Consider the following 57,671-nt stretch of genomic DNA (forward strand, 5'->3'; position numbering starts at 1 on the left):
CGTAAAGGTGAAGTAGTCGCACGTAAAGAGGCAGCCCTCGCACGTAACCCGATGAAACTCGCACGAAAAACGAGCCCGCGCACGTAAAGGTGAAGAAGTCGCACGTAAAGAGGTAGCCCGCGCACGTAACCCGATGAAACTCGCACATAAAAGAGCCATAGTCGCACGAAAAACAAGCCCGCGCACGTAAAGATGAAGAACCCGCACGTAACCCGACGAACCCCGCACGTAAAAGAACCAAAGTCGCACGAAAAACGAGCCCGCGCACGTAACCCGACGAATTTCGCACATAAACTTGTGAAAGTCGCACATAAACTCGCGAAAGCCGCACATAAACTCGCGAAAGCCGCACATAAACTCGCGAAAGCCGCACATAAACTCGCGAAAGCCGCACATAAACTCACGAATCCCACATATAAACTCACTAAAACCCGCACATAAAAAAACCCCCTCGCACCAAAGCGCGAGAGGGAGCAAACTACTACATTAAACTAACAAATTAAATAATTGGCTATCTTTATTGATTTCAGTGAATTCGAAGCCGTTGACACGCATGCGGTCGATAAGGCCTTCGTAATCTTCAGGTTTGCTTACTTCGATTCCGACTAATGCTGGGCCACTTTCTTTGCTGTTTTTCTTAGTATATTCAAACGTTGTAATATCATCGTTTGGACCAAGAACAACTGTTAAGAATTGGCGTAACGCACCTGCGCGTTGAGGGAAGTTCACGATGAAATAGTAAAGTAACCCTTCGAATAATAAAGATTTCTCTTTGATTTCTTGCATACGACTAATGTCATTGTTTCCGCCAGTGATGACAGCAACAGCCGTTTTACCTTTAATTTGATCGGCATATAGATCAAGTGCTGCAACTGGAAGCGCACCAGATGGTTCAGCTACAATTGCATGCTTATTGTATAAATCTAAAATCGTCGTACTTACTTTTCCCTCTGGAACCAGGACAATATCATCTAAATACTGTTTGCAGATTTCATAAGTTAAGTTACCGATACATTGTACAGCAGTGCCATCACAGAATTTATCAATTTTTGCAAGTGTTGTTGGGCCGTTGTTTTCGAATGCCGCTTTCATACTAGCAGCACCTGCTGGCTCCACACCGATTACCTGACTCGTAGGTGATAGATTCTTCACATAGGCTGCAATCCCTGACATTAGACCGCCTCCGCCAATACCTCCGAAGATAAAGTCGATTGGTGCTTCGATATCGTTCATTACTTCAACAGCTACTGTACCTTGTCCAGCGATGATATCTAAATCATTGAATGGATGAATGAAAATCATTTCATGCTCATCGCAATATTCCATAGCAGCTGCAGCTGAATCATCAAAAGTATCGCCAGCTAAAATTATTTCTACTTTATTTCGACCAAACATACGCACTTGGTCAATTTTTTGTTTTGGTGTAGTTAAAGGCATAAAGATCGCACCTTTAATATTTAAATGTGCACATGCAAAGGCCACCCCTTGTGCATGGTTGCCTGCACTTGCACAAACCACACCGCTTGCTCTTGCATCGCTTTCAATTTTTTTTATTTTATAATAAGCCCCGCGTAATTTAAATGAACGGACATGTTGTAAATCTTCGCGTTTAAAATAGATGTTGGCGCTATATTTTTCAGATAAGTATTCGTTTTTGATAAGTGGTGTATGTAATACAACATCTTTTAATAGATGATGTGCTCTTAAGATGCTTTCAACAGCTAAAGTTTTTGTGTCAGTGACTTCCATCGTGTCGTAACCTCCAATATAAATTAAAACATTGATTTATTCTAACACAAAAAAGGCGCTTTTTTCACAAATATTTACCTTATTCTAAAAATTTCATCAATAAACATATTGAAATGGTGAATCTTAGGAACTCACGTCGAAATGGAATCCCAATCTCTCTTAATTTATTGATAATGAGTCAAATCTTTAAGCAATTTTTTAATCCTAATGCAATCGATTCTTGACGTTAATAGCGATATGTAAAACTATCACTTTAGTACAAAAAAAGAGCCAGCAACAGGCTAGCTCTTTTGACCGTCTTGTGCATCCCGAGTCCGCGAATCGAAAAGGGGTTTTGCGCATAATTAGAATAGAATATGTGCAATCAATGCAATAATTGGCATTGAAATTAATGTACGGATTAAGAAAATCAAAAATAAATCCCAAATTTTTAATGGAAGCTTTGTTCCTAAAATTAAACCACCGACTTCTGACATATAGATTAATTGCGTTACAGAAATCGTTGCAATGAAGAAACGAGTCATTTCGGATTCAATTCCAGCACCTAAAATAGAAGGTAATAGCATGTCCGCAAACCCAACAATCATCGTTTGTGCAGCCTCATCAGCATGTGGAATTTGTAAAAGAGTTAGTAGTGGCTCAAAGGGCATACCTAAAATTTTAAAGAAATCAGTGTATTCAGCAAGAACTAATGCAATCGTACCGAACGACATAATGACTGGCGTGATGGCAAACCACATTTCAAGAACATTTTTAAATCCTGATGAAATTACTTTTCCTAAATTTTTATTGTCATCAGCTTTTGTTAAAGCATTGTGTAAACCAAATGTTAACGCATTATAGCCTTGAGGAACGTCCTCGTTTTTATTTGGATTAGAACCATCAATGTTTAAATCTGCTTTACCGCGTAATGGGAAAATACGAGGCATAATTACCGCTAAAATAATACCAACTAAAATAACTGTACCGTAAAATTGTAAGAAATAATTGTTAAGACCCACTGTATCTAACACAACAAGACAAAAAGTAATAGACACTACAGAAAATGTTGTTGCAATCGTTGCAGCCTCACGTGCAGTATAGTTACCTTCCTCATATTGTTTACTTGTTAATAAAACCCCGATTGTGCCATCTCCAACCCAAGAAGCCAAACAGTCAATAGCTGCTCGACCAGGAATTTTGAATAATGGACGCATAATTTTTACCATCATGGAGCCAAAAAATTCAAGTAAACCAAAGTCCGTTAATAAAGGAAGTAATAAACCTGCAAATAAAAATAGTGAAAACATCATTGTAACTAATCCACCATCTGGAGCGATTAATAATCCTGCAGTATTATCACTTGTAAAGCTTTCTGGACCTACTTGGAATAAATACATTGCCGCAAAAATAACAGCTAAAATACGCATAACCGTCCAGAACCAATTCACACGGAATAAAGAATCAACGAGTGAACGTTCTTCTTTCTCTGGCGTGAATTGCATCATAACTGATCCTACTGCTGCAATAATAAAGACAACTAATGCAAACCAATGAATAAATGAAGTTACATTCGCTGCTAAAGTATTTGAAAGTATTGCGATGGGAACCTTTAAACCGTCTGATGTATTAATTGGGGTAATAAATAAAAATACCCCGAAAATCGATAGAACGATGAAAAGGAACCATGTATATGGAGTGAATTTTTTTGTCATATTGATAACCTCTTCTAGTTAGTATTTCAAATTGAATATTTATACACTATAATTGCTTTGAAATTATATGTCTATATTCGGTGAATAAGAAAAACAATTCAGAAACTTCTAAATGCGCAAAGGCTATCAATATTTCTACTTTGAATTCACTTTTGTATTCGTTAAACAGTTTTTTAATTTAAATTAGTGTATATTTTATGAATAGGAAAAGGGGTAGGTAAATGTTACCTACCCCGAAAAAATAAGGTGAAAAACTAATAATTATGCAATTTTAATCTTTGAATTCATAATTGTAGTATGGTTCGAAGTTTAACCAACTTTCGCTCATTGGTCTACCTTCTTCAACGCGTTTTGTTGTTTCCTCCATCATCCATGCAGTTTGCGAAGCATGAGCCTGAAGCGCTTTGATTTTATCCTGTTTTACACTACTAACATCGTTTTTAAATGTTGGTTCACCAATGTTTGCAATCGTGTTATTTGCAAAAGCAACTGCAGTAATACGAGGACGGTCATTTTTGGGTATACGACGAACAGCTTCAACAACAGCACGAGCAGTTGCTTCATGGTCTGGGTGTACAGCATAACCAGGGTAGAATGTAATGATTAGGGAAGGGTTTAATTCGTCTATTAAATCTGTTACGAGTTTAACCATTTTTTCATCATTTTCAAATTCAACTGTTTTGTCGCGTAGTCCCATCATACGTAAATCTTCAATCCCCATAGCAGCACATGCATTAATTAATTCTTTGCGACGAATCTCAGGTAGTGATTCACGTGTTGCAAAAGGTGGGTTACCTAAGTTACGCCCCATTTCCCCAAGAGTTAGGCAGGCATATGTAACTGGGACCCCCATGTTGCGATACAATCTAATTGTTCCAGCAGATGAGAAGGCTTCATCATCTGGATGAGGGAAGACAACTAAAACATGACGTTCAGGTTGTAAAGACATCTATTATTTCACCCCTTTAATAAGTAAATGGCGTTTCGCTAATCTCTAAAGCGACCGCTAATTTTCCTGTATAGTCTAATCCGGCCATCAATAATCGACCTTTTTCATCTAACTCATAGTGAGTAATTCCTTGGGCATATACCCATCCGTGTTCCATTTTTAATCCAACTCTATGTGGTGTGTCGTCGACTACTTTTCCAAGTTCGAATCGAATTTTCACATTACGGATGAAAGCGCCAGCGTTAAATACGTTTTCGTTAAAATGGGTTGCATATGATCCATTCGTTGTTTCTAGATGAATATAGACGTCTTTGTTAGCAAAAGAATTAAGCAATTCTTGGACCTTGTTCACTTCAACCTTTTCCATCCTAATTCTCCTCCTTTCACATCTATGTACTTTATAGTATAGTAAAAAACTTGAATTAATGAAAAGAAAAAGTAAAGTACCTGTCATTCAAACGATTCTATACCTTTAAAATTATATAGTGATGGGACCATAAAAATTCTTCCTTGAAACTTTAATAATATTCAAGTACGTTGGAAAGGAAAGAGGTGTCACAGGTGAAAGATGCTTTAAAAAATGATTGGCAAGAAATTTTATCAGCAGAAATGAATCAACCATATTACGGGGAATTACAAAGTTTTGTTGCACAGCAATACAACATATCAACAGTTTATCCACCAAAGGATGAAGTGATGAGCGCTTTTAATTCGGTCCCTTACAAAGAAGTGAAAGTTGTCATTTTGGGGCAGGATCCATATCATGGTCCTGGACAAGCGAATGGCATGTGTTTTTCAGTAAAGCCAGGCGTTCAGCAGCCACCAAGTTTAAGAAATATATTTAAAGAATTACATCAAGATATTGGTTGTGAAATACCAAAAGAGGGCTACCTAATGGGGTGGGCGAAACAGGGAGTCTTCCTTTTAAATACTGTACTGACCGTTCGCCAAGGTGAAGCGAATTCACATAGAGGAATGGGATGGGAACAATTTACCGACACAGTGATTGCTAAGTTGGCAGAACGTCCTGATCCTATTATTTTTGTGTTATGGGGGCGGCCAGCACAAACAAAACGCACAATAATCGAAAAACACGGTGAACATCATTACATTTTACAAGCACCTCATCCAAGCCCATTAAGTGCACATAGAGGTTTTTTTGGAAGTAAGCCATTTTCACAAATTAACGCAAAACTAAGTGAATGGGGAAAGCAACCAATTGAATGGTGTTTAATAGAGTCGTAGAAAAAAGACCCTATTTGTTTGCTTTTCACCTCCTATGAAATCATGGTAAAGTGTTATAGAAAGTGAGGGGAGCATTTGTTGAAAGTGAATTGTTTTAATTGTCAACATTTCCGTGTAACTTGGGATCAACATAACCCTCGTGGTTGCAGTGCGTATCAATTTAAATCAAAACAGGTTCCTTCATTAGTCGTGAAGCAATCTTCTGGACTAGAATGTATGAAATTTAAACAGAAGCAAATGCAGGGGGTTAAACGATGATTTCCTATGAAACTCTACTTAGAGAAATTGAAAAACATTTAACAAGTGCAAAAAATACATCGCACGAACAACAATTACGTGAACAGCTTATTGCAATTAAAGCTCTTTGTGATGTAGCACTATCAAACAGCATAGAAATACAAGTGAACCAAAAAGTCTTCGAACATCAAGTAAGTCAGCCAGTGGTATTGGAAAATAAAAATACCTCACTCTCTTCAACGAAACTACAAGAAAACGATGCAAATGGTGAGTCTATTTTTGATTTTTAAACATTAAGAGAATAATTTTCCTTATGATATAAAAGTTGTTCAATAGATTTTTTTCTGTGGGAAAAAGTTAAAACATATATTAAGGAGGCTTTACATATGAAAGGAGCCATTATTTCAGGCGCAATCCATGGATTCCTAGCGGTAGCGTTCGGTGCGTTTGGAGCACATGCTTTAAAAGAAATACTTAATGAATACAGTTCAGGTATTTGGGATACAGCAGTTCAATATCAAATGTTTCATGCTTCTGCACTACTTGTAATTGGTATTTTAATGAGTTCAAAATTGTTTGGAGACGTGAAACAATTAAAATGGGCAACTATTTGTATGAATTTAGGAATTGTCTTTTTCTCAGGTAGTTTATTTATTCTAGCGATTTCAGGGATTGGTATACTAGGTGCGATTACACCAATTGGTGGCGTTTTATTTTTATCCGGATGGATTTTGGTCATCGTATCAGCAACTAAATATGCGAAATAAGAGAAACCCAAAAGACTGCTCAAGTGCATTTCTTTTGGGTTTTTTTCTGCCCATGCATTAGAAATTACAACTTTTCAATGAAATTCACCTATTAATCTATTAATTTTCATACTATTCTTTCTACTTTTCGTGTAACATTAATTTAAAGGCTAGTTACTTATCTACATATGTATGAGCTTACTGTTTAGGTTCAACTAGAAAGGGGTTAATGATTTGGATAATTTATTTTCAACATTACAAAATTATTTTGAGGAAATGGTTTCAATCCGTCGTTATTTACATGCGAATCCAGAACTTTCTTTTCAAGAGGTGCATACACCTGCTTACATCGCAAACTACCATCGTGAATTAGGATTAGAAGTACGCGAGGGGGTTGGAGAACGTGGAGTTGTGGCCACATTACGCGGTGGAAAACCAGGAAAAACTGTTGCCTTACGTGCCGATTTTGATGCACTTGCGATTCAAGAATTAAATGAACTTCCATATAAATCAAAAGTAGATGGTGTCATGCATGCATGTGGACATGATGGCCATACAGCAACCTTATTAGTACTAGCAAAAGTTTTATCGGAAATACGTGAAGAGATCGCAGGAAATGTTGTCTTCATTCATCAACATGCAGAAGAGATTACTCCAGGTGGCGCAAAAGCGATGATTGAGGATGGTTGTCTAGATGGAGTAGATGTAATTTTTGGTACTCACTTATGGGCACCAACACCTCTAGGAGACATATGGGTAAGAAGTGGCCCAATAATGGCAGCTGCAGATGGGTTTGAAATTACTATTCAAGGGAAAGGGGGGCATGGTGCAGAACCTCATAAATCGATCGATGCAGTTGTCGTAGGTTCTCAATTCGTAACGCAATTACAAACGATTGTATCTCGTCGAGTAGATCCTTTAAAATCTGCGGTTGTTTCAGTAGGACACTTTGAAGCATTAAATCCGTTTAATGTTATTGCAGATCAAGTTGTGTTAAAAGGAACAGTTCGTACATTTGAGGATGATGTTCGTTCGTTGATTGAAAAAGAAATCGAAACCTTAATTAAATCGGTGTGTGACGGCTTCCATGCTACTTATGAATTTAATTATTACCGTGGATATCCACCGGTTGTCAACCATAAAAAAGAGACGCATTATCTTGCGGAAGTGGCGTGCCAAATACCAGAGGTTCGGAATGTCGTTGAATGCCAACCGTTAATGATTAGTGAAGACTTTGCTTACTACTTAGAAAAAGTACCTGGCACATTCTTCATTACAGGAGCAAAAAATCCAGAATGGGAAACAGCCTATCCACATCACCATGCTAGATTTGACTTTGATGAGAGTGCGATGTTGATTGCTGCGAAAACATTAGGACTTGCCACATTAAATTATTTAAATCAAGGTAAATGTTTGATGAAATAAAACTGCTTTACTAAAAATAGACGTATATATGATTATGTCTACAATGGCAGGAATGCCTGTAGTTTCCGTTTCTTATAATTAGAAATACAGAAGTTTCATCTCATACAAAAAATTAAACCCACTTCATGGAACTGTTTATATCCATGAGGTGGGTTTTTAAGTATGTTTATCTTCTAGTAGGAAGGCCAGGTGTTTGATTGAAATAAGCCAGTTCTTCATCAAACTCAGCAAAGTCAAAGTAAATCATTGGGAATAAGAAACGATGACCTGTACTTGGATCGCTAATGATTGCGTGGTCACGTCCTGCTGCTTCTACATAGCCACGTACTACTTTAGTATTTCCTTGGCCATTAATACCTGCTGCTTCTGGTACAGTAAAATAGAAGGTCCCAATTTTCCCACGGTTTAATCGTAAAATGTTTTCGATATAAGACTCTTCACGTTGTAAGGCCGGAGTCCCTGGTGGTGCCATAGGTGAAGTACCAGGTAATTGACTAGGTGTCTGAGGAGTCTGAGGTGTTTGTGTCATAGGAAACTGATAAATTGGTTGTTGTTGCGCAGTTGGATTCCAATAATAATAAGCCACAAAAACATCCTTTCATTTAAGTTTAATCAATATCAGGGCAAACCCCTACAGCAGGTGAGAGGAAACAATGTGATTTAGAGCCCCCTGTACTCCCTAGGTAAACCTCTGAGCTAGACATGAGCAACGTGCATGTAAGAAACTTGAGCTTAATTAGCTCCTATAACCGCGTTTTTACATACCTCCTTAAAACAATGTATGCATCAGGACGATAAACAGAATAAAAAAATGAAAAAAGTATCAAAAAATGCCAAGATTGTTCGAATGGTGTCAGCTAAAAGTATTTTAAAGTGTATAAAATTATTTGAATGTCAATAAAATATAATGATGTGTTTGATAAAATTTTAGCATGTAATTAGAGTTTATTATTAAACTACTCAAATTGTTACAACTTTTTGTGGTGGTCGAATAGATAGTAGTTAAGGTGAAGCATATTGGAAAAGCGGCGATTGGGATATACTACTAGACATCTTTTAGGGGTTGGTTTTATGCAGGTTGGAATCTGGATCGCGATTATTTTTAGTGCTGTTTTGTCATTTCTTTTAGGTAATTATTTTAATCAGCCACTGCATTGGTATTTGTTTATTTTGCTCATCTTAATTGGATTTTTCATCAATACGATTATATTAATTTTAAAAGCAAATGATGATTAATGATAAACAAAAAAGACATGAGTCGTTAAAAATGACTCATGTCTTTTTTTGTGGATAAAGCGAATAATCCGTTACGCAAGTAGTTAACTATAGTCAACAAAAGCAGCTAGACGTACTCGCTCAGCTTTTTCTTATTATTTATTAACTGAAAGGAATTTTGCTAGTTTTTCGTTGTCTAAAACGTTTCCAACTAAAAATTCACCAAATTCGCCGTAACGTGCTGATACTTCGTCAAAACGCATTTCGTAGACGATTTTTTTGAATTGAAGCATGTCATCAGAGAATAGAGTTACACCCCACTCATGATCATCGAAACCAACAGAACCAGTAATATATTGTTTTACTTTACCAGCATAACTACGACCGATTAAGCCGTGTGAACGCATTAACTCACGACGCTCGTCCATGCTTAACATATACCAGTTATCATTACCTTCACGACGTTTGTCCATTGGGTAGAAGCATACATATTTTGTACGTGGAAGTTCAGGATATAAACGTGCACGTACATGCGGATTTTGATATGGATCCTCATCCGATTCTTTTGACAGGTAGTTAGAAAGCTCAACAACTGAAACATATGAATACGTAGGAATTGTGAAATCTGCAATAGCAAGTTTATTGAACTCTGCTTCTAATTCTTGCAATTCTTCAGGTGTTTCGCGAAGAATCATTAACATGAAATCAGCTTTTTGACCAATAATCGAGTAAAAAGCATGAGAGCCTGTTTTTGCAACATGTGCTTCATTTAAGTTTTCTAGGTACTTTAAAAATTCTTCTGTAGCTTGTTGACGTTCCTCAGCGGATACAAGTTTCCAAGAAGCCCAATCAATTGAACGGAAATCGTGTAAACAGTACCAACCATCTAGGGTCATTGCTGCTTCGTTCATTTAAAACACTCCCTTAATTGATAATCATTCACAATTATCTTAGCATAAGTTGTCTAAATTTCCTTATCTGAGAACTAACAATTTAATGAACTTCATTTATTTAACATCTTTCTTAGACAACTCATAAGTACTGAGGGATAAAAAGCATCCAGATAAATTCAATGTCATTATGTGCACTTTTATTCAAAATTAATTTCGTGTATGCTAAAAGTTAGAATTAATTCGAACTTAGGGAGTTATCAAATTATGAACCAGTTACTAACTCAACAAACATGGCGATTTATAGATCAGTCCATTAGTGCTAAAAATCGTTCACCACTCGAGTCTTTTGCAATGGATGACACACTATGTCATTTAGTTGGTCAACAAATGACATCTTCTACTATTCGAACTTGGGTGCATGATCATACCGTTGTACTAGGTATACAAGATCACCGCTTGCCATTTGTACAAGAGGGAATTGAGTATTTGAAAAGTGGCGGGTATGATTCGATTGTACGTAATTCTGGTGGACTAGCGGTAGTCCTTGATGAAGGTGTATTAAACGTTTCTATTGTTCTTTCAGAAAAGCAAAATGCAATTAATATTAATTCGGGCTATGACGTAATGGTTGATTTTATTAAATTGCTTTTCCCATCAGTAGCAAATCAAATAGAAGCTTATGAAATTGTGGGATCTTACTGTCCTGGAACTTATGATTTAAGTATAGGAGGTAAAAAGTTTGCTGGGATTTCCCAACGACGATTACGTGATGGAGTTGCGGTACAAATTTATTTGTGTATTGAGGGAAGTGGAAGTGAACGTGCCCAATTAATTAAAAACTTCTATGATAGCAGTTTAAAAGGGGAAGAGACAAAATTCTCGTATCCTAATATTCAGCCTGAAGTAATGGCCAGTTTAAGTGAGTTACTAAATGAAAAGATAACTGTTCAAGAGACAGTTCTTAACCTTCAAACATTATTACAAAACTTATCAAGTAATTTTCACCCCATCCAATTAAATGAAGAGGAAACAGAACTTTATACCTTTTATTTAAAACGCGTGTTAGAACGTAACGAAAAAATGTTAGCAAAGTAGAAAAGCGGAGGCGGCTCGTTCAGCTGCGACAGGCACTGGAGACTTCCGAGAAGCATGCTTGCATGCGTAGGAGGAAGTTGAAGTGACCGAGCAGCTAGCCGCCGGAGCTAGACATCAAGAAAAGCGGAGGCGGCTCGTTCAGCTGCGACAGGCACTGGAGACTTCCGAGAAGCATGCTTGCATGCGTAGGAGGAAGTTGAAGTGACCGAGCAGCTAGCCGCCGGAGCTAGACATCAAGAAAAGCGGAGGCGGCTCGTTCAGCTGCGCGTCTGCGCAAACGCCACGTCCTGTGGCATTTGCGGCACTTGTACCTCCTTGTACTTCGGAGACTTCCGAGAAGCATGTTTGCATGCGTAGGAGGAAGTTGAAGTGACCGAGCAGCTAGCTGCCGGAGCTAGACATCGAGAAAAGCGGAGGCGGCTCATTAAAGAAAAAAACGTGAATGTGCTTAGTTAGGCACATCCACGTTTTCTTTCTCTGGATTACTATTAGAATAGTTGGCTACAAGATTACCGTTCTTCTCCATTTTAAAAACTGGGGCTACACGTTGTTCATCATCATCTAGTGTTACTAATCTACGAGCACGATTCATAATCTGAACAAATTGTTCATAGTCTTCACGAATCTCTTTATTTTCTCTTTCTAATCGAGCTAACTCTCGTTCTAGTTCTTTTACTTTTTCAGTAGAAGCATTTGCAACATGACGCCATTTTGTAGCTTCATTATCAGATCCACCTTGTAAGCGAATTAAGTAAGCTATGACAATATCAAGTGAAAGTGCAGATAAAGGAATAGATTTAGCTGTTGTTTCGTCATCTTGTGATGGTAATAAATACACACCTTGATTGCGACGTCTACCATTCATTCCTAATAATCGCATTCTTTCTTTTCTTTCTTTTTTTGCTTCCGCCAAGTCTTTTTCATATAATTTGCGTACAACTGCATTCCAACGGAAACCACATGCAGCTGCAGTTCTATTAAGCTTGTCACCGGCTTCTTCAAAAGCATTTAATTGTGTACTACCTTCCTTGACATGTCTAATAACCGCTTCAGCTAGTAATTCATCATTTTCTTTTAACCACGCATCTTGTCTAATTTTGACCATTTTAAAAACCTCCTACCATGTTTATAGTTATTTGTTTAACTCTAAACATATCATGTCCAACATGTTCCAATTTTAATCATATAATTCATTTAAAATAGAGATTTTTTATAGTAATTTGCTATTTAAGTTCAGACCTTTGAAGGAAAATTGCGTTTTTGCTTGAATGACGGAGGATGTATAGGCTAAAATAGCAGATAGATTAAAATTTTGATTTTGTAAATAGACTCTATTTAGAATATGAAATTATACAAATAGAAGGGGTTGTTGACAAAATGGCAAACGAATTTCGAGTTTGCGATGAATGTCAGGCCGTTAATTTAAAAACGTTAATTCCAAAATTAAAAAAACTAGATCCAGATGCAACGATTGAAATTGGCTGTCATTCATATTGTGGTCCAGGACGCAAAAAAACATTTACTTTTGTAAACGGTCGACCAGTAAATGCCTTAACTGAGGAAGAGTTAATGGAAAAAGTAAAAGCGAAATTAAAAGATAAATGACAAGTAAGCTATCTTCTTAATATGAAGATAGTTTTTTTATTATCTATTGAAATTGAAATCTAAAAAATGTGCTGAATAGGAAGTAACATTCATATTAATAAATCGGAAGTATTTGAGGAATAGGCAAAGACTAATTCTTATTCAGATAATTTTGCTAAAAGTTAAGCATCATTTACAGAGGATTTTCGCATTTATGAGCTGAAGTTGAATACAAGTTTTAAAGTTGGAAGTTTCAAACTTTATTCGAGGAATCTAGTAACTAATAGAAAACAACGAATTGTATCTATATTATAGTAGAAATCACGTGTAAATAAGGAAAATCTCTCATATAATAAGAGGTAAGATTTTGGGTGTAGGGGAGTGATCATTTGCAAAATTACGGGAAAGCTAAATTAGTAGAAGAGAAAGTATTTAAAGATCCGGTTCACCGTTATATACATGTACGTGATCAAGTAATTTGGGATTTAATAAGCACTAAAGAATTTCAACGATTACGTCGAGTTCGCCAATTAGGCACTACATATTTAGTGTTTCATGGAGCAGAGCATAGTCGTTTTAACCATTCGCTAGGCGTCTATGAAATTGTGCGTCGTATTGTAGATGATATCTTTTCAGGTCGACCAGATTGGGATGAAAACGAACGTCTCGTTGTATTATGTGCAGCTCTATTACATGATTTGGGGCACGGGCCATTTTCACATGCTTTTGAAAATGTATTCCACACTGACCATGAGTATTATACTAGACAAATCTTACTTGGAAATACCGAAGTCAATGATGTTTTAAACCGTGTTTCTGAAGGATTTCCTGAAAAAGTAGCTCAAGTGATTGAAAAAACGTATCCGAATGAAACGGTCGTCTCGTTAATTTCTAGTCAAATAGATGCTGACCGTATGGATTATCTCCAGCGTGATGCCTATTATACTGGAGTAAGTTATGGCCACTTTGATATGGAACGAATACTGAGAGTCATGCGACCAAGAAAAAACAAAGTAGTCATTAAAGCAAGTGGTATGCATGCTGTTGAGGACTATATCATGTCACGCTACCAAATGTACTTGCAAGTTTATTTCCACCCAGTATCAAGAAGTGCTGAAGTTGTTTTGAATCACATTTTAAAACGAGTGAAACAACTCAGTATAGAGGGATATCAATTTGCTGTTGAACCAACTCATTTCAAGCCTTTCTTTAAAGGGCAAATCTCATTGGAAGATTATCTTTCATTAGATGAGTATATTTTGTACACCTACTTCCAATCATGGATGAAAGAAAAAGACCCAATATTAAGTGACTTATGTTCTCGTTTTGTAAATAGAAATTTATTCAAATATGCTAATTTAAATCCAGAAGAAGATCCTGAAAAGTTTAATCAGATAAAGAATCTTTTAGTAGAAGCAGGGATGGATCCTGATTATTATTTATATCATGATTGCACTTCTGATTTACCTTATGATTTTTATCGGCCAGGTGAAGAGAGCACGCGAATTCCGATCTTTTTAGAAAAGCCAAATGGCGAGATACGTGAATTATCTCAGGAATCTCTCGTAGTAGATGCCATTGCAGGCAGAATTAAAACAGATCACAAAGTTTATTATCCAAAAGAATTATTAAATAGGGGAAAAGGAAGCCATATTAAACAAGAACTATTAGAAGCTTTACGTTCTAAATAGGTGTAGTGTAGCGGGAAAGATGTTTCCTTTGCTTTTTAAAATGAAAAACAGTAAACGCACTCATTATACTTCTCACGAGTACGCCTACTGTTCTAGGTCTTTAAATCTTTTCGAACTTATTATTTATCGATTTGACGTACGCCACCAGTTGCGTAATGTGACTTCGACATTTCTTCAATCACAATCGTTACTGCCTCTGGTTTAGTGTTAACTGTTTCAACAACTGCTTCTGTTACTTTTTCAACTAATGCTTTTTTCTGTTCTTCTGTACGACCTTCAAGTAATTTAACTGTTACGATTGGCATCCTGCATCCTCCTTAGTGGATAAGAGTAGTGTATATTCATTATAATAGGCATAAATGGAGGTATTTACAATATGGCAAATGAAGAAAAACCAAAACAAAAGATGGGCTTTACCATTATTAAAGATGATCCAACAGATGGACATAAAGGATATGGGATCGGATCATTGTCACTTGAAAACGTATCACCTGTATTTATCGATATAGAAGAAAAGCGTGCATTTATTGATATTGGTGCAATGCATGCGAAAAGTGACATTGAACGCGGAATTAAATTTACCATGAACCGAGAAGACTCAGAAGGCGGAAAACCTTATTGGCTAGTATGGGTTACGATTGATTTCAATGAAGCTGGCCCGTACTTTGCAGGAGTTACAGCTTGTGAAATGGTCGTAAATCGTGAAAAACGTCGTGGGTATAAAATTTTAGCTGACCATGTTAATAGAATGGATAAGTCAATGAAGCGAAGAATTCTTGTTGATAATATGGATGATTCTTCAAAAGAAGTTTTAGCTGAATTTTTACAATCTCATAATCAAGAAATGTGGGACCGTAGCAGTGAACAGCTAAAACAAGAATTAGCTGTTGAATAGTTGATGAAACGTTGACATTAGTGGATTGAGGAAAAATTCTTAATGGGAAAATGTGGTTTTGCTGTAACGTCAATACCATTTAGGTAAAAATTTATTATATGTGGATAATTTGTGACAATTCATTGTTGCATTTAGAACCTTATTGAAAGTGTTTTCAAAAAAAAGTAAACTGAGACTAAGCTTGCAGTAGTAAGCTAGGACAATTGGCGGAACGATAAGCTTGAGAGTTAAGCGGCATTTGATTTTCCCAAGCCAGATGCCCCATGATTCTCGGGCTTAGCGCTCGCCATAAAAAAGCTCTTTCTTATTCCGGATTTCTCCGGTTAAGAAAGAGCTTTTTTAATTGAATTTTTCTAACGAGCAGCCTTCACTTTTGTAGATGTCTAGTTTTCCGCTTTTCTTATTATCCACCAAAAAATCCTTTAAACGATTCAAAAGGGAAGAGGTCTAAGAAATTTCCCCAACCACGATCTTCTTTAAAGAACTCAATGTCCGTACATGTTTTAGTAGGTACTTCTTCAGCCTTCACGTAAACAAGTCGTTGCTTAGGACATGCATCCGTTGCAAGTTTTCCTGTTTCGATGTCCACTAAAACTCCTTCAACACCTTCTGGAGCATCAAAGTTCTCATTGGCTGTCCCGGCATTTACTGCTTCCATAAAATCAATCCAAACTTTTTTAGCTGCTGACATTTCTGTGGAAACAGTTAATTGTTTCCCTTGATCATAGCCATTCCAAACACCAGCCGAAATACTAGGGGAGAAGCCAACAATCCACTGATCGCTTATCGTAGAACCAGATTTTGCAGCATAAGTGTGCGTCATACGTGGGCGAATGGATATGCCAGTAGATGGTGAATAATCACTAAACACAGGATCGAACATTCCTGTCATTAGTTCAGTTAAGATGAAAGCATTTTCCTTAGAAATGATTTGTTCCTTAGAAGGTCCTTCATATTCGTAAACAACATCGCCATTTGAATCCTGAATGGATAAAATAGTCGTTGCTTTTCGTTCTTGTCCACCCGCAGCAATCGTATTGTAGGCATTTGTTAATGTATAAAGTGAATTTTCAATTGTTCCTAATGCAATAGATGGATTATCTTTTTCCGTAGAGTTTAAGTTAAAGCGATGTAACATATCTCGGAAAGAATCATATCCAATTTCCTCTAAGGTTTTCACAGCATAAATATTATCTGAGATAGCAATTGCTTGAGCCATTGACATAGCGCTATCCGCAAATTGACCGTTTACGTTTTGTGGTTTATAGGTTGATCGACCATTATCATACGTAAAGATAGTTTCTCCCACATCTAAATAGGTAAGTGGAGAAAAACCTTTTTCAAGAGCTGCTGCATATAAGATTGGTTTAATAGATGAACCAGGTTGGCGTACTGCCTGAGTTACTCGGTTAAAAGGGCTTGTCCCATAATCACGGCCACCAACTAAAGCGGTAACTTGACCTGTCTTAACATCCATACTGACAAAACCAACTTGTAATTCTCCTTCTGGCATATTTTTTGCGACAGCTTCTTCAGCTGCTTTTTGGTGTGCCTGGTTTAAGGTCGTTTTGATGACCCATCCACCTTCACTGATATTCATATGTTTTTTTTCTAAAATGTCAGTTGCTTCTTGCCAAACAACATCTAAGAAATATGGAGCAATTGTTTTTGAGGATAAAAACTCCTCGTTTTTCATTACGATTTCCTCTGTTACAGCTCGTTCTTTTTCAGCTGAAGAGATGATTTTCTGATCTTCCATTAATCCTAAAATTAGCTGTTGTCGGCCTGTAGCTTTTTCTAAATCAATAATAGGCGAATAAATGCTAGGTCCTTTTGGAATACCAGCTAAAAGGGCTGATTCCGCTAATGTTAAATCATTTGCTGATTTCCCGAAATAATAGCGACTCGCTGCCTCAATTCCGTACATTCCATGTCCATAGTTGACGGTATTTAAATAACCTTCAAGTATTTCATCTTTGTTATAAAAAATTTCAAGACGATAAGCATAGAGTGCCTCGTAAATCTTTCGAGCCCAAGTTTTTTCATGAGATAAATAAAGATTACGTGCATATTGTTGCGTAAGCGTACTGGCACCTTCTGCCATACTTCTTGTTTTTATATCTTTAAGTATTGCACCTGCAATACGCGAAAAGTCAAAACCATTATGCTCATAAAAATCTTTATCTTCAACAGCGATCGTTGCTTTAACCAAATAAGGTGAGATATCTTCAAGCTCTGTCCAATAACGTCTCTCAGAAATGAAGTGATCACCAATGGCATTCCCATTACTATCTAAAAAAACAGATGCTTTCGGGACAGTAAGAGGTGGGGCACCAGCAATTTGAGCATATAAGCGTAATGATATGAATGACACAACAATTGCAGAAATTATTGCAACAACTGTAAATGCAATGTTCCTAATCCGCTTTTGCCGCTTCTTTTGACGTATATAGCTTTTTCTTTTCAACCGAAATCACCTCTAATCCTCGAATTACCATATAGTATGTACTTTTAAATAACCGTTTAATCGAAATTATACATAAAAAAACTGTTGCACTTTGTCTAAAAACATCTATACTTTTTTCTCGTACTGCATAAAACAATTACGTAATAGAGCAAATAAGGTTTCAAAAGCGCTCTGTGGCAATGATTGGGATATTCAATCTTTCCGTTTATTTAAAGGATTAGAAACAAAAACTAATGATGCCAATAATCATTCGTTTCGGAATTTACTATAATTATGTAAATGAACAACGAAAATTGTTAAATTTTGCACTGTTTTTGAAATGAATAGGATATGATGTTTTTAGCATGTAATGAAAAATAAATGTTGTAGGTGAATGAAATGAGATTTGATGAAACATATTCTGGTAACGTATTTATTAAAAGTCATCCTAATTACGAAGAATCTAAGGCAGTTCTTTATGGAATGCCAATGGACTGGACAGTAAGCTATCGACCGGGTTCTCGTTTTGGCCCAGCTCGAATTCGAGAAGTATCGATTGGGTTAGAAGAATATAGTTTATATTTAGACCGTGAATTAGATGAAGTGAAATACTTTGATGCGGGTGATATTCCACTTCCGTTTGGAAACCCAGAAAAATCATTAAAAGAAATTAAAGACTTCGTTAGAAAAGTATTAGCTGATGGGAAAGTTCCGATTGGAATGGGAGGAGAGCACTTAGTTTCTCTACCTGTAATGGAAGCAGTGTATGAAAAATACAATGACCTAGCTATTATCCATTTTGATGCTCATACAGATTTACGAACTGATTATGAAGGTGAACCATATTCTCATGCGACACCTATCCGTAAAATTGCTGACCATATTGGGCCGAAAAATGTATACTCATTTGGTATTCGTTCAGGAATGAAGGAAGAGTTTGAGTGGGCAAAAGAAAATGGAATGCATATTTCACCATTTGAAGTGTTAGAGCCATTGAAAGAAGTATTACCAACATTAGCCGGACGTAATGTGTATGTAACGATTGATATCGATGTATTAGATCCTGCACATGCACCAGGAACAGGTACGGTAGATGCTGGTGGTATTACATCAAAAGAATTATTAGCCTCTATCCATGAAATTGCACGTAGTGGTGTGAATGTAGTTGGATTTGACTTAGTGGAAGTTGCACCAGTATACGACAACTCAGAAATGACGGCGAATACAGCAAGTAAGTTAATTCGCGAGATGATACTTGGTTGGGTGAAATAATACCATTTAAAAAGAGGTTCTTGATATCCGCCACGAAAGCGCAGCGGCAGTGGCGAACACAGCGAGTAAGTTAATTCGCGAGATGAGACTTCAGGATTTCAATTGCTTGGAGAATTTCGCTTAATAAAAAAGCATGGAAAACATAAACGTTTTCCATGCTTTTTTCATGCTTAAAGAAACGTAATTTGGATAGCCTTCTATTATTGATTCTTAAAAGCTACAAGTTTTAGAAAAATTAATTTATTGCATTATTAACGGATAACTATTTTGAATTTGTTCTGAAAATTCGCTCATATAGTTGTATCTTGATAAATATGGAGGAATCATCCTATAATATAAAGGTTATAGGAATGCACGAAGGAGTAGACCACTTAAATGAACACCGCACAGAAAAATGTAAAAATTAAATTAAATTCAACGATTCATCCAGTTGATGGAGAACTTGAATCGTATGAGTTGTGGCTACAAGGATCCTTAATCCAAAAATCCGGAAAAACTTTCTTGAGATACGAAGAAGTTTTGGATGAAAAAACAATCCAGACAACAGTAAAAATGGATAAAGAAAATGCGCTTATTTTGCGAAGTGGTGGAGTAAAAATGCGCTTACCATTTAGTTCGATACAAGATGAGCACGGCCACTATGATACTCAATTTGGGGCACTACCAATCGTTACAAAAACACATCAATTAAGTCATGAGCATCATGAAAATGATTTATTCAAAGGTCAATTTAACGTTAATTACGATTTAATTATAGGCGGACAATCGGTTGGAAACTATAAGTTGGAAATAAATTATTCGGAGGTACGAGTATGAACGCGGTAGAACAATTGCAACAATCTATTAAAGAGGTTCTTGCAGCTGCAGTAAAAAAAGCAGGCTTAGTAGAAGATGGAGCAGAGTATAACATTCACATTGAAACACCGAAAGATAAAGCAAATGGTGATTTTGCAACAAACTTAGCGATGCAACTAACAAAGCTTGCAAAAAAACCACCTAGAGCAATTGCTGAAGCTATTTTAGAAAATATCGAAACTAGTGGGACAAGCATTGAAAAAGTTGAAATTGCTGGACCTGGTTTCATTAATATAACAGTAAAAAAAGACTTCTTAGCTGATGTGGTAAAAGCAGTTAAAGAACAAGGCGAAAATTATGGCCGATCAAATACTGGAAACAGTGAAAAGGTTCAAGTAGAGTTCGTATCTGCAAACCCAACAGGAGACCTGCACTTAGGACACGCACGTGGGGCAGCTTACGGTGATTCATTATGTAACGTTTTAGACTTTGCAGGTTTTGATGTCTCTCGTGAATACTACATTAACGATGCTGGTAATCAAATAAACAATCTTGCATTCTCACTAGAAGCCCGTTATAAACAAGCATTAGGGTTAGATGCAGAAATGCCAGAAGACGGTTACCACGGTGCGGATATAGTTGGAATTGCTAAAAAATTAGTTGATGAGTTTGGCAATAGCATCTTAGAAAAATCAAGCGAAGAACGCTTCGAGTTTTTCCGTAAACATGGATTACGTTTAGAACTTGCAAAACTTCAAAATGACTTGGAGAACTTCCGTGTGAAATTTGATGTTTGGTATTCTGAAACGTCATTATATGAAAACGGGAAAATTGATGTAGCATTAGATAAATTAAAAGCAAATGGCCATGTTTATGAAGAAGACGGCGCGACTTGGTTCCGTTCAACAACATTTGGTGACGATAAAGACCGCGTACTGATTAAACAAGGTGGTTCTTACACTTATTTAACACCTGATATTGCTTACCACGAAGATAAAATTAACCGCGGATTTGATAAATTAATCAATATTTGGGGTGCCGATCACCACGGATACATCCCACGTATGAAAGCGGCAATCCAAGCACTAGGTTATGACCGTGACAAACTAGAAGTTGAAGTAATTCAAATGGTTCAACTTTATAAAAACGGTGAGAAGTACAAAATGAGTAAACGTACAGGAAACGCCGTAACAATGCGTGAATTAGTAGAAGAAGTGGGTCTTGATGCAGTACGCTATTACTTCGTGAAAACTGCTTGTGATTCACATATGGATTTTGACTTAGATTTAGCTGTATCTCAATCAAACGAAAACCCAGTGTATTATGCACAATATGCACATGCAAGAATTTGTTCAATTATTCGTTCTGCTTCAGAACAAGGATTTGAAGCATCAATAGAAAATTTAAACTTACTAACTGCTGAAAAAGAAGTAGAAGTATTGAAAAAAGTAGGGGCGTTCCCTCAAATTGTTGCAGAAGCAGCAAAACACCGTACGCCACACCGTATTGCAAACTATATTCAAGAATTAGCGGCGTCGTTCCATAGCTTCTACAATGCAGAGAAAGTAATTAACCCTGACAATAAAGAACTAACAGAATCACGTTTAGCATTAATCAATGCGGTTCGAATTACTATTGCAAACGCATTACGTCTAATCGGTGTTTCAGCTCCAGAAAAAATGTAATAAACAAATACAACCAGTCTCCTTTAAATGGAGGCTGGTTTTTTTATATTATTGATCTATTACATACTTGATAAAATGTATTCTAATAGAGGTTGTAAGGTGCCATTAATCAGCACGTCGTCGAAAACGCCACACCTGCAAGTATTGCTAACATGACTCAATAAGCGCGTGCTTCATTCAACATAAGGCAAGAGCTGACAGAAAAGTGGCTTGGCTTGTGGCATGGAAATCAATAAAGTGACATAATAAATCACTAAAGTAAATTACAAATTGCGAATAGATATCTTTAATTAATAAATGGATTGCTAAGTATGGAGGGGATTACAATATGGTTTTATTCTTTCTGAAAATAAGGGAATAAACTTCCCTTAAATTGAAAAATCCCCTCAAATTCCCTAAAATAAGGGTAGTAATTTCTCTTATTTTATCTAAAACGATGGTTTTTGCCTTATTTAGAGCAAATAACGGAAAAATGTTCCCTTATTCCAGCTCAACCAGCCTCGATTTTGTTCAATAACGGAAAAATGTTCCCTTATTTCAGTTGACCCAGCCCTGATTTTGTCCAATAACGGAAAAAACCTCGACTATCACAACTCACCTCTCTCCAAACCTCGATATAGTACATTAGTGGGAAATCTCCACTTAAATTTGCTCTCCCAGACCTCGTAAACTGTGCTCATAATAATTGCAAGTCGACAAATTTCATGCTTTTTTTGAATTTTCATTTTTTGTTAAAATAATTATTTATCCCTTTGAAATCCCTTTAAATCAACGTTCGTAAGGCATATCATACAATTCCTACAAAAAAACTTTGAAATTAACTATTGACTATAAAATTATGAAAAAGTAAAATTGACTCATAGAAAATAGTAATTAAGTTGGGTTTTTTAGTAGGGATTAAAATAAGTCCCTAATGATTGAAAGGTAGGTAAGTTTTTGTGAAAGACTTATTCATAAAAAATGAACAACAACGACAATGGTTAGAAAAACTAGCGACATTAGAAGAGTCATTTAAAAATAATGCCCAACAGATCGATGAAGAATCTGCATTTCCACATGAGCATATTAAAGCATTACGTGAAATTGGATATACAAAATTAACTTTACCGAAAGAACTTGGTGGTGAAGGATTTAATGTTTATGAAGCAATTTTACTTCATGAAACATTAGCAAGTTATGATGGTAGTACAGCGTTGGCTGCTGGGTGGACATTACTTACAGTTGGTGAACTATTTGAAAATAAATACTGGGATTCAGCTAAATTAAGCGAGTTTGCTAAAGAAGTAGAAAAGGGTGCGATTATTAACCGTGCAGTTAGTGAAATTGCAACTGGTAGCCCAATTCGTGGTGGACGTCCTGGAACAACTGCAAAAAAAGAAGGAAATACGTGGGTGATTAATGGCCGTAAAAGCTACACAACTGGTTCACCAGAGCTTGATTATTTCTTAACTTCTGCCTGGATTGAAGAAGAAGAGAAAGTTGGTTTCTTCTTAATTCATAAAGATCGTAAAGGCGTATCAATCGATGAGACTTGGGATGTCATTGCAATGCGTGGTACTGGTAGCCATGATTTAGTATTAGAAAACGTGGTTGTTGATGAGTCAGACTTAGTTGAACTACCAAACTACAATACTGGTTTTAAGTTAAATGGATGGCTTTTACTAGTTCCAGCAACTTACTTGGGTATTGCACAAGCAGCTGCTAATTATGCAATTCAGTTTGCTAATACACATTCACCAAACAGTATTCAAGGAACAATCGCAACATTACCAAATGTTCAAGCTTTAATTGGTGAGATTGAGTTAGAACTTACAAAAGCTCGCTTTGCACTTTATGGAGCAGCACAAAGCTATATCGATTCAAAAAACAGCAGTGAAGAAATTAACGCTGAAAATGGTGCTAAAATCGTCAATGCAGTAAATGTTGCAAAACATATTGTAACAAATGCAGCTATTAATGTAGTTGATAAAGCAATGCGTGTCGTTGGAGCGAAAAGCTTACAACGCACAAACCCATTACAACGTTATTATCGCGATGTTCGCGCTGGTCTTCATAATCCACCTATGGATGATTTAACTATTAAAAAACTAGCCGAAGAGGCTTTAAAACTAAAATAAAACATTTGAAACAGGGGAGAAATAAAAATGAAGTTTAACAAATTATTAAAGTTTGCAGCGGTAGGTTTTGCATCAATCTCAATTTTAGCAGCATGTGGTGGGAATGAAGAAGGTACTTCAACTTCAGAACCAGCAGATAACAAGGATGCATCTTCAGGTGAAGTTCAAAAAATTAAAGTTGCCTATGCAATCGGAACAAAACCAATTACTTATCAAGACGAAAATGGTGAAGCACAAGGTTACGATGTTGACGCAATGCGCGCGGTTGATGAGAAATTAGAAGACTATGAATTTGAATTTGTTGGAACAACAGATGATGATTTATTACTTGGTGTTGAACAAGGTAAATATGATGTAGGGATTAAAAATGTATGGTACACAGATGAACGTGCACAAAAATATATTTTCCCAAAAGAATTCTTAGGTTTAAGTAGTGTTGGTTTACTACTGAAAAAAGAAAATGAAAACATTAAAGACTTATCAGATTTTGCATCAGCTAATTTAGAATTAGCACCGATTGCAGCGAATAACGCTCAATACACAATTGTAGATGAGTACAATAAAGCAAATCCAGATAATGAAGTAAAACTTGTAGCTGGTGACGAGTTCACAGTTGACCAAGTACAATGGGTGAATGAAGGCCGTTCAGACGGAGCTATTTACCTTGAAGGTCAATATAATGCACAAATTTTAGCTGAAAACGGTCCTTACCATGGTTTTATTGACGATGTAGTCTATAACGAATTTATGGTTGTTAAAACTTGGCCTTTATTCAACAAAAAACAACAAGAATTTGCTGATGCGTATGATGAAGCAATGGCAGAAATTAAACAAACTGAAGAGCTAAAAGAGTTAATGAAAAAACACTATGGTAGAGATTTATTTGAAGTTCTTGAAAAAGTAGAACGCTAATTAGTAAGGAATATATAAAAAGAAGGCTGTTAGGTCGCTATTCATACCTTTCAGCCTTACTTTTTATTTATAGTCGTCATTACATACATAGTAGAAAATATACTTACGTTCTTAAATGCTTTGTGGTTACTAAATATTAGATAGGAAAGCGGTGAGAAAAGAAATGGAGAAATATTTTGATATAGAGTATATATGGAGTTCTCTTCCACAACTATTACCATTCTTGAAGGTAACCTTCCTTGTAGTAGGTCTTTCAGTTTTAATTGGTTCTTTATTTGGTCTAGTATTGGCATTCGCAAAAATGAGTAATAGTAAATTATTAAGAGTTTTAGCAAATGCTTATACAACTGTGATGCGTTGCACGCCTTCCATTGTTTTATTATTCCTTGTGTATTATGGAGTACCAGCTTTTGCAGAAGGGTTATTCGGTTTAGATTTACAAGATATTCATACAGGTGTATATGTAGTACTCACGTTCACATTACAGTTTGCCGCGATGATGTCTGAAGTAGCTAGATCAGCCATTCAGTCTATTAATAAAGGGCAATATGAAGCTGCTGTTAGTGTTGGGTTAACACCATTTCAAGCTTATCGCCGTATCATCTTCCCACAAGCATTTGTAGTAGCTTTACCGAACTTTGGTAATGGATTGATTTCCATCTTGCAAGAAGGTGCATTAGCCTACACAATTGGATTTGTTGATGTTGTGGGTAAAGCAAATTTAATCATTGCAAATAACTATAATACACACCAATTAGAAATATATATCGCCCTTGCGATCATTTATTGGGTATTAGCAATTGTCATCGAGAAAATCTTTGAACTACTAGAAAAAGCGTTTAGTAAAGGTTCTCGATCATTAAAAGTGTCATAGGAGGTGGCTGTAATGGATACAAGTTTAATTAACGTTCCTTTTTTAATCGATACATTCTTTGTTGCGTTAAGTGGTGTACCAGTTGCTTTACTAGTAACGGTTGTTTCATTACTGATTGCCGTTCCTATTGGATTTTTCCTAGCATTAACACGAATCAATCAAATTCCTGTAATTAATACGATCGCAAAGATTTACGTTTCCTTTGTTCGTGGAACACCAATTATCATTCAAATTTTCGTGTTATACAGTTTTATTCCACTCATGTTGAATGGAATCTTTAAAAAGTACAATATTGAATATTCGGTATATGATATTAATCCATTGTGGTATGCATTTATCATTTTCGCGTTTAATACAGCAGCTGTTTTAGTTGAAGTTTTCCGTTCAGCATTAAGTACAGTCGATAAAGGACAGCTTGAAGCAGCACAGTCTGTTGGGTTAACAAATGCACAAGCTTATCGTCGTATTATTATTCCACAAGCTTTAGTAACTGCACTACCTAATCTATGTACGGCTACAGTAAACTTAATTAAAGCAACGTCTCTAGGTTACGCAATTTCATTATACGAGATTACGTTAAAAGCGAAAGTCGCAGCAAACGTTGGTTATAACTATGTTGAAGCGTATATTGATATTTTCATAGTCTATTTAATTCTGTGTATCGTCGTAGAACAGCTATTTAAATGGTGGGAAAAACGTTTAAGTCGCTACAAATATGCTAATGCTTAAGGAGGTAGAGACATGTTAGAAATTACAAATGTTCATAAATCGTTCGGTAAAAATGAAATCCTAAAGGGCGTTGACTTAACAATCGAAAAAGGTGACGTAGTTGTTATTTTGGGGCCAAGTGGATCAGGTAAAACAACACTTCTGCGATGCATTAACTTTTTAGAAAGAGCCGACCAAGGGACTGCCAACTTTGGTGACCTTAAAGTAGATTTAAAAGGTGCATCTAAAAAAGAAGTTCTAGATGTACGTAAAAAAACAGCCTTTGTGTTCCAAAACTATAATTTATTTAATAATAAAACAGCATTGGAAAACGTGGCTGAAGGGTTAATCATTGGACGAAAAATGCCTAAGGAAGAAGCTTATAAAATCTCTCGAGAAGCACTAGATAAAGTAGGCTTATCAGACAAGTACGATTTTTATCCTGTTCAGCTATCTGGTGGTCAGCAACAACGTGTAGGTATTGCCCGAGCAGTAGCCTTAAACCCAGATATCATTTTATTTGATGAACCAACATCAGCACTAGATCCTGAATTAGTTGGGGAAGTACTAGAAACAATGAAAGAGATTGCTCGAGAAGGAACAACGATGCTTGTTGTAACACATGAAATGGGCTTTGCGAAAGACGTTGCAAAACGAGTGATTTTCATGGATGGCGGCGTTGTGGTGGAAGAAGGTACTCCACACGATATCTTTGTCACGCCAAAAGAAGAACGCACAAAACGGTTCCTTCGTCGTGTATTACCAGGCCAATACGATTACGAGATTTAATTTTCTATGGACCAGTCCTTTTTGAGGGCTGGTTTTTTAATGTCGAGACGCACTTGTTCCAAAGTCTACTGAACACTGTTAAAATTAATTAATAAAATAAAGTAATACATTTGAATATAAAGGGGAGAGCCTTGAGATGAAACTTTACACAAAAACAGGTGACAAAGGGAAAACGAGTTTAATTGGTGGTCGTGTTAGTAAAGATGATCTGCGTGTAGAAACATACGGAACGATTGATGAGTTAAATTCATTCATTGGAAAAGCTGTAACTGAATTAGAGCGACCATTATTTGATGATATCATCGCAGACTTAGAAACAATCCAACATGAATTATTTGATTGTGGTGGCGATTTAGCAAATGTGATGAAAGAGCGTAAATACAAACTTGAAGAAGTATCGATCGAAGCTTTAGAGAAACGAATTGATGCGTTGTCAGATGAGGCACCGCCATTGAAAAGATTTATTTTACCTGGAGGGTCACAAGCAGCAGCAACACTTCATATTGCGAGAACAGTCACTAGAAGAGCAGAGAGACAAATGGTAACGCTCATGAATGAAGTAGAGGATGTACCAACAATCATTCAAAAATATTTAAACCGCTTATCTGACTATTTCTTTGCAGCAGCTCGTGCAGTAAATGCACGTTTAAATGTCAAAGATGTTGAGTATGTTCGCAGTGGAGATGTGTTTAAATAATATGAAGAATCCTAAAGCGACTAAGAAAGCCTTAGTTGTTTTAGGATTTTTATATTTTTCACCCAAATTCTTTTTCCGCATTATTAAGTTTATTTAAGATTAATAAATAATTGTAAATTATGATAAAAAAGGGTTTTAAATATCACACCTTGGGTAAGGAACTATAATACAATAATCGTCAAATTTCTACTTATCACTGACTATATTCCCAAAGTAGTATACCGTAATGCTCTAAAAATACTAAATATTCTACAATACTACTAAAAATCTACATTTTTAATTTTCGGAAATTTCAAAACAATCGTTGACTGCATGCTCATTCATCTTTTACAATAATCATATAATGGAAATTGGAAACGTTACCAATAAAATCTATTAGCATTTTTACAAAAATATTAGAATATCTATTAATAGACTAACACATTGGGGAGAAGGATCAGGGGGGAGAAGCATATGAGTCCGTTACTTATTGCAAACTGGGTATTCTTTATTGGTGTTGTGCTTTATGCATTGGGGTTATTTTCATATTTATTAAAAACTAGATATGAATACGTAAAACTAGGGAAAAAAGAAGAGTTTAATGAAAGTGTCAAAGAACGACTTGAAAAAGTATGGGTGAATGTGTTTGGACAGAAGAAATTATTAAAAGATAAAAAGAGTGGAATTATACACGTATTATTCTTTTACGGTTTTCTTCTCGTTCAATTAGGTGCTATTGATTTAATCTGGAAGGGGTTAGCACCAGGATCACATTTACCACTCGGACCATTATATGAAGTGTTTACATTTTTTGAAGAAATCGTAGCGGCTGTTATTTTATTTGCTGTAGTCTGGGCATTCCATCGTCGTTACATAGAAAAACTTGTCCGTTTAAAGCGTGGTTGGAAAAATGGACTAGTTTTAATTTTTATTGGTGGGTTAATGGTCTCTACATTAATTGGAAATGGTATGGGCCTTATTTGGCACGGAGAAGGATTTTCTGGAAGTGAGCCAATTGCCTCCAGTATCGCAGCAATCTTTGGCTTTTTATCACCTGAAGTGGCTGCAGGCGGCTTCTATGCTATGTGGTGGGTGCATTTACTAATTTTATTGACGTTCTTAGTCTATGTTCCACAATCTAAGCATTTCCATTTAATTGTGGGTCCAGCAAACGTCTACTTCAATCGACTTGACCGTGCGGGTACTTTACGTCCAATTAATTTCGATGTGATGGAAGAGGCTGAAGATGAAGAAGAAATGCCTTCCTTTGGGGTAGGGAAGATTGAAGATTTTACACAAAAGCAATTAATAGATTTATATGCTTGTGTAGAATGTGGACGCTGTACAAATATGTGTCCAGCAACTGGGACTGGTAAGATGCTGTCACCAATGGATTTAATCGTAAAATTACGCGATCATCTAACTGCAACGGGTGCCGTCACAACAAAACAAAAGCCTTGGGTACCATTTACAATGTTTAAAAATACACAAGGAAATCAACTTGCTGTGGCAGCTGGTGCCCAAGGAGCAGTGATTGAGGACATTTATAGTCCATCATTAATTGGAGATGTCATTACAGAAGAAGAGATTTGGGCATGTACAACTTGCCGCAACTGTGAAGATCAATGTCCAGTGATGAACGAACATGTAGATAAAATTATCGATCTTCGTCGTTACTTAACGATGACAGAAGGAAAAGTGAATACAGATGCACAACGCGCAATGAACAATATCGAGCGCCAAGGAAATCCTTGGGGGCTTAACAGAAAAGAAAAAGAAAACTGGCGCGATCAAGACCCATCTATTCAAATTCCAACAGTAAAAGAAGCGAAAAAATCAGGTGATGGCTTCGAATACTTATTCTGGGTTGGTTCAATGGGGTCATTTGATAGTCGCTCACAAAAAATTGCCTTATCCTTTGCTCGTTTATTAAATGAAGCTGGTGTCAAATTTGCTATTCTCGGTAATAAAGAGAAAAACTCAGGGGACACACCTCGTCGCCTAGGAAATGAGTTCTTATTCCAAGAATTAGCGACTGCGAACATTGAAGAATTTGAGAAAAATGAAGTAACAAAAATCGTAACGATTGATCCACACGCATATAACATTTTCAAAAATGAATATAAAGACTTCGGCTGGGAAGGTGAAGTATATCACCATACAGAACTATTGTTTGATCTGATCGAACAAGGACTCTTAACAATGAATCATCGAGTTGAGGAAACGATTGTTTTCCACGATTCTTGTTACTTAGGTCGATACAATGACGTATACGATGCACCACGAGAAATTTTAAAAGCTATCCCTGGTGTCAACTTAGTTGAAATGGAACGTAACCGCGAAACGGCAATGTGTTGTGGGGCAGGTGGGGGCTTAATGTGGATGGAAGAACACGTTGGGAACCGCATTAATGTAGCCCGTACCGAACAAGCCTTAGAAACTAGTGCATCGATCATTTCATCTGGATGTCCATACTGTCTAACAATGCTTTCAGATGGTACGAAAGCAAAAGAAGTTGAAGAGCAAGTAGGAACATATGATATTGCCGAGCTACTCGAACGGTCTGTATTTGGAGAACAAAAATCTTCCAATGAAACAACTGAGTCTACTAGTGAAACGATTGCAGCAACTGAAGAATAAAAATTTCTTTAAAAAGTTCTAATAAATGAATGCTGTTCATATGATAAAGGTGGATGGATTTTGTAGAAGTGAAAAGAGGGTGTGATAAATAATCACAGCCTCTTTTAATAAAAAAGTGGCGAGCGAGCGTTCAGTCAACGGCCAATCTATAAATCTCGCAACAGAAACAAAGGGGTAGTACATAAACGAAGGGATGGGGAAATATGAATCGTACTGTGATTTTAGATGGGGCAAGAACACCATTTGGAAAATTTGGAGGTGACTTAGCTTCACTTTCTGCGAGTGACTTAGGGGGAAATGCAATCAAAGCTGCATTAGCTAAGGCGAACATTAATCCAAATGAAGTGGATGAAGTAATTATGGGGACTGTGTTACAAGCAGGGCAAGGTCAAATACCTTCTCGACAAGCAGCTTCAAAAGCGGGAATTCCATGGTCTGTAAAAACAGAAACAGTTAATAAAGTGTGTGCTTCAGGAATGCGAAGTGTTACGCTAGCCGATCAACTAATCCGCTTGGGCGATGAAGAAATAATTGTTGCTGGTGGAATGGAATCCATGTCAAACGCTCCTTATTATTTACCAAACGGACGTTGGGGATTACGCATGGGGAATGCTCAATTAGTTGACGGAATGGTGTATGACGGTCTCTCATGTGCATTTGATCCGAAGCATGTGCATATGGGTACTTACGGAAATTCAACAGCAAATGAATATGAAATTTCACGATCTGCTCAAGATGAGTGGGCTGTTCGTAGTCATCAACTGGCAGTTAAAGCGATAGAGTCAGGTGTGTTTGCACAAGAAATTACGTCAGTTGAGGTTCCACAGAGAAAAGGGGAGCCACTGATTGTCAGTGAAGATGAGGCCCCTCGTAAAGACACTTCTTTGGAAGCGTTAACAAAATTACGACCTGCATTTGATCGAGACGGAACGATCACGGCGGGCAACGCACCAGGTGTGAATGACGGAGCGTGTGCACTTGTACTAATGAATGAGGAAAAGGCTAAACAAGAAGGGCGAACACCTCTTGCAATCATTGTTGGCCATGCAGAAGTAGGGGTGGAACCAAAAGACTTCCCTCAAACACCTGGGCTCGTTATTAATAAATTACTTGAGAAGACAGGAAAATCTATTGAAGAAATCGATTTAATCGAAATCAACGAAGCTTTTGCAGCTGTTGCATTAGTTAGTAATCAAATCGCAGGGCTTGACCCAGATAAAGTAAATGTAAATGGTGGTGCGGTTGCATTAGGTCATCCAATTGGAGCATCGGGTACAAGAATCATCTTAACTCTTGCATATGAGTTAAAGAGACGTGGTGGAGGATTAGGAATCGCTGCTATTTGTTCTGGTGGTGGCCAAGGAGATGCCGTATTAATCGAAGTACCTAAGTTTTAGTTCAACACTGTACTCATTAATTTCGTGATAAATAAGACGTTCAAATAGGGGGATAAACGAGATGGCGATTCAAAAGGTAATGGTAATAGGTGCAGGACAAATGGGATCAGGCATTGCCCAAGTTTGTGCGCAAGCCGGGTATGATGTCATTCTAAACGATATTAAACAAGAATTTTGGGACAGAGGAATCGGAGTGATTACAAAAAATCTTTCTCGTGACGTGGAAAAGGGCAGAAAAACTGAAGCAGAGAAGGAAGCTGTTTTAAACCGAATCTCCAAATCACTTGATCTGAGAGATGCGGTAGACGTTGACTTAGTAATTGAAGCGGCAACTGAAAATATGGATATTAAACAATCAATCTTTAAAGAGCTTGATGCAATTGCACCGCAACATGCTATTTTGGCAACGAATACATCTTCATTACCCATTACAGAAATTGCCGCAGTTACAGAACGTCCGGAACAAGTAATTGGCATGCACTTCATGAACCCAGTACCCGTAATGAAACTGGTTGAAGTCATTCGAGGGCTTGCAACAACGGATGAAGTATATAAAGAAATTGAGCAAATGACTATTCAGTTAGAGAAAACACCTGTAGAAGTAAATGACTTCCCAGGGTTTATTTCAAACCGTATCTTACTTCCGATGATTAACGAAGCAATCTATGCTTTGTATGAAGGGGTCGCAACGAAAGAAGCTATTGACGATGTAATGAAACTAGGAATGAATCATCCAATGGGTCCTCTAACATTAGCAGACTTTATCGGATTAGATACATGTTTATATATTATGGAAATCTTGCATGACGGATTAGGAGATAGTAAGTATCGCCCTTGTCCATTATTACGAAAATATGTTGCAGCGGGTTGGTTAGGAAGAAAATCAGGACGTGGATTCTACGTATACGAATAAAGGGGGCTGACAACATATGAATCTGCAATTTACGGAAGAACAATTGATGATGCGAGACATGGTACGTCAATTTGCAGAACATGAAATTGCTCCTTTCATTGAACAGATGGAAGCTGGTATTTTTCCACGTGATATTTTAAACAAAATGGGGAAAATCGGGCTAATGGGAATCACTTCCCCCGAAAGTCTTGGCGGATCCGAAATGGATTTCACTTCTTACATTTTAGCTATTCACGAGTTATCGAAAGTAAGTGCATGTATTGGCGTTATATTATCAGTTCATACGTCAGTCGGAACAAATCCTATTCTTTACTTCGGTACCGATGAACAAAAGAAAAAATATATTCCGAAGTTAGCAAGTGGAGAGTATTTAGGTGCATTTTGCTTAACGGAGCCTGGTGCAGGTTCCGACGCTGGCGCATTAAAAACAAGAGCAGTACTTAACGGGGAACACTATATTTTAAATGGGTCGAAGGTATATATCACGAATGGTGGAGAAGCAGATGTTTATATTGTATTTGCTTCTACAAACCCAAATAGAGGTTCCCGTGGGATTTCAGCTTTCATTGTTGAAAAAAATACCCCAGGGCTCATCATCGGAAAAGACGAAAAGAAAATGGGACTTCATGGTTCAAGGACAGTGCAATTAACCTTTGAAAATATGAAAGTACCAAAAGAAAACCTTCTAGGTGAAGAGAATAAAGGGTTCAGTATTGCCATGGCAAACTTAGATGTAGGCCGAATCGGGATTGCTGCTCAAGCGCTTGGAATTGCTGAAGCAGCATTAGAAGCTGCAACAAAATATGCGAACGAACGAGTTCAATTTGGAAAGCCCATTAATTCAAATCAAGGAATTGCTTTTAAACTTGCAGATATGGCAACAGCTGTGGAAGCAGCTAAACTACTTGTCTATCGTGCGGCTGATTTACGCTCTCGAAACTTACCTTGTGGGATTGAAGCCTCGATGGCAAAATTACATGCATCTAAAACAGCTGTTCAAGTGGCAATTGATGCTGTGCAGATTTTTGGTGGGTATGGCTATACCAAAGAATACCCAGTAGAACGTTATTTCCGTGATGCCAAAATTACAGAAATCTACGAAGGAACAAGTGAAATTCAAAGAATCGTAATTAGCAAACATCTTTGAGTACCATGTACGTGAAATTAAGTACCAGGTACCCAATCAATATTAACTATTCAAACAAAGGGGATATGAAAATGAACTTTCAATTAACTGAAGAACATGAACAATTAAGAGAAATGATTAGAGACTTTGCGTTAAATGAAGTTGCTCCTACTGCTGCAGAACGTGATGAAGAAGCTCGCTTTGACCGTGCAATTTGGGATAAAATGGCTGAACTTGGGTTAACGGGGATCCCATGGCCTGAAGAGTATGGAGGAGCTGGATTCGACTTTTTAGCCTATGCAATTGCGGTTGAAGAGTTATCACGTGTATGTGCTTCAACAGGAGTGACATTGTCTGCACACACGTCTTTAGCTGGATGGCCACTATATAAATTTGGATCAGAAGAACAAAAACAAAAATACCTTCGTCCAATGGCAGAAGGGAAAAAGATTGGTGCTTACTGCTTAACTGAAGCAGGGTCAGGTAGTGATGCAGGTGGCATGAAAACAACAGCAAAACTAGATGGCGATGAATATGTACTTAATGGTTCAAAAATCTTCATTACTAATGGTGGCGTAGCAGATATTTACATTGTTTTTGCAGCGACTAATCCAGAAGAAAAACATAAAGGAACAAGTGCATTTATAGTTGAATCAAGCTATCCAGGATTTTCTGTTGGGAAAAAAGAAGATAAACTTGGAATTCGTTCATCACCTACAACTGAGATTGTTTTTGATAATTGCCGAGTGCCTAAGGAAAACTTGCTAGGTGTAGAGGGGCAAGGCTTTAAAATTGCCATGCAAACATTAGATGGTGGCCGTAATGGGATTGCCGCTCAGGCAGTTGGGATTGCTCAAGGTGCTCTAGATGCTGCGATCGATTACTCAAAAGAACGTGTACAGTTTGGGAAACCAATTGTTGCGAATCAAGGGATTTCATTTAAACTAGCGGATATGGCAACAGGAATTGAGGCTTCCCGTTTGCTAACATATCAAGCAGCGTGGCTGGAGTCGAATGACTTACCTTATGGTAAAGCAAGCGCAATGGCAAAATTATTAGCTGGTGATACGGCAATGTCTGTCACAACAGAAGCAGTTCAAATTTTCGGTGGCTATGGCTATACAAAAGATTATCCGGTAGAGCGTTATATGCGTGATGCAAAAATTACACAAATCTATGAAGGAACGCAAGAGATTCAGAGATTAGTAATCTCTCGCATGCTAACAAAATAACTTATGCCAAAAAAAGAGGATCATTTTTTCGTTCAAACATCTGTGAAGGATGAAAGCCTAATCGAACTACGACGTCAGCAAATCATTAAAGGGGCAGTCAAATTATTTAAAGAGAAGGGCTTTCATCGGGCGACAACTAGAGAACTAGCCAAAGCTGCCGGGTTTAGTATTGGAACTCTATATGAGTACATTCGAACGAAAGAAGACGTGCTCTATTTAGTTTGTGATAGCATTTATAAAGAAGTAACGAATCAATTATCTAGTATCTCAACGAGTGCGGGAACAATTGATGAGTTAAAAGAAGCAATTAGTCAATATTTTTTATTAATTGATCGTATGATAGATGAATTTACTATTATGTATCAGGAAACAAAATCTTTGCCTAAAGAAGCGATGAAGTATGTTTTGAAAAAGGAAATAGAAATGGTTGCATTGTTTGAGAAAATCATAAAAAAATGTGTTGAAACTGGGGAGTTAACTCTTTCCGATAAAGAAATTTACTTAGCTGCAAACCATGTAGTTATTCAAGGACAAAGTTGGGCATTCCGAAAATGGGTATTCCAAAAGCATTATTCCATTCACGACTATATTCATTTGCAAACGAAAATGGTGTTATCAGGGATGACACATTTTCAACTCGAGAAATAGTTAAGAGGAATATTCTACTCTTTGGAGAGTACTGAGTTGATCTGTATTCAAGAATCTAGACACCGCAATAGCATACCTTTGCTACTCCGCGGTGTCTTTCGTTTTACATCAGGAGGATTTGAAATCAATTTTTCGTTATTGATGCACTTAAGCAAACTACTACTTGGAGATTAGTAGGATTAAAAAAGAATTGTAAATAAGGGGGAAGTAATTATGGTAAAAGTTGAACAATCAGAAAAAGTTAATCATCAGTCAGGAGTTTATCGTCCAAAGCATCATGTTCGTTTTGTCACAGCTTCCAGTCTTTTTGATGGTCATGATGTTTCGGTTAATATTATGCGCAGAATCTTACAGGCTAGTGGAGCAGAGGTAATTCATCTTGGACATAATCGCTCAGTAGAAGAAGTGGTAAATGCGGCTATTCAAGAAGATGCTCAAGCAATCGCAGTTTCATCTTATCAAGGTGGGCATATGGAATATTTTAAATATATGTATGATTTATTGCGTGAAAAAGGAGCATCACACATAAAAATTTATGGTGGTGGTGGAGGGGTAATATTACCTCGTGAAATCCGAGAACTACATGAATACGGAATAGCGGGGATTTTCTCTCCGGAAGACGGCATGAAGATGGGCTTACAAGGCATGATCAATGCGCAAATACAAGGGGCGGACTTTTCTACATTAAAGGGCAACTTCTTGCCAATGCTTGAAAAGCTTACAACGAAAACACCAGGTATATTAGCAAATCTCATCACAGCTGCTGAAGAAGGTGGAAATCAAGAAGTAGTGCAGTTGATTGAAGAAGCAAAAAAGAGAACAAAAAATACGCCGGTTTTAGGGATTACTGGAACTGGTGGGGCAGGTAAATCATCATTAACAGATGAATTAATCCGTCGATTCCTTCGTGAGTTTCCTGATAAAAATATTGCGATTCTTTCAGTTGATCCAACAAAACAAAAAACTGGTGGGGCCTTACTTGGGGACCGTATTCGCATGAATGCAATATTTGATAATCGAGTATATATGCGGAGTCTTGCAACTCGTGGATCGAAAACAGAATTGACATCTTCAATTGGAGATGTGTTACAAATCGTAAAAGCAGCAGGTTACGATTTAATTATTGTTGAGACGAGCGGAATTGGGCAAGGGGATGCGGAGATAACAAACTATACTGACTTATCTATGTATGTGATGACAAGTGAGTTTGGTGCACCGACACAACTTGAAAAAATTGATATGATCGATTACGCAGATTTAATTGCCATTAATAAGTTTGAAAGAAAAGGTTCAGAAGATGCCCTTCGCCAGGTGCAAAAGCAGTATCAACGCTCCCATGAATTATGGAACGCAAGCTTAGATACAATGCCTGTTTACGGAACCATCGCGAGTCAATTTAACGATAAGGGAACGAACTCTTTATTTGCTGCATTGATTGCAAAAATCAATGAGAAGTGTGGACTTGAATGGGAAACATCTTATGAACAGTTTATTAAAACACAAAAGCAAAACGTCATTATCCCAAATGATCGACGTTATTATTTACGTGAAATCGTGGATACGGTTCGAAACTATCATAAGAAGGCAAATCAACAAGTTGAACTTGCCCGCAAGCTTTATCAACTTGAAGGCTCAATTGTGACAATTCAAGAAAAAACACCAAACGACGCCCTAATATCTTCATTACAATCATTAGCTGATGGCATCAAAAATGAGCTTACTGAAGAGTCAAAACAAATTTTATCCAATTGGGGAAAACTAAAAGAATCATATTCAGGCGATGAACTCGTTACAAAAATACGTGATAAAGAAATTCGTACGTTGTTAAAAACAACATCGTTATCAGGAACAAAAATTCCAAAAGTCGCTCTTCCGAAATTTAAAGATTACGGAGAGATCTTGCGTTTTGTATATGCTGAGAATGTACCAGGTCAGTTCCCATATACGGCAGGCGTATTCCCGTTTAAACGTCAAGGAGAGGATCCAAAACGACAATTTGCTGGTGAAGGTACACCAGAACGTACAAATAAACGATTCCATTATTTATCGAAGGATGATGATGCGAAACGTTTATCCACTGCTTTTGATTCAGTGACTTTGTATGGGGAAGATCCAGACATTCGTCCAGATATTTATGGGAAAGTCGGAGAGTCAGGTGTAAGTGTTTGTACGTTAGATGATATGAAAAAGCTTTATGCGGGTTTTGATTTATGTGCACCATCTACATCTGTTTCGATGACTATTAATGGTCCAGCACCAATCATTTTAGCGATGTTCATGAATACTGCGATCGACCACCAAGTACAACAACTTGAAGCAAAATTAGGACGACAGTTAACCATTCAAGAATTTACAGATGTACGTGAAAAAACATTGCAGGTTGTGCGCGGAACTGTTCAGGCTGATATTTTAAAAGAGGATCAAGGCCAAAATACATGCATCTTCTCCACGGAATTTGCCCTTCGAATGATGGGTGATATTCAGGCATACTTTATTGATCATAAAGTGCGTAATTATTATTCGGTATCCATTTCGGGTTACCATATTGCTGAAGCGGGAGCAAATCCGATTTCTCAGCTTGCGTTTACACTTGCAAATGGTTTTACGTATGTCGAATACTATTTAAGCCGTGGAATGCATATAGATGATTTTGCACCGAATTTATCGTTCTTCTTCTCAAATGGATTAGACCCTGAATATACAGTGATTGGTCGAGTGGCCCGTCGTATTTGGTCAATTGTTATGCGTGATAAGTATGGAGCAAATGAGCGTTCGCAAAAATTGAAATATCATATTCAAACTTCTGGTCGATCTTTACATGCTCAAGAAATTGATTTCAATGATATTCGCACAACTCTACAAGCACTAATGGCCTTACAAGATAACTGTAATTCTCTTCATACAAATGCATATGATGAAGCCATCACAACTCCTACTGAAGAATCGGTTAGACGTGCAATGGCAATTCAAATGATCATTACGAAAGAGCTTGGTTTATCCAAAAATGAAAACCCATTACAAGGTTCGTTTATTATTGAGGAATTAACTGATTTAGTGGAGCAGGCTGTTTTAGAAGAATTTGAGCGCATTAATGATCGTGGTGGCGTTTTAGGTGCGATGGAGACTCAATATCAGCGCGGCAAAATCCAAGAGGAATCCATGAACTATGAGCATCTAAAACACTCAGGTGAGCTACCGATTGTTGGGGTAAACACTTATTTAAATCCAAATCCTCCATCATCAGAAGAAATCGATCAAATGGAAATTGCTCGTGCTTCGAAGGCAGAAAAAGATTTACAAATTCACAATTTACAAGAGTTTCAAAAAAGAAATAAAGAAAATTGTGAAGTTGCTTTAAATAAATTAAAGCAAGTTGCCTTAGTTGGTGGTAATATATTTGAGGAACTAATGGAAACGGTTAAAGTAGCAAGCTTAGGTCAAATTACAAAAGCGTTATATGAAGTTGGCGGACAGTATCGAAGAAATATGTAGTTGAAAGTTGATATTAAATGAGGGGGTTTTATTCTAACAGTCCTTATACATTCATACAGTGTATAGTTTTCGTAATTTGTATCAATTTCATCTACTTCAGCAAAACAAATTTCTCAAATGTAGGAAATTTCCTACATGAGAATACTTGATAATGCTAATTTTTGGTATTATTTTTAAAAAGTTAGATATAATGATGGATACGAGAAACAGAAAGGATTGCTTTAGGATGAAACAACATCTTCATTATATTTTTATACTGGTCTGTTTAATTGCAATCTTCTTTCTGTATAATAAACAGCTAGGTTCCGTTCCATTACTAATATTATCCATATACTTTTTTGTTTTAGGCATAAGAGAAATATATATAATAAAAAACGATAAATCAAACTAGCATAGTAAACATTACTTTGTATATAATGGGTATTATGCTAACTTTGTTCAGGTAAAGGATAAAATCTTAACTGGTTTTTGGAACAAAGTCAAAAGCCTCTTAATAGGTTTCGCAGATGATGCATACTCAAAATAAAATCTGTACCAAGGCAATTGATGAAAATATGGAATGAATATAGAAAGGACGTGCACGAGTTTGAATATTCGTGAATTAACAAAAGAAGAATTAGCAGAGGAATCATTAATCGATTTAGCATTTGCAATTCTAAACGAAAGAAAAGCACCACTTCAATTTCATGATTTATTAAAAGAAATTCAAAATTTGAACGGTTTGTCTGATGAAGAAATTCAAAGTAGACTAGTTCAATTTTATACTGATATGAACATTGACGGACGTTTCTTAGTAAACACTGAAAACGGTTGGGGACTTCGTGAATGGTACAAAGTTGAAACAATCGAAGAAGAAACTGCTCCTACAGTTAAAACACGTAAGAGAAAATCTAAAGCAGCTGCTGATGATGAAGACGATTTAATTGTTGATGAGGAAGATTTAGTATTTGAAGAAGACTTTGATGAGTTCGTGGATGAGGAAGAAGTCGAAGATGAGGAAGAGGATTTAGACTTTGAAGAAGAAGAAGACATCGACACCCTAGATGTAGATGGTGAAATTGATGATGTTGACGACGAAATCATTGATGAAGATGAAGGGTTCATCATAGAAGATGATGAATTAGAAGAAGACGAAGAAGAGGACGAAATCGAAGAGGAAGAAGACGAAGACCTACGTTAATATGGGCTGAAAATGTTCTATTGGACATTTTTAGTATTTAATAGGACTTGACTTCTTTAATGGTTCGATATAATCTTTTATTTGGGCTCCTAAAAAGGAGAATATCCGTGTTAATTCACGCTCCCTCTGCAATTTTTGCAGGTGGAGCGTTTTTTTATTTTTAAAAGAAAAGAAAATAGGAGAACATAACGTATAGCTATAATACTTCATAGTAGGTTGCTCCGAAACTTTGCAAATAGAGAAAGCAATGTTTTAAATTTCAAGAGAGGCCAAGCCTATTAAATATTTAGTTTCTCGAACTTTTCTTAATGCTTATGGGAATTGCGTATAAGGAGGAAAAATGTAATGACAAAGTATATTTTCGTAACAGGTGGGGTTGTATCATCTCTTGGAAAAGGGATTGTAGCGGCTTCTTTAGGACGTCTGTTAAAAAATAGAGGTTTACAAGTAACAATTCAAAAATTTGATCCGTATTTAAATATTGATCCAGGTACAATGAGTCCATATCAACATGGTGAAGTATTCGTAACAAATGATGGAGCAGAAGCAGACTTAGACTTAGGTCACTATGAGCGTTTTATCGATATTAACTTAGGAAAACACTCAACAGTAACGTCTGGTCGTGTTTATCAATCCGTTCTTGCTAAAGAACGCCGAGGCGATTATAACGGGAAAACTGTTCAAGTAATTCCTCACGTAACAAATGAAATTAAAGATCGTATCCAACGTGCTGGACGTGAAACAAACGCAGATATCGTTATTACTGAAGTTGGTGGAACAGTAGGGGACATCGAAGGACTTCCATTCTTAGAAGCAATCCGCCAAATGAAATCAGATTTAGGACATAACAATGTTATGTATGTTCATTGTACGTTAATTCCTTACATTGCAGCTGCTGGAGAGTTGAAAACAAAACCAACACAACACTCAGTAAAAGAATTACGCTCATTAGGGATCCAACCAAACATTATTGTCGTTCGTACAGAGCAACCGGTTTCTGACGACATGAAAGATAAATTAGCATTATTCTGTGATGTAACACCTCGTGATATTATCGAATCTCGTGATGCAGAACATTTATATGAAGTGCCATTAAATCTTCATGCACAAGATTTCGATGATATCGTATTAGAACATTTCCGTATTGAAGCACCAGAAGCGAATATGTCTGATTGGAAAGAGCTTGTAAGTAAAGTAAAAAATCTTCAACACAAAACACGTATCGCCCTTGTTGGTAAATATGTAGAGCTTCCAGATGCTTATATTTCTGTTGTTGAAGCATTAAAACACGCTGGTTATGTATATGATTCAGATATCGAAGTAGATTGGATTAATGCAGAACACGTAAACAATGAAAACGTAGCAGAACTATTAGGCACTGCTGACGGAATTTTAGTTCCTGGTGGATTCGGCGACCGTGGTATTGAAGGTAAGATTTCTGCAATTCAATATGCACGTGAAAATGACATTCCATTCCTAGGTATTTGTTTAGGTATGCAATTAGCATCAATCGAATTTGCACGTAACGTATTAGGCTTAGATGGAGCACATTCTACAGAATTAAATAAAGAAACGCCTTACCCAATCATTGACTTTTTACCAGATCAAAGCGATGACATCGACTTAGGTGGTACTTTACGTCTAGGTTTATATCCATGTAAATTAGTAGAAGGTTCTCGTGCAGCTAAAAGCTATAACGATGAATTAATTTATGAACGTCACCGTCACCGTTATGAATTTAATAATGAATTCCGTGAAGCAATGGAAGCGGAAGGTCTTGTATTCTCAGGAACAAGTCCAGACAATAAATTAGTTGAGATTATTGAATTACCAGAGAAAAAATTCTTTGTGGCATGTCAATTCCACCCAGAATTAATTTCTCGTCCACAACGCCCACAACCACTATTCCGTGAATTTGTAGGCGCATCATTTAATAACCGTTAATATAAAGAAAACGTAAATGGGTTTGTTTAGCAGACGAGTTGGCCAAAATTTGGATCATGTCGCTAACCGGCTTAACTGAAAATTAAAAAAGGCAACTTGACGTCTATATTTGACGACAAGTTGCCTTTTTATCGATATTAGAGCGATGAAGCTTTAAATTGGTAGAAAATCCATTTTAATGAAAATGCTATTCTAATTCATCATCATCTGAAATCATTTCATCATAGCTCATTTTGATTGCTTCATAAATGAAAAGAGCCGCCATTAAATGAGGAACGACAATTCGTTCACCCAATTTAGTTGGATGAGGTAAAATACCACCACGAATTTTCATCGAGATATACGTATAAGCTAGTTCACTTAGTTGATTTGATTCTCCTGCAGGTTCACTTGCTATTACAGCAAATGGAATGAATTCATCATATAACGTTTTGGCTAATGAAATTGCATCTTGATGATCACTATTTCGCGTAAATATACAAACGCGGTCAACATCAGTAATCAATGTATCTGGTGTCCATTTTGCAAGTTTAGAGAACGGCTCTGCACCAAATAGAGCATTTAATTCTACCGCTTGAAGTTCGTCAAAACATGCGAAATAAATAGTTCCTTGTCCAATGGCCGCTTGTGCAAGTAGTCTTGCTGTCTCTTCTATTGCCTCTTCTTCGCTTTGGACAATTCTTTGAAATAGACCATTTAATTGGGTTGTAAGTATTTTAGACATAGTTCCACCTCATTTGTATTATAAGTTTGATATAATACAAATGTAAAATAAGAACATTTTATCATCATACAACTAAATTTTTTGTAACGAAAGCAAAGTAAGGTGTCTAGGAAATTCCCGTCTCTATTTTTAGTAAAAGTGAGTACAACTCAAATTCCGCACGTAGAAACGTCGAGGCTATTTGACATTTAGATAAAGGGTTTTTCCTTACAAACAGCGAAATATATGTTTAGAAAATGGAAAAAATGGGAAGTGTTTTTCTAACTAAGGGGATTAAGGGGTAAAAAGCTGTGAAAAAAATACTAATAGTAGATGATCAAAAAGGAATTCAACTTTTATTACAAGAAGTCTTTAAAAAAGAAGGTTATAAAACATTATTAGCTTCTACGGGTGTTGAAGCCATTAGACTACTTGAAGCGGATCGTGTTGGTTGCGTTTTACTAGATATGAAAATACCAGGAATGAATGGTATTGAAATTTTAAAGCGTATGAAAGATATGAATATTCATTTACCTATTTTTATGATGACGGCTTTTGGTGATGAGGAATTAATGAATCAAGCCTATGAGTTAGGTGTTTCAAAGTTTTTTACTAAGCCATTTAATATTTTTGATGTTCGTGATGAAGTGAAAGCAGCAATGGCGGAATAATTAATGCTCTTATACTTTCTTTTTTAATACTTTTACAATGTTCAGTAAGGTCAGACGTCTCTTTAAAAAGAGATGAGTCTACTTCAGAGACTGTTCTAAATATTTAAAGTAACGAGATAGGGATTAATTAACATTTGCCTCGCGTAAGTAGATTTTGAGCCTGACGATTTTGCTTTCGGTGCAGAAAAGAGAGGAGTCTGTTGAGTGACTCTTGATGTAGTGCATGGTACGCATATTAGAATTTTAGACCATTTTACTTACCCATAAAGGTATTTTGCGGCTGTCGCTTTGGCTTTCGCCGCAGAAAAGAGGAGTCACTTGAGTGACTCCATAAGAATAAAAGCTGCGCAGAATAAGATTCATAATCATTTGCCTTACGTATAAAGGGAATTTGCACCTGACGCTATGGCTTTCGGTGCAGAAAAGAGAGGAGTCACTTGAGTGACTCCATAAGAATAAAAGCTGCGCAGAATAAGATTCATAATCATTTGCCTTACGTATAAAGGGAATTTGCACCTGACGCTATGGCTTTCGGTGCAGAAAAGAGAGGAGTCACTTGAGTGACTCCTCTCTTTTTGCTATGATGATATGGAATATTTATGATTTTCAACTTAATTCATCCTGAGGAGGATTTTAATAATGCCGTTAGTATCGATGAAAGAAATGTTAGAAAAAGCAAAGGCTGAAAAATACGCAGTAGGTCAATTTAATATTAATAACCTAGAATTTACTCAAGCGATTTTATTAGCAGCTGAAGAGGAAAAGTCTCCTGTAATTCTTGGAGTTTCTGAAGGTGCTGGTAAATATATGGGCGGATTTGTGGCTGTTGTTCATATGGTAAAAGGTTTAATGGAAAGTTATAAAATCACAGTTCCTGTAGCAATTCATTTAGACCATGGTTCAAGCTTTGAAAAATGTAAAGAAGCAGTTGATGCTGGTTTCACTTCTGTCATGATTGATGCTTCTCACCATCCATTTGAAGAAAACGTTAAACTAACAAATCAAGTAGTGGAATACGCACATTCAAAAGGTGTTTCAGTTGAAGCTGAGCTAGGTACTGTTGGTGGAGATGAAGATGGTGTTACAGGTGGTATCATCTATGCCGATCCACAAGAATGTAAAGCATTAGTTGAACAAACTGAAATTGATTGCTTAGCGCCAGCATTAGGTTCTGTTCACGGTCCTTACAAAGGTGAACCAAATCTTGGGTTCAAAGAGATGGAAGAAATCTCTAATCTTGCAAACCTTCCACTTGTATTACATGGTGGGACAGGTATTCCAACGAAAGATATTCAACGTTCTATTTCTTTAGGAACTGCGAAAATCAACGTAAACACTGAAAACCAAATTTCAGCAACAAGAGTGATTCGTGAAATTTTAGACAACGACAAAAAAGTATATGACCCACGTAAATATTTAGGGCCAGCACGCGAAGCAATTAAAGAAACTGTAATTGGTAAAATGCGTGAATTTGGAAGTTCTCAAAAAGCTTAATAGTTAAAAATATAAGAAAGCAGTAGCTCAAATACATTTGAAATAGATTTATACAACCGTAGACAATCTAATATTTCACTGCTTTTCTTGAGTCAAATAGTGATTTCGGAGGAGAAGTGTCGGATTGTTTCAAATCCACCTTCTCTTCACTTGTATATAGACAACATTTTTAAAAATATTGATGTACCGGAGGAAAACATAATGAAATTTTTTATTGATACAGCTAATTTTGATGAAATTAAAGAAGCCCATTCTTGGGGAATTATCTCAGGTGTAACAACTAATCCATCGTTAGTGGCAAAAGAAGAAAATATATCATTCCACGATCGTCTTCGTGAAATTGCTGAGTTAGTTGATGGATCTGTAAGTGGAGAAGTTATTTCATTAGATGCTGAAGGTATGATTAAAGAAGGTTTAGAACTAGCTGCAATTGCTCCAAATATTACAGTGAAATTACCGATGACTCCGGATGGATTGAAAGCATGTAAATTCTTTTCTGAAAAAGGAATTAAAACAAATGTAACGCTTATTTTTAGTGCAAATCAAGCACTTATGGCAGCTCGTGCAGGTGCAACTTATGTATCACCATTTGTTGGCCGTTTGGATGATATTGGATACAACGGTGTCGACTTAATTTCAACAATAGCAGATATTTTCACAATTCATGATATTAAATCTGAAATTATTGCAGCATCAATTCGTCATCCACAACATATTACTGAAGTTGCCTTAGCAGGTGCACATATCTCCACAACGCCGTTCAAAGTATTAAAGCAACTATTTAGTCATCCTTTAACTGATAAAGGGATTGAAGGATTCCTATCAGATTGGAAAAAGCGTCAAGAACAATAATCCACTATATGGAATATTCCCTAAAAACCTATCTAAAAATGGAATAGGTAATCGGTGAATAAATTCTATCAGGTTGATGAGAATGTAATTACAACGAAGTATTCTTTCGGCATCGTAAGATCAGCGGAAAATGTAATAGCTCTTTGCCAATCACGTTTTAATTGAAAAGTAAAGTTCAGTGAGTTACTTTTTTACATTTTCACGCTTAAAGACACAAGAAATTGGGAAGTCGAATAGTAATAGAACATACAAAATCATTGATGTAAAATTTTCGCAAAATTCCACATCCTGAATTGAAAGAAAAATAATAGATGGAAGCGAAATTGACAATACTAAACGAAACTTTCCAATCATAAGGGAGAACGCGTTATGGATGTTTATAAAATCATTGGCGAAAATCGTCTTGAAGGTACGGTAAAAGTTAGCGGAGCCAAAAATAGTGCAGTTGCTTTAATTCCAGCGTCAATCCTAGCGAATTCTTCAGTGACAATTGGTGGTATACCAGAGATTTCTGATGCTTGGACGTTAAAAGCATTACTAGAAGAAATTGGCGGCGAAGTTACTTTTAAAAATGGTCAAATGACGATCGATCCGACGAACATGGTTGCGATTCCTTTACCAAATGGTAATGTCAAAAAACTGCGTGCATCTTATTATTTAATGGGTGCGATGTTGGGGCGTTTTAAAAATGCAGTGATTGGATTACCAGGTGGATGCTTTTTAGGTCCACGTCCGATTGATCAACATATTAAAGGTTTCGAAGCACTCGGAGCAAAAGTAACAAATGAGCATGGTGCAATTTATCTTCGCGCCGAGGAATTAATCGGTGCAAAAATTTATTTGGACGTTGCAAGTGTTGGGGCTACGATTAATATTATGTTAGCAGCGGTGCGTGCTAAAGGACGTACAGTAATTGAAAACGCTGCAAAAGAACCGGAAATTATTGATGTTGCCACATTATTAACGAATATGGGGGCAAACATTAAAGGTGCTGGAACAAGTGTTATTCGTATAGAAGGTGTAGATGAATTACAGGGTACTAAACATACAATTATTCCTGATCGAATTGAAGCAGCTACATTTATGATTATGGCTGCCGCTATAGGTAATGGAGTTACAATTGATAATATTATTCCATTCCACCTTGAAGCCGTAACTGCAAAACTACGTGAAATGGGTGTCAAAGTCCAAGAGGGAGAAGAAAGTATTTTTATCTCAAGAACGGATTCGCTACAAGCAGTTGATGTAAAAACTCTTGTTTACCCAGGGTTCCCCACAGATGTTCAACAACCACTTTCCGTTCTAATGACACAAGCAGTCGGTGCTTCAAAGGTAACTGACACTATATATTCTGCCCGTTTTAAACATATTGATGAATTACGCCGCATGAATGCAAGTGCAAGAGTGGAAGGGAATACAGCTATAATTCAAGGGCCGACAAAACTTCACGGATCCAAAGTAACTGCAACAGATCTTCGTGCAGGTGCGGCACTTGTTCTTGCAGGACTTCTTGCAGAGGGCGAAACAGAAATACAAGATATCCATCATATTGAGCGCGGTTATAGTTCATTAATCGATAAACTATGTGCATTAGGTGCTAATATTCGCAAAGAAACAATCACTGTAAGCCCGGCTGATAAAACAGAATAAAATACTAAAAAACATATTGATAAATTTATGGTACAATGTTATTACATGTACATGAAAGATTCGGTTTTCCGAATGCAGGAGGCAATGAAGAAGAATGGAACGTAGTTTAACTATGGAAGTAGTCCGTGTAACAGAGGCAGCAGCAATCGCTTCAGCGAAATGGATGGGACTAGGATTAAAAGAAGAAGCAGATGACGCAGCAACGACAGCAATGCGTGCCCTATTTGATACAATTCCAATGCACGGAACAGTTGTAATTGGTGAAGGTGAAATGGATGAAGCACCAATGCTTTATATCGGTGAAGAATTAGGGTTACGTAATGGTGGACCAAGTGTTGATATTGCAGTAGATCCACTAGAAGGAACAAATATTGTTGCTAAAGGTACAAACGGTGCAATTACAGTTCTTGCAATCGCAGACAGAGGTAATCTTTTAAATGCACCAGATATGTATATGGAAAAATTAGCAGTTGGTCCTGAAAGTAAAGGTTTGGTTGATATTGACAAATCGGTAACTGAAAATTTACAAGCAGTTGCTAAAGCGAAAAATAAAGATATTTCAGATGTAGTGGCTATTCTTTTAGATCGTCCACGTCATCAAAAAATTGTTGATGAAATTCGTGCAGCAGGTGCCCGTATTAAATTTATCCAAGACGGTGACGTTAACGCAGCAATCAGTACTGCATTCGACGAAACTGGTATTGATATTATGTTCGGTACAGGTGGAGCACCAGAAGGCGTTATTTCTGCTGTTGCTTTAAAATGTCTAGGCGGAGATTTCCAAGCAAGATTAATTCCTGAAGATGAAGCACAAGAACTACGTTGTGAAAAAATGGGCATAGATGTAAATCAAGTACTATACTTAGAAGACCTAGTTAAAGGTGACGATGCAATATTTGCAGCTACGGCAGTTACTGATAGCGAATTATTAAGAGGTGTGCAATATAAAGGTGAGTATTGTTTAACACACTCTGTAGTAATGCGTGCAAAAACAGGTACGGTTCGCTTTATTGAAGGTCGTCATAGCATCGAGAAAAAACCTCGATATGTAAAATAACTTCTACGTGTCCTTTATAATAGGATACTGCATTTCAATTACGCAAATTAATCTCTTTATAGGAATTAACATCCCCAATCAAAAAGTGAAAATTCAATATGAAGAAGCTCCCGCCACTAAGGTGGGAGTCTTCTATACTGATGTAATTACTTAGTATTAAATCATTTACAGTAAAAAGATTATCATTGCGTTGGCGCTATAGATGTGATAAATTACCTCTAATAAAAACGTTTCGGCAAGTTTTTAGGCCGGCTCTATGTATTTAGAGCCGTCTCTTTTTCCTACAATACTTTCTTACTCTAATATCCTACGGCTGAATATTCCAAATTAATAGTAAAGTGAAAATTTAAAAGACTGGAGAAATGCTATGTCGGCTCTAACTATAGCTCAATTAGAAAATATGACGCTAAAAGAGTTGTATGCTCTTGCGCGTGATTACAAGATTTCATATTATAGTAAATTAACAAAAAAAGAATTAATCTTTGCAATATTAAAATCTCGTTCAGAACAAGAAGGTTACTTCTTTATGGAAGGTGTACTAGAAATTGTGTCGCAAGAAGGTTTTGGATTCCTTCGACCAATTAACTATTCACCATCAAAAGAAGATATTTATATTTCTGCTTCTCAAATTCGACGTTTTGACCTTCGAAATGGGGATAAGGTTTCAGGTAAAGTGCGCCCTCCAAAAGAAAATGAACGTTATTTTGGATTACTTCAAGTTGAAGCGGTTAATGGAGAAGATCCTGAAACTGCAAAAGAACGTGTTCACTTCCCAGCATTAACACCACTTTATCCGGATCGACAAATTAAACTTGAAACAGGGTCGAATAAATTATCAACTCGTATTATGGATTTAGTTGCTCCTGTTGGGTTTGGACAACGTGGATTAATCGTGGCCCCTCCAAAAGCGGGGAAAACATCACTATTAAAAGAAATCGCTAACTCTATCACGACAAACTATCCAGAAGCAGAGTTAATCGTATTATTAATCGACGAACGTCCGGAAGAAGTTACGGATATCGAACGTTCTGTTAATGCAGATGTTGTTAGCTCTACGTTCGATGAATTACCTGAAAATCATGTAAAAGTAGCTGAGCTCGTGTTAGAACGCGCACGACGTCTAGTAGAACATAAGCGTGACGTTATTATTTTAATGGATTCAATTACACGTTTGGCTCGTGCTTTTAACTTAGTAATCCCTCCAAGTGGACGTACATTGTCAGGTGGTATTGACCCAGCAGCATTCCACCGTCCAAAACGTTTCTTTGGTTCTGCTCGTAATATAGAAGAAGGTGGTAGCTTAACGATCCTTGCTACTGCTTTAGTCGATACAGGTTCTCGTATGGATGAAGTAATTTATGAAGAGTTCAAAGGTACAGGTAACCTTGAATTACACCTAGACCGTAATTTAGCAGAACGCCGTGTATTCCCAGCGTTGGATATTCGCCGTTCTGGTACACGAAAAGAAGAATTGTTGATTCCTTCAGAACAACTAGATAAATTATGGGCAATTCGTAAAACGTTTTCAGATTCTCATGACTTTGCAGAACGCTTCCTGAAAAAGCTTCGTAGTACAAAATCGAATGAAGAGTTTTTCGAAAAGTTAAATGAAGATATGAAAAAAGCAACAAAAGGAAAAGGATTGCTGTAATTTTTACCAGCTTAAAGTACTTATATTTTTGTTGCGCGGTAATTAATTTCTTGCTATAATATTTTATGTATGTAACGTGTGCATATGTAACTGGCATATTCGGGTTATGTAAGGCACGGTTCGAATAATAACTCTGTTCCAGATGGTTCAGGGCGAGAGGAGAAACGAATATGAAACCAGGAATTCATCCAGATTACAAAACTGCAACAGTAACTTGCTCTTGCGGTAACACTTTTGAAACTGGCTCAGTAAAAGAAAAAATCGTAGTAGAGTTCTGCAACGAATGTCACCCATTCTATACTGGCCGTCAAAAATTCGCGTCTGCTGACGGACGTGTGGATCGTTTCAACAAAAAATACGGTCTTAAATAAGAACTTAAAATGCCTGCCGGTCCATCTGGCAGGCATTTTTAGATTATAAGGTAATTTTAAAATGGAATGAACGATATCATTTGTAAAATAGCTATAAATTCAGACATTGTTGAAAAGAGGGACGCAAGAAGAAATGGCTCAATTATTTTTTAAACATGGCGCAATGAATAGCGGGAAATCTATTGAAATCTTAAAAGTTGCACATAACTATGAAGAACAAAATAAACCAGTACTAATCTTTACATCAGGAATCGACACAAGAGATGAAGTAGGGTATGTTTCGAGCCGAATTGGTCTTCGTCGCCAAGCGATTCCGATTTTTGATGACACGAATATTTTTGAATATGTACAACAACATCACGAGAAGTTGTTCTGTGTATTAATAGATGAAGTTCAATTTTTGAGAAAAGAACATGTGCTACAATTAACACATATCGTCGATGAATTAAATATTCCAGTCATGGGGTTTGGATTGAAAAATGACTTTCAAAATGAACTTTTTGAAGGTAGTCGATACATGTTAATTTACGCAGATAAAATCGAAGAAATGAAAACGATTTGTTGGTTCTGTCACAAAAAAGCGACAATGAATTTACGTGTTGATGAGCATAAAAAACCTGTGTACACAGGTGAACAAATTCAAATTGGCGGAAATGATACATACTATCCAGTTTGCCGCAAATGCCACGCTAATCCACCACTATAATATTTAATATCATTTGTTAAATAGTTAGAAATCAAGATTTAATGTATTAAGTGAAATTGCAGCTGTCGCAAAATATTTTCACATAGTCATAACAAAGATCAGAATTCACCTGTGCTTGGACGGGGGTAAGTGGAAAACTTGTTGTGCTAGATGAAGTTAAAATTTATACTAAAAAAGGCATTATTTAGTGACTTATTAGGAACTGATTAACACATCCTATAGAGTACTAAGATATAATAAAGAGCGAAATTAAATTAGAGGTGAATGCAATGTTCGATCGTTTACAAGCGGTTGAGGACCGTTATGAAAGATTAAACGAATTACTAAGCGATCCAGATATCGTTAGTGATAGTAAAAAATTACGCGAATATTCTAAAGAACAATCAGACATTCAAGAAATGGTTGAAGTCTATCGTGTATATAAAGACGTGAAACAACAATTAGCAGATACAAAAGAAATGCTAGAAAACGAAAAAGACCCTGAAATGCACGAAATGGTCAAAGAAGAATTCAATGAGCTAAATGCGCAAATCCCAGAATTAGAAGAACGTCTACGTATTTTATTAATTCCTAAAGATCCGAATGATGATAAAAACGTAATCATGGAAATCCGTGGTGCAGCTGGAGGAGATGAAGCTAATATCTTCGCAGGTGACCTATTCCGTATGTATTCAAAATACGCAGAAACACAAGGTTGGAAAATTGATATTATGGAAGCCACTCCAAATGAGATGGGTGGATATAAAGAAGTAATTTTCATGATTAATGGACAAGGTGCGTATTCAAAATTCAAATTTGAAAACGGTGCTCACCGAGTTCAACGTGTACCAAAAACGGAATCACAAGGTCGTATTCATACGTCAACTGCTACAGTTGCATGTTTACCTGAAGTAGAAGAAGTAGACGTAGAAATTCACGAAAAAGATATTCGTGTTGATACATTTGCTTCATCTGGTGCAGGTGGTCAGTCCGTAAACACAACAATGTCAGCAGTTCGTATGACCCATTTACCAACAGGTGTTGTTGTATCGATGCAAGATGAGCGTTCACAAATTAAAAACCGTGAAAAAGCATTGAAAATCCTTCGTGCACGTGTAGCGGATATGTATATGCGTGAAGCGCAAGCAGAAGTTGACGCAACACGTAAATCTGCAGTTGGTACTGGAGACCGTTCAGAACGTATTCGTACTTATAACTATCCACAAAACCGCGTCACTGACCATCGAATTGGGTTAACAATTCAAAAATTAGACCAAATCATGGAAGGTAAGCTTGATGAAATAATCGATGCATTATTATTAGAAGATCAAGCTTCCAAACTTGAGCAATTAAATGATGAAGCGTAATACTATTTTTGAGGCCCTTAATTGGGCTTCTTCTTTTTTAGTAGGTCTCGGTCGTGACGAAAATGCAGCGAGGATATTACTTCAACATATATTACAAACGAATTATTCAGGCTTAATGATGCGTATGCACGATGAAATTACTGATGATCAATTTGAACGGTTACGCCTGTATGTTGATGAACATAGTAAAGGACGTCCGGTACAGTATATTACTGGCGTGGAAGAGTTTTATGGACGCACATATATAGTTGATGAGTCAGTATTAATTCCTCGACCAGAAACAGAGGAGCTAATTGAAGGGGCGTTACAGCGAATACATCGATTGTTTGGTGATCAGCCCAACATCAAATTAGCAGATATTGGCGCTGGTAGTGGGGCAATTGCAATCACAATGAAATTAGAATATCCACAGGCGCTTGTAACAGCAACAGATATTTCTGAAGCAGCCCTTCAAACAGCGCAGAAAAATGCAGAACACTTGCAGGCAGATATTGATTTTCGTTTGGGTGACTTAACTGAACCGATTTCAATGGAAAAGTGGGATGTAATTTTATCAAATCCTCCTTATATTGCATTTGATGAAGCAAAAGAAATGTCTGATGTAGTACTTGAATATGAACCGCATAGTGCACTATTTGCAGAAGAAGATGGATTAATTCTTTATCGTAAACTTGCAGAAACCCTTCCGAATCTATTAAATAAGCCTGCATTAATCGGTGTAGAAATTGGTTATACACAGGGAGAAGCAGTGGCGAATTTCTTTAAAACTAGTTTTCCACAGGCTAAAATTGAAATCGTAAAAGATATTAACAAAAAAAATCGAATAGTTTTTTGTGAGATTCGTGTATAAAAAATTCCTTTCCTGACAATTATGATTTCAGGGAGGGATTTACAATGTTAAATGATTACGAGATTATCAGAGTTGAAAATAAAAAGAAAAGATATTATGAAAACCTTACAAGCTTACTAAAGTTGGTTGCGTGTTCTTTAGCGGTATATTGCTCGCTTTTATTAATTCCTGACTTTTTAGAAGAAGTCTATGAAACTAGAGAAAGCTTTGATGATAGTTCTTTAAAAGTACGAGTCATTGCAAATAGTAATACAAATGCAGATCAAGAGGAAAAGTTAGAGGTAGTAGAAAGTTTAGCTCCAGTTTTTAAAGAAATGAGATTAAAAAACCTTACACCAATGAGTAATGAGGAAGTTGTTCAAGAATTATCAACATTTCTAGGTAAAACTTATCCAAATTTAGATGTTAATGTTAAGGTTGGCGATCACTTAACGCCTCCAAAAATGGAGATGAACAAATTTTATCCACAAGATTATTATCAATCACTTGTGGTAACAATCGGTAGTGGACGTGGTGATAATTTCTGGTGTACGATTTTTGCAAATGTTTGTGATCGTGCAAGCGATCAAGATAAAGATGGCGAGTTAGAAGTAGCAGTTAATGATGAAAAAGAAGATGAAGAAAAAGAAGTGAAGTTCATAATTTGGGAATGGATTAAGAGCTTTTTTGCTTAACAGTTACTCACAATTTTCTGAAAGTTATACACAAATTAAGGTAAGTTGTCCACAAAATGTGCATAACTTTGTGAAAATTCAATAAAAACAAGGAGGTGGAAGGATGGAAACCATTCGAGTTATTGTGGATAACGATATGCAAAACGAAAAAGCTTATTCACAAGCTGTTGATATTCTAAATAATGGAGAGGTTGTTGCTTTTCCAACTGAAACAGTTTACGGACTTGGAGCAGTTGCAACGAATGATCAAGCAGTAAAAAAAATATTTGCAGCAAAAGGCCGTCCTTCAGACAATCCATTAATTGTACATATTGGAACAAAAGAAGAGGTACCCTATTATATAGAAGAAATCCCTGAAAAAGCGAAGGAATGTATGGATGTATTTTGGCCAGGTCCATTAACACTTGTCATGAAAGCTAAGCCTGAAATATTAGCTCCAAGTGTAACTGCTGGACTTTCAACAGTTGGAATACGAATGCCAGATCATGAAGTTGCTTTGCGACTACTCAGAAAATTAAAAAAACCAGTAGCAGCTCCAAGTGCAAACCGAAGTGGGAAACCTAGCCCAACAAAAGCAACTCATGTTGAAGAAGATCTTGAGGGGTTAATCCCATTAATCCTTGATGGTGGCACGACTGGTATTGGTCTGGAGTCAACAGTTTTAGATATGACAGTCAATCCTCCTGTCATCTTGCGTCCAGGTGGCGTTACGAAAGAAATGCTAGAACAAGTCATTGGAAAAGTAATTCAACCAACGAATGAACAACAGAAAAATGAGTCGACACCAAAAGCTCCTGGAATGAAATATACACATTATGCACCTGAAGCTCCTGTATATTTGATTGAAAAGGAAAAGGAACTTATTGAAAAAGCCATCCAAAAACTAAAAGAAGAAGGTCAGAGAGTTGCCTTGTTAGCACCGTCTGATTATTCTGATGTACAAGCAGATTATTTCTTCCCATTTGGTCATAAAGGTAATCAGGAAGAAATGGGTGCGAATTTATATGATGCCCTAAGAGCGTGTGATAAAACCAATGCAACTATTATTTTAGCAACAACCACTTCGGCAAATGGAGTAGGGGCAGCGATTATGAATCGTTTAGAAAAGGCTGCTGGTGGTAAATGGATTTCGATAGATAAGTAAATTTCATATAGTAAGTTATTAATCCTCCTATTTATTTGGAGGATTTTTTTGTTAAGAAATTTTAAAACTATGAATTACATAATTTGCAGTTTTTAACGAATACGTAATACCCCATCCATAAACAGTGGCAGACAAGAATAGACATGCTAAACAATGTTGTTAAGGCATAGACTAGTAGAAATCTAAGAAGGAAAGAGGAGCATTTTGCAAGAAATAGTAACAGGATTCATTGTGGCACTTGATGTGGTTGCTCTTTATTTATTGCTACCAGCTGTAAAACAACGATTTTTACTAGCCTTATGGACTGCGATCTTACACATGGTTTTTCCAATCATTGGGTTTACATTAGGGAATTGGATGGTTAACATTCTTTTGCAATGGTCTACGTTAATTTCGAGTATTTTACTGTTTTGTATTGGACTCCAGTTAATTTTATCGACTAGAAATCGGAAAGCTATTACTATACCAATAACAATTTTAGCGATTACTGCGAGCTTAGATACCTTTTCAGTTAGCATTTCTTTTGGTATGCTTAACTTACAAAAATATCTATTTATTATAAGTGCAGGGGTATGGACTTTTATTTTATCCTACCTTTCTTTAACTGTGGCAAGGAGTCGTTTTTCGATTCGAGGGGATTTCTTGAAATGGATTGCAGGAATAGCGCTCATAATGCTTGGCGCTTATACTTTCATTAATTACATCGATAACTAGTAGAAAGAGTGGAAAAACGAACATGAATATTTATTTTGTTTGTACTGGAAATACATGCAGAAGCCCGATGGCAGAAGCAATTTTAAAGCATAAGAATTTAGAACATATCAATGTTCGATCTGCTGGAATTTATGCATTAGAAGGAGGGGAGATTTCTGTAAATGCAAAAGCAACACTAGAAAAAGAAGGCATCAAATTTCAACATATTTCAAAACAGATTTCAATAGATGATATTGAGTGGGCAGATTTAATTTTAACGATGACTTCAGCACATAAGAATTTAATTCTCCAATCGTTTGTTCAAGCAAATGGCAAAACATTTACACTAAAAGAATATGTAGCACCATATACTTCAAAGGATGTTTCTGATCCATTTGGTGGGGACATTTATACGTATCAGTACACTTATCAAGAATTGACTAGACTAATTGACGAACTAGTAAACAAACTAAGTGGAGGTAGCGCTAATTAATGAAAAATAAATCATTTGGCCTTCGTCTCAAACTCGTATTATTTGTTGGAGTACTAGCATTAGTTACGTATTCAACAAGTTTTGTTTTTATTCATTTTATTCATGCATACTTTTTCTCTCAATTTGAATTTTTATCAAATAAAGTTTTCTTTGAAATCCTTACATATGCATTAGGTATTACTTGGTCTTGTATTTTAGCTGCAATCTTTAGTGTTGTTTTAATCAAGCCGTTACAACAATTAGAAGAAACAGCAACACGAGTGGCTGAAGGTAAAATTGGACAAGATGTGGAAATGCCAAAAACAAACGATGAAATTCGATCTGTCGCAGAGGCTTTCCAATTGATGCTTGTTAATTTACGTCAAATGGTTGAAAGTATTGAACAAAATTTCGAAAAAACAAATACCACAATCCTTGATTTGTCAGAGCAAACATCAGCAGCATCAAGAAAAGCTGATGGAATTGCTAGAACGGTAAGCCAAATTTCTCAAGGTGCAGAAGGCTCAGCAGTTGCCGTTCAAGAAACTGTTGAGGCAATAGAAGATGTACGTCTTTTAGCAACAGAAGTAAATACAAAAGCTTTAAATTCAGCCAATCAATCAAAACAAATAATTTCAAATCTAAAATTAACAACAGATTCAATTCAAGGGCTAGTCGATAGTATTCAAAAAGTTGCAGCTGGTAATCAGAATGCTCTTGAAAATATTCATCATTTAGAAAAGAATGCAGAACAAATTGAACGAATCATCGGTTTAGTTGGGGACATCGCAGCGCAGACAAATTTATTGGCACTAAACGCTTCAATTGAGGCTGCACGTGCTGGTGAGCACGGAAAAGGATTTGCTGTCGTTGCTGAAGAAGTTCGTAGTTTAGCAGATGAAAGTGCAAAAGCGGTTCAAGGAATTACAACGCTCATTAAAACAATGCAAGAGAACGTGACGATTGTAGTAAAGCAAATGAATGAACAAGTAACATTTGCGGTACAAGAATCTTCAAAAGTATCGGAAACAACTGCAACGGTTGAGGATATGGCTAACAGTGTTCGCAATATG

Annotated in this window: 53 protein-coding genes (1 of these 53 running past the window's edge); 43 read left to right on the top strand and 10 right to left on the bottom strand. The window is 36.6% G+C overall.

Features of this window, described 5'->3' with window-relative positions; genetic code table 11:
- Positions 1-486: 486 nt before the first annotated feature.
- The 4 genes from ilvA to JOD29_RS11035 all read right to left on the bottom strand — a co-directional run bounded on the left by ilvA (position 487) and on the right by JOD29_RS11035 (position 4,759).
- On the bottom strand, positions 487-1,749 hold the full coding sequence (ilvA, locus tag JOD29_RS11020) for a threonine ammonia-lyase IlvA (RefSeq protein ID WP_124763494.1): 1,263 nt from the start codon (positions 1,747-1,749) through the stop codon (positions 487-489).
- Positions 1,750-2,093: 344 nt separating this feature from the next.
- Positions 2,094-3,443, bottom strand: coding sequence for a YjiH family protein (locus JOD29_RS11025; protein WP_124763492.1), 1,350 nt, complete (start codon positions 3,441-3,443; stop codon positions 2,094-2,096).
- Between the two features lie 271 nt (positions 3,444-3,714).
- On the bottom strand, positions 3,715-4,392 hold the full coding sequence (bshB2, locus tag JOD29_RS11030; RefSeq protein WP_124763490.1) for a bacillithiol biosynthesis deacetylase BshB2: 678 nt from the start codon (positions 4,390-4,392) through the stop codon (positions 3,715-3,717).
- 16 nt (positions 4,393-4,408) lie between these two features.
- Positions 4,409-4,759, bottom strand: a complete 351-nt coding sequence (locus tag JOD29_RS11035; protein WP_124763488.1) for a YojF family protein — start codon at positions 4,757-4,759, stop codon at positions 4,409-4,411.
- 194 nt (positions 4,760-4,953) lie between these two features.
- Here JOD29_RS11035 and JOD29_RS11040 point away from each other — a divergent pair, with 194 nt between their 5' ends.
- The 5 genes from JOD29_RS11040 (at position 4,954) to JOD29_RS11060 (ending at position 8,045) form a co-directional block, all read left to right on the top strand.
- The gene (locus JOD29_RS11040; protein ID WP_124763486.1) at positions 4,954-5,637 is read left to right on the top strand and encodes a uracil-DNA glycosylase; all 684 of its coding nucleotides are present in this window, start codon (positions 4,954-4,956) and stop codon (positions 5,635-5,637) included.
- A 78-nt stretch (positions 5,638-5,715) separates the two neighbouring features.
- Positions 5,716-5,895: a uracil-DNA glycosylase gene (locus JOD29_RS11045; RefSeq protein ID WP_124763484.1), complete on the top strand. Its 180-nt coding sequence runs from the start codon at positions 5,716-5,718 to the stop codon at positions 5,893-5,895.
- Complete coding sequence (locus JOD29_RS11050; RefSeq protein WP_124763482.1) at positions 5,892-6,164, top strand: YwdI family protein; 273 nt, start codon at positions 5,892-5,894, stop codon at positions 6,162-6,164. Before JOD29_RS11045 ends, JOD29_RS11050 begins: the two co-directional genes overlap by 4 nt.
- A 96-nt stretch (positions 6,165-6,260) precedes the next feature.
- On the top strand, positions 6,261-6,641 hold the full coding sequence (locus JOD29_RS11055; RefSeq protein WP_124763480.1) for a DUF423 domain-containing protein: 381 nt from the start codon (positions 6,261-6,263) through the stop codon (positions 6,639-6,641).
- Positions 6,642-6,854: 213 nt separating this feature from the next.
- Positions 6,855-8,045, top strand: a complete 1,191-nt coding sequence (locus JOD29_RS11060; RefSeq protein WP_124763478.1) for a M20 family metallopeptidase — start codon at positions 6,855-6,857, stop codon at positions 8,043-8,045.
- 166 nt (positions 8,046-8,211) lie between these two features.
- On the opposite strand, the gene gerQ is transcribed toward JOD29_RS11060, so the two are convergent.
- Complete coding sequence (gene gerQ / locus JOD29_RS11065; RefSeq protein WP_420844554.1) at positions 8,212-8,631, bottom strand: spore coat protein GerQ; 420 nt, start codon at positions 8,629-8,631, stop codon at positions 8,212-8,214.
- A gap of 485 nt (positions 8,632-9,116) precedes the next feature.
- Here gerQ and JOD29_RS11070 point away from each other — a divergent pair, with 485 nt between their 5' ends.
- Entirely contained in the window at positions 9,117-9,281 is a 165-nt protein-coding gene (locus tag JOD29_RS11070; protein ID WP_192894193.1) for a hypothetical protein, read from the top strand.
- A 134-nt stretch (positions 9,282-9,415) separates the two neighbouring features.
- Here the strand turns inward: JOD29_RS11070 and hemQ are convergent, their stop codons facing one another.
- On the bottom strand, positions 9,416-10,171 hold the full coding sequence (gene hemQ, locus JOD29_RS11075) for a hydrogen peroxide-dependent heme synthase (protein WP_124763476.1): 756 nt from the start codon (positions 10,169-10,171) through the stop codon (positions 9,416-9,418).
- Between the two features lie 246 nt (positions 10,172-10,417).
- On the opposite strand from hemQ, the gene lipL reads away from it, so the two are divergent.
- A complete protein-coding gene (gene lipL, locus JOD29_RS11080; protein ID WP_124763474.1) occupies positions 10,418-11,248 on the top strand; it encodes an octanoyl-[GcvH]:protein N-octanoyltransferase in 831 nt (276 codons plus the stop codon).
- 448 nt (positions 11,249-11,696) lie between these two features.
- On the opposite strand, the gene JOD29_RS11085 is transcribed toward lipL, so the two are convergent.
- Positions 11,697-12,353 (bottom strand): RsfA family transcriptional regulator, encoded by a 657-nt coding sequence (locus JOD29_RS11085; RefSeq protein ID WP_124763472.1) that lies wholly within the window; start codon positions 12,351-12,353, stop codon positions 11,697-11,699.
- A 272-nt stretch (positions 12,354-12,625) separates the two neighbouring features.
- On the opposite strand from JOD29_RS11085, the gene JOD29_RS11090 reads away from it, so the two are divergent.
- Together JOD29_RS11090 and JOD29_RS11095 are read left to right on the top strand one after the other, a co-directional pair.
- Positions 12,626-12,853 carry a YuzB family protein gene (locus JOD29_RS11090; protein ID WP_124763470.1) on the top strand — a complete coding sequence of 76 codons (228 nt, stop codon included), beginning with the start codon at positions 12,626-12,628 and terminating at the stop codon, positions 12,851-12,853.
- A 368-nt stretch (positions 12,854-13,221) separates the two neighbouring features.
- A complete protein-coding gene (locus tag JOD29_RS11095) occupies positions 13,222-14,523 on the top strand; it encodes an HD domain-containing protein (RefSeq protein WP_124763468.1) in 1,302 nt (433 codons plus the stop codon).
- Positions 14,524-14,642: 119 nt separating this feature from the next.
- On the opposite strand, the gene JOD29_RS11100 is transcribed toward JOD29_RS11095, so the two are convergent.
- Positions 14,643-14,828: a 2-hydroxymuconate tautomerase gene (locus JOD29_RS11100; protein WP_124763466.1), complete on the bottom strand. Its 186-nt coding sequence runs from the start codon at positions 14,826-14,828 to the stop codon at positions 14,643-14,645.
- Between the two features lie 71 nt (positions 14,829-14,899).
- Between JOD29_RS11100 and JOD29_RS11105 the strand changes: the two genes are divergently transcribed.
- Complete coding sequence (locus JOD29_RS11105; RefSeq protein WP_124763464.1) at positions 14,900-15,418, top strand: YwhD family protein; 519 nt, start codon at positions 14,900-14,902, stop codon at positions 15,416-15,418.
- A gap of 403 nt (positions 15,419-15,821) precedes the next feature.
- Here the strand turns inward: JOD29_RS11105 and JOD29_RS11110 are convergent, their stop codons facing one another.
- Positions 15,822-17,885 carry a transglycosylase domain-containing protein gene (locus JOD29_RS11110; protein WP_124763462.1) on the bottom strand — a complete coding sequence of 688 codons (2,064 nt, stop codon included), beginning with the start codon at positions 17,883-17,885 and terminating at the stop codon, positions 15,822-15,824.
- A gap of 378 nt (positions 17,886-18,263) precedes the next feature.
- Here JOD29_RS11110 and speB point away from each other — a divergent pair, with 378 nt between their 5' ends.
- The 18 genes from speB to JOD29_RS11200 all read left to right on the top strand — a co-directional run bounded on the left by speB (position 18,264) and on the right by JOD29_RS11200 (position 42,264).
- Entirely contained in the window at positions 18,264-19,136 is an 873-nt protein-coding gene (gene speB / locus JOD29_RS11115; protein WP_124763460.1) for an agmatinase, read from the top strand.
- Between the two features lie 375 nt (positions 19,137-19,511).
- Complete coding sequence (locus JOD29_RS11120; protein WP_124763458.1) at positions 19,512-19,952, top strand: YwiB family protein; 441 nt, start codon at positions 19,512-19,514, stop codon at positions 19,950-19,952.
- Positions 19,949-21,616, top strand: a complete 1,668-nt coding sequence (argS, locus tag JOD29_RS11125) for an arginine--tRNA ligase (protein WP_124763457.1) — start codon at positions 19,949-19,951, stop codon at positions 21,614-21,616. Before JOD29_RS11120 ends, argS begins: the two co-directional genes overlap by 4 nt.
- Before the next feature lie 938 nt (positions 21,617-22,554).
- Positions 22,555-23,733, top strand: coding sequence for an acyl-CoA dehydrogenase family protein (locus tag JOD29_RS11130; protein WP_124763455.1), 1,179 nt, complete (start codon positions 22,555-22,557; stop codon positions 23,731-23,733).
- Positions 23,734-23,760: 27 nt separating this feature from the next.
- Positions 23,761-24,645, top strand: coding sequence for a transporter substrate-binding domain-containing protein (locus JOD29_RS11135; protein WP_124763453.1), 885 nt, complete (start codon positions 23,761-23,763; stop codon positions 24,643-24,645).
- Positions 24,646-24,808: 163 nt separating this feature from the next.
- Positions 24,809-25,519, top strand: a complete 711-nt coding sequence (locus tag JOD29_RS11140; protein ID WP_124763451.1) for an amino acid ABC transporter permease — start codon at positions 24,809-24,811, stop codon at positions 25,517-25,519.
- Between the two features lie 12 nt (positions 25,520-25,531).
- Positions 25,532-26,248 (top strand): amino acid ABC transporter permease, encoded by a 717-nt coding sequence (locus tag JOD29_RS11145; RefSeq protein ID WP_239585679.1) that lies wholly within the window; start codon positions 25,532-25,534, stop codon positions 26,246-26,248.
- Between the two features lie 12 nt (positions 26,249-26,260).
- A complete protein-coding gene (locus JOD29_RS11150) occupies positions 26,261-27,016 on the top strand; it encodes an amino acid ABC transporter ATP-binding protein (RefSeq protein ID WP_124763449.1) in 756 nt (251 codons plus the stop codon).
- Positions 27,017-27,152: 136 nt separating this feature from the next.
- Positions 27,153-27,713, top strand: a complete 561-nt coding sequence (locus JOD29_RS11155) for a cob(I)yrinic acid a,c-diamide adenosyltransferase (protein WP_124763447.1) — start codon at positions 27,153-27,155, stop codon at positions 27,711-27,713.
- Positions 27,714-28,166: 453 nt separating this feature from the next.
- Positions 28,167-30,332 (top strand): (Fe-S)-binding protein, encoded by a 2,166-nt coding sequence (locus tag JOD29_RS11160; RefSeq protein WP_124763445.1) that lies wholly within the window; start codon positions 28,167-28,169, stop codon positions 30,330-30,332.
- Between the two features lie 203 nt (positions 30,333-30,535).
- Positions 30,536-31,729, top strand: a complete 1,194-nt coding sequence (locus tag JOD29_RS11165; protein ID WP_124763443.1) for an acetyl-CoA C-acetyltransferase — start codon at positions 30,536-30,538, stop codon at positions 31,727-31,729.
- Between the two features lie 61 nt (positions 31,730-31,790).
- Positions 31,791-32,642: a 3-hydroxybutyryl-CoA dehydrogenase gene (locus JOD29_RS11170; RefSeq protein WP_124763441.1), complete on the top strand. Its 852-nt coding sequence runs from the start codon at positions 31,791-31,793 to the stop codon at positions 32,640-32,642.
- A gap of 16 nt (positions 32,643-32,658) precedes the next feature.
- Positions 32,659-33,789: an acyl-CoA dehydrogenase gene (locus tag JOD29_RS11175; RefSeq protein ID WP_124763439.1), complete on the top strand. Its 1,131-nt coding sequence runs from the start codon at positions 32,659-32,661 to the stop codon at positions 33,787-33,789.
- A gap of 71 nt (positions 33,790-33,860) precedes the next feature.
- Complete coding sequence (locus tag JOD29_RS11180) at positions 33,861-35,000, top strand: acyl-CoA dehydrogenase (RefSeq protein ID WP_124763437.1); 1,140 nt, start codon at positions 33,861-33,863, stop codon at positions 34,998-35,000.
- A gap of 3 nt (positions 35,001-35,003) precedes the next feature.
- Entirely contained in the window at positions 35,004-35,648 is a 645-nt protein-coding gene (locus tag JOD29_RS11185; protein WP_124763435.1) for a TetR/AcrR family transcriptional regulator, read from the top strand.
- Positions 35,649-35,861: 213 nt separating this feature from the next.
- Entirely contained in the window at positions 35,862-39,140 is a 3,279-nt protein-coding gene (gene icmF, locus JOD29_RS11190) for a fused isobutyryl-CoA mutase/GTPase IcmF (RefSeq protein ID WP_124763433.1), read from the top strand.
- Between the two features lie 586 nt (positions 39,141-39,726).
- On the top strand, positions 39,727-40,320 hold the full coding sequence (gene rpoE, locus JOD29_RS11195) for a DNA-directed RNA polymerase subunit delta (protein WP_192894192.1): 594 nt from the start codon (positions 39,727-39,729) through the stop codon (positions 40,318-40,320).
- Positions 40,321-40,665: 345 nt separating this feature from the next.
- A complete protein-coding gene (locus JOD29_RS11200) occupies positions 40,666-42,264 on the top strand; it encodes a CTP synthase (protein WP_124763429.1) in 1,599 nt (532 codons plus the stop codon).
- 187 nt (positions 42,265-42,451) lie between these two features.
- Here JOD29_RS11200 and JOD29_RS11205 read toward each other — a convergent pair whose 3' ends face one another.
- Positions 42,452-42,988 (bottom strand): DUF2529 family protein, encoded by a 537-nt coding sequence (locus JOD29_RS11205; protein WP_124763427.1) that lies wholly within the window; start codon positions 42,986-42,988, stop codon positions 42,452-42,454.
- A gap of 290 nt (positions 42,989-43,278) precedes the next feature.
- On the opposite strand from JOD29_RS11205, the gene JOD29_RS11210 reads away from it, so the two are divergent.
- The 15 genes from JOD29_RS11210 to JOD29_RS11280 all read left to right on the top strand — a co-directional run.
- A complete protein-coding gene (locus tag JOD29_RS11210; RefSeq protein WP_124763425.1) occupies positions 43,279-43,638 on the top strand; it encodes a response regulator in 360 nt (119 codons plus the stop codon).
- Positions 43,639-44,277: 639 nt separating this feature from the next.
- Positions 44,278-45,132 carry a class II fructose-bisphosphate aldolase gene (locus JOD29_RS11215; RefSeq protein WP_124763423.1) on the top strand — a complete coding sequence of 285 codons (855 nt, stop codon included), beginning with the start codon at positions 44,278-44,280 and terminating at the stop codon, positions 45,130-45,132.
- 201 nt (positions 45,133-45,333) lie between these two features.
- Positions 45,334-45,984 (top strand): fructose-6-phosphate aldolase, encoded by a 651-nt coding sequence (gene fsa, locus JOD29_RS11220; RefSeq protein ID WP_124763421.1) that lies wholly within the window; start codon positions 45,334-45,336, stop codon positions 45,982-45,984.
- A 369-nt stretch (positions 45,985-46,353) separates the two neighbouring features.
- Positions 46,354-47,634, top strand: a complete 1,281-nt coding sequence (locus JOD29_RS11225; RefSeq protein WP_124763419.1) for a UDP-N-acetylglucosamine 1-carboxyvinyltransferase — start codon at positions 46,354-46,356, stop codon at positions 47,632-47,634.
- Between the two features lie 94 nt (positions 47,635-47,728).
- Positions 47,729-48,691, top strand: a complete 963-nt coding sequence (gene glpX / locus JOD29_RS11230) for a class II fructose-bisphosphatase (protein WP_124763417.1) — start codon at positions 47,729-47,731, stop codon at positions 48,689-48,691.
- A gap of 367 nt (positions 48,692-49,058) precedes the next feature.
- Positions 49,059-50,342, top strand: a complete 1,284-nt coding sequence (gene rho / locus JOD29_RS11235) for a transcription termination factor Rho (protein ID WP_124763415.1) — start codon at positions 49,059-49,061, stop codon at positions 50,340-50,342.
- A gap of 170 nt (positions 50,343-50,512) precedes the next feature.
- Positions 50,513-50,713 carry a 50S ribosomal protein L31 gene (rpmE, locus tag JOD29_RS11240; protein WP_124763413.1) on the top strand — a complete coding sequence of 67 codons (201 nt, stop codon included), beginning with the start codon at positions 50,513-50,515 and terminating at the stop codon, positions 50,711-50,713.
- A 133-nt stretch (positions 50,714-50,846) separates the two neighbouring features.
- Entirely contained in the window at positions 50,847-51,419 is a 573-nt protein-coding gene (locus tag JOD29_RS11245) for a thymidine kinase (RefSeq protein ID WP_124763411.1), read from the top strand.
- 269 nt (positions 51,420-51,688) lie between these two features.
- The gene (gene prfA / locus JOD29_RS11250; protein ID WP_124763409.1) at positions 51,689-52,765 is read left to right on the top strand and encodes a peptide chain release factor 1; all 1,077 of its coding nucleotides are present in this window, start codon (positions 51,689-51,691) and stop codon (positions 52,763-52,765) included.
- Complete coding sequence (gene prmC / locus JOD29_RS11255; RefSeq protein ID WP_124763407.1) at positions 52,752-53,615, top strand: peptide chain release factor N(5)-glutamine methyltransferase; 864 nt, start codon at positions 52,752-52,754, stop codon at positions 53,613-53,615. Before prfA ends, prmC begins: the two co-directional genes overlap by 14 nt.
- Positions 53,616-53,659: 44 nt before the next feature.
- Positions 53,660-54,289 carry a stage II sporulation protein R gene (locus JOD29_RS11260; protein ID WP_124763405.1) on the top strand — a complete coding sequence of 210 codons (630 nt, stop codon included), beginning with the start codon at positions 53,660-53,662 and terminating at the stop codon, positions 54,287-54,289.
- Positions 54,290-54,392: 103 nt separating this feature from the next.
- On the top strand, positions 54,393-55,433 hold the full coding sequence (locus JOD29_RS11265) for an L-threonylcarbamoyladenylate synthase (RefSeq protein WP_124763403.1): 1,041 nt from the start codon (positions 54,393-54,395) through the stop codon (positions 55,431-55,433).
- A gap of 204 nt (positions 55,434-55,637) precedes the next feature.
- On the top strand, positions 55,638-56,147 hold the full coding sequence (locus JOD29_RS11270; RefSeq protein ID WP_124763401.1) for a manganese efflux pump MntP: 510 nt from the start codon (positions 55,638-55,640) through the stop codon (positions 56,145-56,147).
- A gap of 22 nt (positions 56,148-56,169) precedes the next feature.
- Positions 56,170-56,619 (top strand): low molecular weight protein arginine phosphatase, encoded by a 450-nt coding sequence (locus JOD29_RS11275; protein ID WP_124763399.1) that lies wholly within the window; start codon positions 56,170-56,172, stop codon positions 56,617-56,619.
- On the top strand, positions 56,619-57,671 hold the 5' portion of the coding sequence (locus JOD29_RS11280; protein ID WP_124763397.1) for a methyl-accepting chemotaxis protein. 246 nt of this gene lie beyond the right edge of the window; the window shows 1,053 of its 1,299 coding nt (coding positions 1-1,053); the start codon lies at positions 56,619-56,621; the stop codon falls past the right edge of the window. Before JOD29_RS11275 ends, JOD29_RS11280 begins: the two co-directional genes overlap by 1 nt.

The organism is Lysinibacillus composti, assembly GCF_016908465.1.
GTDB lineage: Bacteria > Bacillota > Bacilli > Bacillales_A > Planococcaceae > Ureibacillus > Ureibacillus composti_A.

Excerpts from the sequence above, each read along its gene's own strand:
- ilvA (WP_124763494.1), bottom strand. The coding sequence starts at position 1,749 with ATGGAAGTCACTGACACAAAAACTTTAGCTGTTGAAAGCATCTTAAGA.
- JOD29_RS11025 (WP_124763492.1), bottom strand. The coding sequence starts at position 3,443 with ATGACAAAAAAATTCACTCCATATACATGGTTCCTTTTCATCGTTCTA.
- bshB2 (WP_124763490.1), bottom strand. The coding sequence starts at position 4,392 with ATGTCTTTACAACCTGAACGTCATGTTTTAGTTGTCTTCCCTCATCCA.
- JOD29_RS11035 (WP_124763488.1), bottom strand. The coding sequence starts at position 4,759 with ATGGAAAAGGTTGAAGTGAACAAGGTCCAAGAATTGCTTAATTCTTTT.
- JOD29_RS11050 (WP_124763482.1), top strand. The coding sequence starts at position 5,892 with ATGATTTCCTATGAAACTCTACTTAGAGAAATTGAAAAACATTTAACA.
- JOD29_RS11055 (WP_124763480.1), top strand. The coding sequence starts at position 6,261 with ATGAAAGGAGCCATTATTTCAGGCGCAATCCATGGATTCCTAGCGGTA.
- JOD29_RS11070 (WP_192894193.1), top strand. The coding sequence starts at position 9,117 with ATGCAGGTTGGAATCTGGATCGCGATTATTTTTAGTGCTGTTTTGTCA.
- hemQ (WP_124763476.1), bottom strand. The coding sequence starts at position 10,171 with ATGAACGAAGCAGCAATGACCCTAGATGGTTGGTACTGTTTACACGAT.
- lipL (WP_124763474.1), top strand. The coding sequence starts at position 10,418 with ATGAACCAGTTACTAACTCAACAAACATGGCGATTTATAGATCAGTCC.
- JOD29_RS11085 (WP_124763472.1), bottom strand. The coding sequence starts at position 12,353 with ATGGTCAAAATTAGACAAGATGCGTGGTTAAAAGAAAATGATGAATTA.
- JOD29_RS11090 (WP_124763470.1), top strand. The coding sequence starts at position 12,626 with ATGGCAAACGAATTTCGAGTTTGCGATGAATGTCAGGCCGTTAATTTA.
- JOD29_RS11100 (WP_124763466.1), bottom strand. The coding sequence starts at position 14,828 with ATGCCAATCGTAACAGTTAAATTACTTGAAGGTCGTACAGAAGAACAG.
- JOD29_RS11105 (WP_124763464.1), top strand. The coding sequence starts at position 14,900 with ATGGCAAATGAAGAAAAACCAAAACAAAAGATGGGCTTTACCATTATT.
- speB (WP_124763460.1), top strand. The coding sequence starts at position 18,264 with ATGAGATTTGATGAAACATATTCTGGTAACGTATTTATTAAAAGTCAT.
- JOD29_RS11120 (WP_124763458.1), top strand. The coding sequence starts at position 19,512 with ATGAACACCGCACAGAAAAATGTAAAAATTAAATTAAATTCAACGATT.
- argS (WP_124763457.1), top strand. The coding sequence starts at position 19,949 with ATGAACGCGGTAGAACAATTGCAACAATCTATTAAAGAGGTTCTTGCA.
- JOD29_RS11135 (WP_124763453.1), top strand. The coding sequence starts at position 23,761 with ATGAAGTTTAACAAATTATTAAAGTTTGCAGCGGTAGGTTTTGCATCA.
- JOD29_RS11140 (WP_124763451.1), top strand. The coding sequence starts at position 24,809 with ATGGAGAAATATTTTGATATAGAGTATATATGGAGTTCTCTTCCACAA.
- JOD29_RS11145 (WP_239585679.1), top strand. The coding sequence starts at position 25,532 with ATGGATACAAGTTTAATTAACGTTCCTTTTTTAATCGATACATTCTTT.
- JOD29_RS11150 (WP_124763449.1), top strand. The coding sequence starts at position 26,261 with ATGTTAGAAATTACAAATGTTCATAAATCGTTCGGTAAAAATGAAATC.
- JOD29_RS11155 (WP_124763447.1), top strand. The coding sequence starts at position 27,153 with ATGAAACTTTACACAAAAACAGGTGACAAAGGGAAAACGAGTTTAATT.
- JOD29_RS11160 (WP_124763445.1), top strand. The coding sequence starts at position 28,167 with ATGAGTCCGTTACTTATTGCAAACTGGGTATTCTTTATTGGTGTTGTG.
- JOD29_RS11165 (WP_124763443.1), top strand. The coding sequence starts at position 30,536 with ATGAATCGTACTGTGATTTTAGATGGGGCAAGAACACCATTTGGAAAA.
- JOD29_RS11170 (WP_124763441.1), top strand. The coding sequence starts at position 31,791 with ATGGCGATTCAAAAGGTAATGGTAATAGGTGCAGGACAAATGGGATCA.
- JOD29_RS11175 (WP_124763439.1), top strand. The coding sequence starts at position 32,659 with ATGAATCTGCAATTTACGGAAGAACAATTGATGATGCGAGACATGGTA.
- JOD29_RS11180 (WP_124763437.1), top strand. The coding sequence starts at position 33,861 with ATGAACTTTCAATTAACTGAAGAACATGAACAATTAAGAGAAATGATT.
- JOD29_RS11185 (WP_124763435.1), top strand. The coding sequence starts at position 35,004 with ATGCCAAAAAAAGAGGATCATTTTTTCGTTCAAACATCTGTGAAGGAT.
- icmF (WP_124763433.1), top strand. The coding sequence starts at position 35,862 with ATGGTAAAAGTTGAACAATCAGAAAAAGTTAATCATCAGTCAGGAGTT.
- JOD29_RS11200 (WP_124763429.1), top strand. The coding sequence starts at position 40,666 with ATGACAAAGTATATTTTCGTAACAGGTGGGGTTGTATCATCTCTTGGA.
- JOD29_RS11205 (WP_124763427.1), bottom strand. The coding sequence starts at position 42,988 with ATGTCTAAAATACTTACAACCCAATTAAATGGTCTATTTCAAAGAATT.
- JOD29_RS11215 (WP_124763423.1), top strand. The coding sequence starts at position 44,278 with ATGCCGTTAGTATCGATGAAAGAAATGTTAGAAAAAGCAAAGGCTGAA.
- fsa (WP_124763421.1), top strand. The coding sequence starts at position 45,334 with ATGAAATTTTTTATTGATACAGCTAATTTTGATGAAATTAAAGAAGCC.
- JOD29_RS11225 (WP_124763419.1), top strand. The coding sequence starts at position 46,354 with ATGGATGTTTATAAAATCATTGGCGAAAATCGTCTTGAAGGTACGGTA.
- glpX (WP_124763417.1), top strand. The coding sequence starts at position 47,729 with ATGGAACGTAGTTTAACTATGGAAGTAGTCCGTGTAACAGAGGCAGCA.
- rho (WP_124763415.1), top strand. The coding sequence starts at position 49,059 with ATGTCGGCTCTAACTATAGCTCAATTAGAAAATATGACGCTAAAAGAG.
- rpmE (WP_124763413.1), top strand. The coding sequence starts at position 50,513 with ATGAAACCAGGAATTCATCCAGATTACAAAACTGCAACAGTAACTTGC.
- JOD29_RS11245 (WP_124763411.1), top strand. The coding sequence starts at position 50,847 with ATGGCTCAATTATTTTTTAAACATGGCGCAATGAATAGCGGGAAATCT.
- prfA (WP_124763409.1), top strand. The coding sequence starts at position 51,689 with ATGTTCGATCGTTTACAAGCGGTTGAGGACCGTTATGAAAGATTAAAC.
- prmC (WP_124763407.1), top strand. The coding sequence starts at position 52,752 with ATGATGAAGCGTAATACTATTTTTGAGGCCCTTAATTGGGCTTCTTCT.
- JOD29_RS11260 (WP_124763405.1), top strand. The coding sequence starts at position 53,660 with ATGTTAAATGATTACGAGATTATCAGAGTTGAAAATAAAAAGAAAAGA.
- JOD29_RS11265 (WP_124763403.1), top strand. The coding sequence starts at position 54,393 with ATGGAAACCATTCGAGTTATTGTGGATAACGATATGCAAAACGAAAAA.
- JOD29_RS11275 (WP_124763399.1), top strand. The coding sequence starts at position 56,170 with ATGAATATTTATTTTGTTTGTACTGGAAATACATGCAGAAGCCCGATG.